Raw genomic sequence first — 57,671 nt, forward strand, 5'->3', positions numbered from 1 at the left:
TAAATAATTTTAACCCGATCACCATGCTGTCAGGTTTTTCTCCATTCTCTAACACCAACCCCCATGGAGTAAGAGACACCCCTTCAACGTAATTAAATGGCATACCATTTATCATTGCTTTATCGATTAGAAACTTATCATTCGTGTATATTCTGCCAGATAGGTCCATACTACGTTCTTTCTCACCGGTCACTTTAACACCAGGAGTCTTGGCGATAAACTCTTTTGAAAAATGAAAAGGAGTTAATGAACCTGTATCAATCATAAACTCGCCACTTACACCATTTATAGTTACGTTTGACATAGGGAGTAAGCTTTTATCAAATGTTAATGGAATTTCCATTGCTGAAGTGGCAGAAAATGGATTCAATAACATCAAAAAAAATATAAAATTATTCTTCATTATTCAAATATCTCTATTCCAACTATTGCATAGTCATAAGCTTAAAAAGCGGGTTAAGACTATCTCAATTCATTTTTCTTTGATAGCTGTTTAAGAGCATTATCCTTTAAAGTCAGTATATTTCCATAAAGTTAAGAATATATATTTTGCAGCTTATTCAAATATTGACATTGAATTTCTGTTTCAAAGTTATTTGATTACATGAACCAGATAAAATTTATAAAAGCTAAATAAAGAAGCCGAAGCCTCTTTATTTTTATCGCACTAAAAATCAGTCATCAATCATGGCGAACTCTTACTATAGATTTTAGATACAGGCTTATTCATTAAAATAATTAAAAGGTTGAATAAGCCTGTAGGATAATTTTATGCATCAAAGCCTAACTAATTTATAAAAACAATCGCTATGGATCCTTTTCAATATTAGTTCGCTGTGTTTGGTGCATCTTCTACACCACTGTTTATTGAATGTGAACAGACTAATTTTCCTTGATTACTAGCGACTCTCCATTCCGTATAAGGACCATCAATTTCAGCTTTGGTATGATTTTGTAAAGCTAAAACTGAATCACCAATTGCTAATAACTGCTTACGCATCAAACTAAAATCAATCGCATCTCGACCAAACGATGGTGCCCAAAGGGACCATGGACCAGAAATAGTCGCCATAGTTGGAATTAAGTTCTGATGTGATGCGTTTCCAATACCACCAAAATCACATTGTTTTGGGGAACGTTGAATATTTGGCATATCTTGCCCAGTCGAAATCAGTACCGCAGGTAGCTTATGTCTTTGAGCAGCTTCAATTGCGACTTTTTGCATCAAAAGATGATCTTCAGCTACAAACCAAGCCTGAGGCTCTGCTCTACCTGAAAACTCTAATGTTCTCCCCCAACCCAAATCTTTTCTTGGTTTTGCTACTATTTCACGTGTTCCCAAGTGCTCTACTGCAAAAACAAAACTCACTTTACCGTCTTTATATTCTTCATTGAGTTCTTCCATATATCTAAAAGTTCCTTCTTTAGACATATGCAAATGACCAGTATTAAATGCAAATTCATATGTTTTTTGTCGGCATTTTAACGGTAACTTTGCAAAATATTGGGCTAACGCAAGTAACCCACTCACACCATTTTCTTGTACCCACGTATTACCATCCGTGTTCGCGACAAATACAATTTTTTCATGACTTAACCCTGGTAATGTTGCAATCAAATTTCGAGTAGTTGTTGTGTCTCTTTCTGCCTGAACTACAATTTTTGCTTGTGAATTACTTGTCGCTAAAGCTTTTACCTCGGCAAATTCATCTGCACCTAAAAACACTGCAGGAAGTCGATAATGTAACCCATTATGCGGATCGAAATAATCTTTGATTTGATCTCTAGGAACATCAAAACCAAGAATCACACCCGCCGCACCCACCTTTCCAGCTGCGATTAAGTCCTTATTCATTAATTCGCCTGCTAAAAAAGGCTTATCGTATCTCTGTGTTTTAAGATCATTAAGAGATGGGCTTAGATATTTTGCAAACTGAAATAAAAATGCATAAGGGGGTGCAACCTGATTTACATACACAGGATCTTGCACAGTTGGAATTTCACGTACAATAATTTTACCTCGATGTTCTTCCGTGATGGCTTGATTACTTGCAAGAAAGACCAATTGTCCATTATTTCCAGTCAATGTTGTACCTAATGAATAAGGAACAGCACCAGCAATTGCTATATCTTTACCATTAACAGATAACTGACCTGAACGAGATAAACTACGTCCTTTGCCATTTTCAGCCACAATCATCGGTTGCCAACGCTGAATTTCATAACTATCCGATCGTACTTGCATATTTGGTATTTTTTTTGCTTCAAGTTCAATCCAGTCCACCAATTGCTTATGTGCAAGACTACCTGTTGAACGTAATTGAGCTAAATCAGGGCCAACTTGAACAAATTTTTCTAAAGTATCCACGTCAGCAAAGAGCTTCTCATCCATTATGGTTGGACATGAATCACCTATTTCCGGTAGATTGCTTGAAACAGTGTCCTTGTCATTTCCACAACCTGAGACTAAAAATCCAAGTAAAACTAGACCTATAGTCTGTTTATATATTTGCTTTACTTCCATATTGATTCCCTTCATTACTCAAATTAAGCATATTTTTACGATAAGAAATTAATTTTCGAACACTCTGTTTTTAAAATATCCTTATAAATCAAAAATATATTTTGCTTAATTTCATAGCTACACTAAAAATTAGAACAAAGTAAATTGCTCATTAAACCTTAAATAGAATTTCGATCATTCATATAAAGTTGATATAAATCTTATTATTAACTACTAAGTAAAAAATAACGCTTCTGGGTCATTTAACCTCTAATATAGGACATAAGATTAAAAATTCCCCTCAATTTCTTATTAATCTTCGATAGCCTTTCTTTTCAAACTCTTACGATATTGATTCGGAGTCAAATTTGTTTGTAATTTAAACCAAGAAATAAAGGAATGACTTGTATAAAAACCTAAAGATTTTGAAATAAATAAAATTGAATGCTGATAGTTTTCTAAAAAATTTTCAGCTAATTCAATTCGAACTTCATCAAGTAACTTGCTGTAAGAGCTCTCTTCAAGCTGAAGCTTCCGACTCAATGTTCTGACATTTATGCCTAACAGCTCTGCAACATTTTCACGAGACAAACGATCATAGTGAAGCAATAAATAGATTTTTGCTTTAGTCTGTTGAATAAAGGTTTGCTCGCCCCGTTGTTGTTCTAATAATTTTGAAGCGAATAATCGCACGCTATCATATAATCCCGCATTTTCAGTCTTCAATGCCATATTTAAAGATTTTGGTGACAATACCAAAGCAGTTTCTTTTTGATTGAAATAGACTGGGCACCCAAAAAACTCATCATAATAATTCTGTAATTCAGGTTTCGCCAAACTATGTGCGAAATGTACTGCTTTAAGAATGCAGTATTCTTCATTTCGAACTAAACGAATTAGACTCAACCACCATGACAAATTATATTCATTAGCACATCTACTAAATACTGGATCAGTTGATCTACATTTCCATTTCCAGTAGATAGCTTCTGACTCAATTTGGAGAGAAATATCTCCAATACATCCGATTAATGGTTGAAACTCTTTTAATGTCTCAATCGCTTTATACAAACTAGAAGATAAAGGGACTAGATGTCCTAAAACTCCATAAGCTGTAGAATCCATCTTTTTAAAAAAACTTAAAGCAATCGTTGGGTCATTACAAATACTATATGTATAAGCAATAATCCTCTCAAAGTAGTAAAGTGGAATACATTGATTTGAATCACTTAGTTGCTCTTCTGTGAGAGTACTCTGTAATAATAGCTCTCGGCGCTCGATTCCAAAAAAATTTGCATGATCTAAAAAATGGTTGACTAAACCAACAAGCACTTTTACTTCACAAGTTCCTTCAAGTTTTTTATGTAATGCAATGGTCATCCTTGCCATCCAAGAGAACTCCTACCTGAGTGCTAAAAAGTTTAAATCAACTTAATAATATAATTCAAATGAATGAGGTTTTAAGTTTGTGTTTTTATTCAATACTGATGTGCCTCTTATTACAATGTTCAATTTAGCTTTTCATTGGTCCTTCATTTCGATGCTTCACCACTCTTTTCAATAGTTCAACTTTGTTAGCCTGTACTCGATAGTTGTGCAATAGCCTATTTACCCCACTCTTTGGTGAAACCTGCTTTAGAAGAGAAAAAGTTAGTAAGTTTATTGGAACAACATGCTGTTACCTTGCCTCCTTTTTATTTGTTTTATACCAGCCGTAGATTGATGTCACCTGCTTTTAGAATTGTTAAAGATACCTTGAGTGAAATATGAAAAAGTCCTCATTAGAGGACTTTGATTTATAAATTATCGATTTTTTAGACGGGAAAATTAATTAACGAACATAGAGTGGATCTTCTTCAACAAAAAACACTTCACCCGATGAAGGTAGAATCCATTGATAGGTTCCGTCTATTTTCTTCATTTTTTCTTTAAAAATATTATATACAGCTACAAGATCATGTTTTTCATCATATTCCCCTACATAGCCAAGCGCCTTTTCATCATGAAACTCTCTAAACATTTTATGCATTTTGACGGCTCTAAGTTCCATATCTTTTCTCCTTTTTATTATCACTACAATAATTATGATCTCTTTTTATTTTCAATACTAAAAAAAATGTACCAAAATATATCTTATAAAATATCAATCAAATATTTATTGGATTTTAATATTTATCAAACCTAAACTTTTCCATATCGTATGGTATGTCTAACTTCACACTCCATTGGCTTAATTCTTCACTAATTATAACGGCATCAACTTCAAAAGCATCTCGCTCACTAAAACCTTTTATTTTTAAAAAATTAACAAAACTAGAGGAGTTTATTTTATTAAGATATCCGACCCTTAAAGTATCTATATATACTGCGATTTTATTTGTTTCTTTTTCTAGGCATATTACAGCATTTTTAAAGACCTTCACGCTGCCACCATTTTGGTTACCGACTAAAGTTATCAATTCTTCTTGGTATAAAATTACAATTATTTCATGTTCAAAAAAGTTTTTGTTCTCTGTAAATATTTTTCCAGCTATTTTTAGGGTGCTTTCGGGGAGTTCTAGATTAACTGTAGAAAAAACCTTAAATAAAATATAAGCAAAAATAAATAAGATAAAAAGTATTATTATAAAATACATATTAAAATATTCCTCTTAATTTTATAAATTGGCAAAAAGAATAGTTATTCTTTCTACCAACCAATATTTTAAGAAAAAATATAAATTTCTATATTATGATTTTTTCTCATTTTTATCATTTTGATTGACTTTTTCTGCGTCATTTTGATCAGGAGTTTTAGGTTCAAACTCTTTACCATCTTGTTGTTGCTGTTGTTGCTCTTTTGATTTGTCTTGATCGCTTTTAACTTGGTCCTGAGACATTAGAGTCTCTCCTATTTAATGGTGTGCAGATGATTATCTAGCACTTAGTTAACATAGTCCCTTTACCTTTATATAGATACAACGCAAGTGTATCTGAATGTGATACTGTTGTTTATTGTCAAAATATATATTTTAATCACCACACAGAATAAACACTTTAAACTCCTATATTTTTTATGATTTTAAGCCTTATTAACTTTACGCTCACACCCCAAGTAAAAATTTAACCCACAAAAACAATATCATAAAGTTTTTATATTTTTAGATACAGATGCGAATATTATATTTTTACAGACTATATAAATAAAATAGATTTTAAATATCGATTAATTCACATCCTTAATTTAAATTTTATTATTTAAATCAATATATAAGATATTTTTTAAAAAATTATATCGATATTAAAGTATATAAAGGAACATATCTCTACATACCACTCCCATAACTACCGTAATGTAACTCAATGAAAGGTATACTATCAAACTTCACTACTCTTATTAAGAAGCTTAAAATGTCTGATTTTAAAGACTTTTCAAAAAAAGCAACTCAGAATCAAAATGACTCCGATCCAAAACCAAATGAGGATAAAGTTGAAAAACCAGCCCAGCCATCTGAATCAGAAGATTCTTCACCAATTAAAAATAATGAAGAAAAAAATAAATAAAAAGATAAAATTTTAATTAATATCAAAGAAGTCCATTTTTGGACTTCTTTGATATTAATTTTTTTATAAACAAATCTTTCAACCAGATCCCTTAAAAACTCAACACCTAATTAATTTTTAAATTTACTTAAATCTTTTGAATTAAAATCTGGATCGACATGTGTTTGTATTAATAAAATAAGTTCTTCATTTACTTGTCGAATTAGCTGTGCTTGTAATCGGTTATCTTCAAGCTCATCAATTAACCGAATAATGATATTCCTCAACCATTCACACTCTATTTCTTTCTCTGCATTTTTTTGGGCAAGATAATTTAAAAGTTTATCTTTTTCAATCAATTTATCTCCCATATAGACACCTACAATCCAAACTAAATTATTTTCTTTAGATTACAGGATAAAAGAATAGATTCATGAATAATTATGTATTTATAAATTTCAAAAATTAAATCTATAAAATATTTAAATTTTATTTTAATGAAGAGGATAGCTTCAAAAATCCACCCTCTTTTATAATAAATTATTTATTTTAATTTAGGTAACTAAAAGTTTCGTATTCAGGATTAATTCAACTCTTTTTTGTGCTTCATAGAAGTCAAGTTCTTCACTTATCCAAAATGAATGAAGTTGCCCATCTAAATGAAAATACTCTTTATTATATTGAGAACCATAATCAGAATAATGGTTGTCTACTTTGAAATGAGTCTGATCATTCTTTCTTTTTTGACCATCAAGTATGCCGCCAATACAGATATCCATTTTAATGCCAATTATTAATCGAAATTGACTATAACACACATAGATCGGTTGCTCTAAAAAGAGTTGTTACCCGCAATTTTTCTACCATTTATCAATGCATTATGGTTTTAGTGTATCTACTTAAATTTACAGGTAATAAAAAATAATTTGTATGTCTAGGATATTTAAATACGCAATATTAGTATTTAATTTTCCAAATTTCATATTAGTGAAAATAACCCTTCTTTGATTAGATAAATCTCTATATGCTGCAATGAATCACTTATAGAAAATTATTCGAATGGCCGAACAGACCCTGCTACAAGAGCTTAACTCGCGAATCGAATATTATTCTTCAAGAACGGACTATCCCCTACGCAGAATTTTAATAGGCTACCGCGCATACGCAAAATTAATGTTATGCGCCTCTTTCTCAGATGAGGTCATAAATTCTGCAATTGATCCAAACAAACGCAAATATAAAAAGTTAAAAATTAAAATTACTAAAGACGATAATCAACTTGATCTTGAATAAATTAATTCACTCATTAGTTTTTATAGATAACTGATTTAATTATATAAAAATTAAAATCCTTTTTAAAACATAACCGTTTTCAACTCTCAAAATGATTAAAAAATAACAAATGGGTATTTTATTTTGCTCATTTACAACTTCAATGACCGCAAGATGATAATGATCAATACTGGCAATATTGTCGTAAACATCCAGATAGTGATGCCCTGCTGCTACCGATTTGAACCAAGAAAATAATTTGCTCTTAAACTTATTTTTTCACAGGCAGTAGTAAAACAGGGTCTTCAATGTCATAACCAGTTTCTTCTGGAACCCCCAAATATCTAACTACAACCAACCTATTATTGTGTTTAGGCACGCTATAATTTTGGGAAATTTTTATTGCTTTGGTGTAATGAACCGCAACATGGGGCTTACTTTGTAAAGACGGTGATTTTACAACATATTCGGTTTTATATTGTGTGATCTTTTCTGAAGGATCAAACCAAGCTGATATTTGATTCTGATGAGTTTTTAATGTCTGAATTTTTACAGTCTTACTATTACTTACGATCAAAGGAGTTAAATTCCTTTTAATTTTTTTAAGCGCTTTATCAAATGCTGTACTATCTTGATCATAATCAATCTTATGTGTTTTTGGATTGATATAGAGAGATTTAACTTCAATAAGTTTGTCAGGCGATTTACTATTTAATAGATAATAATATAGTTGTGGTAAACGTCCTCGACCATCTTCGTAGTGTCTTAATACATAAAGTTTCTTCTCTTTTTGCTGATAGCCCAATACTTCAATTTTTTGTCCACCACCCACTGTCGCATAACTATGTGCGGATAAGGTTAGAATCGTGCTAAAAGTTAAAAATTTTAGAAATTTCATCAGTTCATATCCTTGTGATCTGGTAACTATATTGTATAAATATCAATCAGATTAAAATGATACTTAAGTAAGTGTTACTTGCTGTTTCTATATTCTTTTGTACAGAAGCAGCTTTTTTAAGGAGGGAGTTCTCTAATTATTATTTCTCCCCCTTCACACGACTCATCTAGCTTTTAGACCTAAGTCATCATAAATGAATGGACTTTGCAGTATTACGTTTATAGGAGAAATAAGAACATCCTGCACACGATGCCATAATAATTGCTATACCAAAGATCTGAAAATGATTTAATCGTTCATCTAAAATCAGCCATCCAGCTAAAGCACTCACCGCTGGTGATGCGCTCACTAATATTCCAAAAACTCGAGGATGCAGTTTTTTCATCGCAACCATATCTAATATAAATGGAATAGCACTTGCTAGCATCGCCATGAGTAAACATGTCAAAAGAATCTTATAACTATCAAAAATATGGATAATGTGAAAAGCCCCTAAAGGTGTTGCAAACAAAGCTGCTAGGAACATTCCAGTCGCAACAGAGCTTCCACCCCCTTGCGCAACTTTAGAGCCATAAATAATATACAGTCCCCAACCCACGGCAGCCACAAGCGCATACGTCATACCAATAAAACTAAAATTATTGTTTGAATTGCCCATAGGTAAAAAAAGCAAACCAATAAGAGATAATGCTCCCCAAAAATAATCTAATTTATTCTTGGACATTAAAATAGCAACCGTAAGTGGTCCCAACACTTCGATGGAAATAGCGATCCCCACAGACATATAAGAAAATGCTTTATAAATTAAAGTATTCATTAAAGTGAGGATGGCCCCATAAATAATGAGATTTTTCCAATTGGTCTGTCTATTCCAGTCTCTCCAAGGTTTATAAACAATCCATAAGAAACATGCTGCTAAAGCAAGTCGAGTTAAGGTCACTCCTTCTGCACTCAGAATTGGAAAAAGGGCTTTTCCTATTGATGCTCCTATTTGCACAGAAACTAAAGATAGAAATGCGGCTGCAAATGCCATGCCTTGCTTGGAGTTTGTCTCAATCATCACATTTACCACTCTGGGAATGATTGAAATTTTAATTCTATATAATCAATATATTTCTTCTATTTCTCTCAATAAAACGATTAAATAACTCTATATTTAAAGCTTAATGAGAGATTTACTCATGTCAGATATTTCTTTAGATAATTTTGATTATGCAATCTTAAGAATACTTCAAAAAGACAATAAAACTTCGCATCGAGAAATTTCTGAAAAAATTGGCCTATCCTCCGCTTCAGTTCAAAGACGTATATCTCGTATGGAAGAAAAGGAAATCATTTTAAAGAATTGCGCTATTTTAAATCCGCTTAAATTTGGAGAAAAAATTACTTCTATTATTGAAGTCCGACTTAGCGAAGACCGCTCCGTAGTTATGGACAGAGCGAAGCTATACTTTGCTTCTGTTGAAGAAATTCAACAGTGCTACTTTGTGAATGGAGGAGTCTCTTTTATCATTATTATGCTGAGCAATAACTTATCTCATTTTGAAAGTTTAGTTAGAAAACATTTTGCTGATAATGAAGATGTAAAAACATATCGAACCTTAATTGTTTTAGATCGTGTAAAAGTAAACTTTGAGTTAAATATTTAAACTCGTCTACTTTTTGGCTTCTTCCCCCAAACACGAGCTGAAACTTCTAAAGAAAGACATTAGAAATCATATTCCAGTACCCTTCTCTGTCGTCCGCCTGATCTGAACTTAAAAGCTGAATAATTGCGCCTTCAATCATATATAAAAATAGTTTGGCATCCTGAAAAGTTGCATCGTTTTTTAGTTTTATAAGCTGGCTATAGATTTCATTCATTAGCCAAGTTCTATATTTAATTGCGACTTGATAGGCTTTGGGATAGGTCAGTTTTATCTCAAAAATGGCTTTAAACAATAGGTAGTACAGCCCCTCTAAATCGGTATGTAAAAGATAAAGCGCCTTGAGTTTATCCTTAGCGTTTGTGTGGCTGGTGTATTCAGCAATTGAAACCACTTTTTCTTTTAAACGTTCTTTTTGCACGATCAAACAGATTTCAATAAATCGCTCTTTAGAGTGAAAGTAGTTATAAAAAGTCCCTTTTGGAATTCCGCACTCTTTCAGAATTTTATCGACCCCAACGGTATGAAACCCGTAATGGTGAAATAGATTAATCGACGTATTTATGACTTGTATGGCACGTGTTGGGAGAACTAACTTTGGCATGGTTTTACCGTTATAAAAATTCTTGTTGTTTCTAAATGAGATACTTTTTTGGGAGAAAAAAGGCACAGCAAAGCCTATAAAGACTGTGCTTGGCACATCTCAAGTTTTGTTGTTCAAATAAGTTTTTTGAGCCGTAATGACTTAAAGCCTGAAAACCTTAGGGCATTCAAGCTGCTTTAAATTTTAAGCTGTGTTGTTATAGCTTTTGGCATTGAGAGCCAAGAAATAATGGATGTGCAAAGCCAACTCCTTTTTATTGGGAGTTCTGCCAGACATTAAAATTATGGTGGCAGAACGAAGGGGGTTCGCGGACTGGCCTTAAGACTCCAGCACACCCAAAGGTGTCCCCCTCCGTTCCACCATAGAGGGGGCACGAGGGTGTACACACTAAAAGTATAAAACCTTTAATGCTCCTAAGGGACGGTCCGCGACGACCGACTGGCAATGTGGCCAGCAGGCAAAGGATAGTGCTCTGTCCTATTGCAGTCAAGCACGCAAAATGCCATTTGTTTTAAATTAAATCATTAAAAAAGTAAGGCTAAATAATGAAGGGGTTATTGTTAAGTGGGGGTTTATAGGATGGATTCTCTTGGCTTATGCGGTGCTAATTTTTCAATCAATATAAGTAGAAAATTAGAAGTCCGTTAACAATTTATTCGTTTTAAATTTTGATTCTTCTCTATTCTTTTTTCAATAATACGAATTTATTATTAATAAAGCCTATCAAAAAAACTATAACCATATACTTATAATAAATCATTATAGGTATATGGTTATATCAGCAGCTATATTTTATTTCGTATACCAATCTTCTGGAATTAAAGCATTTCCGCCTCTAAACGGATCCAACAAATGAATATTATTTAATCCATTAAACATAATAGATGGGACATGTTCAAACATTAAAATTTGAAATTCATGTTTATAATTAATATTCACAGTATCAATAAAGTTATTTAACAGTTGAAAAGCGATTTTTATTTTCTCTTGATCACTATACTTTACATCTTTTGATGCACCATCATCACCCCAATAAGGTCTACTTGGTTGATCTATTATTAAAAAAGAAGGTACAAATTTGGACCCTTTATTAATTGCTACTTCCTGCAAAGATAAAAAATGAATTAAATGTAAAAACATATGATTTGAACTACTACCAATATTTTCAATTAGGGTAGACTTCGGCTTTCTTAGTTGAATCTTCTTATCTTTATAATTAAAGCTTGCATACCAATTTGCATAATTATCTAATGCACCATTTACCTGTTGCATTAATTCAGTGGCAACCTCATCAATCAAACCAATGGTAGCTACTCTTTCATCTTCAACATTTTTAACATTAATTGAATTATAATCATTTTCAATATCATTAATTTCAGGCAAATTATTAGACAACTTATTACCTTCTAGCTGCGTATAAATACTAAGTTTGCCTTTTGCTTCACCAATAAATTCCCATTTACTTTGCAACTCCAAAAATGATTGAGGAGCCTCAGGTAGTACTTGGAGCTCATACATTAACTTTTCTTTCTCAGCTTTAAGTCGAATTATCTCAGAATTTATCTGACTTTCTACCGGCTGTTTAGCTTGAATTTCTTTTTTAATACTAGAAAGGTCTAATTTCAAGGCACTAATTAATTCATCAAAAACTTCAGATTTAACAACTTCATTTGATCTTTTTACTAAAGCTTCAATCGGCTTTAAACTATCTCTAGAGTTTTTTAAAATTTTCTTATAATTTGAATAATCCTCATTAAATTGAGAACATTCTTTTAACTGCTTATTGATAATAAACAATCTTGAATTAATTTCTTCACGTCTTTTTGTTGAAAAGTCATAATCAGGAATGGTATTAGTATTCTCTAATAAACTATATAAATCGATCGGCAATATATTAGTATCAACTTGGGGAATCAAACCATAAGAAACAGCTTTAGATGCTATATTTCTAATTTCAAAATCGAAAGAATTTTTACCCTCATTTAAAAGTTTTTCTCTTTTCTCCCATTTAAGAATATCTTTAAGTAAAGAGTCTTTTTTCTCTTGGGCCAAAATATTATTTAAATCATCAATACCTAAAGCCAAATCAAAAACTCTTGGTAATGCTTCACGGTATCTTGGGATTTCTTGTTTATCAAAAAAATTTTTACTATTTATAATAATATCATCTGAAATCATATTAAAAAGAAAAAAATATCTAAAAGACACTTTAGTACCAGCTCTTAAAGAACTTCCTCCAAAAGGTAATTTCACCCTCTCATCTAATCCGAACTCAGAAGAAATAATTCCTTTTAATACGTCTTCTTTTATATTTGTTTTGATAATTTCTGGAATAACACCTATAGATGAAAAATAATATTCATCTGAAACACCTCTTTCAGAGGGACTTTTGCGAGCCAAGAAATAATTTTTGTTATTAATATAAAACTTAATACCATACCAACTCACGTTATCATTAATAATATCATGAGGAATATTATGTTCACTAGCTAAAAAGCAATAATCAAAAATCTTTAATAAAGTTGATTTTCCAGTTTGGCTACCCCCAGTTATCACATTAATTTTATTTCTCTTAAAATCTAATTTTCGAAGTTCATTTTTTCTTGACCATAGAACAATCGCATCTAATCCAAAATTCATAATTTCACTCTAAAGTTTAAATAAAGTTCTTCTTCAGATTCTTGCAGCAGTTCTGAAATTCTGTTAGCTGCTTTTGAAATCTTAATTGCCCTCTCACCGAATTCTTTATCGATGTCTAGAATTTTCTTTAACTCAATATTTTCATTAAATTCCAAATAATTTAAATTTATTAAAATTTGAATTGAGTTCAACGTAAGTGGTAGGGTGCTAAAATAACGTCTATTAAAATTTGTTAATAATCGTGGATAACTTGAAACAAAGGAAGCTGATCCTTTAAAGGTTGTTCGTTTATGAGATAGTAATTGCAATGTCGGTTGATGTATCACTAATGGTAAAATTAATAATGACTTGGAAATAGGCAAACTTTTTACTTCATTCATAACCGTAGCTAAAGCTACCGCACCTATACCAATATTATTATACCCGTCCCAAAAAATTCGATAATTATTACCTTCAGATGTTTTCACTATTTGTTCCAATCTCTATGCCAACCTATTAAGTTTTCATTAGATAAATGATAAAGCTCACCGTTACTTAGCTCTGTATTAAGCTTATTGCTTGCTATCGTAAATTCTATAATACGAAGGTTTCGTAATAATTCTCTTGAATTTTTTACAATATCTATGTCATGACAACTTTCACACCAATGTTCAAACTCATTTTCCCATTTATTTGTCACATCACTATGAAAATCATTAATTTCATCATAAATTATTTCTCCATTTTGCAACCATTCCTCTAAAAACCTGATTATTTTTAATCTTTGACTAGTATATTTTATAGCTTTTTCCATGTCATTTACTTTCATAGCTTCTATATTTATTAATTGCTTAATAAAGTTCTGTGAAAAAAGATCATCAGGTAACACTGGTTGAAAAGACTTACTTAACTGTAAAGGTGTTCGAGCTGTGCTAAAAATATTTCTATAACGTTTATAAAAATCATCAAAATTAATTTCTATTTTCCCCCCATTTTTAATATTTATAAAATTATCAAATCTTATATTTGAGTCTAATCGCTCATAGACTTCCTGAATCCGACTTTCATCAATCATCTTATCTCTTATTGATTCTTTTATTAATATATCTAAATCATCTTGATCAAGCTCTAAATAAATTTTTTCCAAAAAATTAGCTTGTACTTCTTCATCTAATTCAAGTAAAAAATTTATATACTTTTTAATGTTATCATTATCTGTTTTTTCATATAAAACAACAGTATGAGTTCTGAGCTCATGAAAGGTACTTTCTTTCTTCTTATATTTTTCTATAATTTCCAAAAAATAATTTTTTTTACTTTCAGTTTTATTAGTTACTAAATGAAATTCAGTTCTAGATATAAAATCTATCTGTTGACTTTTTTCTGCTCGACCAGCTGCCTTATCTACAATTATATTTGCCCAATTATATAAAGTCTTCCATAAATCAACATCCAATTCCGCTAAGGCAACAGCGTTATCAGAAGCATTTTTTCTGACTGTATGTTTAAGTTGAATAAGTATTTGTTGATTATTTTTAAGTGTTGTATGAACATCATCCCTGACTTCAAGGCCCACAGATTGTCCTTTCTTCAGATTAAGTAACTTATATAAAAAATAGTAATACTGATACTGAAAGCCGATCTCTTTATTATCAGCATTTGTTTTATCAGTAAAAGTTTTTATATCATTCTTCATTTAGCAAACCCATTAATATGAATGGAAATTTTTCATAGAAAAAAACAGATAATGTCAGCCATTATCTGTATTTATACAATTTAAGCAACGTCTTTTTTAGATTTTATATCTTCTAATACATTTATCAATTTAGTTAAGTTCTGCTTTAGATATAACAACCTCATAACCGCCTATCACGGTGCAAGTCTGTAACACGTAGATGTAAATAAAGCGACTCTATTATTCAAACCGTCTGTTATCAACACTTCATAATGCGCGAATTTTTTACTACTTCCGACCTTGGTTGCCGTTGCAAATAACACCTTATCTTTCGCACCACTCATATAACGAATATCAGCCTGTAACCCTGTATATGGCGCATCCCCTGCATTACAAGCCATCGCAAAAGCAATATCAGCTAAAGAAAATATCACGCCTCCATGCACGCCGCCCAAGGCATTCATGTGTTCATCTTTCACATTAAGCTGACACCGCGCTTCATCAAAACTGCGATGCAGCACTTGAACACCCAATAGCTCTGCGAATTGATCAACCGCAGTCGTTTCCATTTTTTGCACAAACGTCTCCCTACTCGTGCGAGTATTCCTTAAGTTTTATGAACTCATGTGTATTGAAATCGACTTATGAATAGCCGTTAAACACTATCTTGTTTAATCTGATAGTTTGAAGAACTAAAGTCCTTATAGGTCAGGCGGTCATCTGACTCTGAGCTTAATGGCTGAACTTCTTGCATTGAATTTAAGCAGCGCTGTGCAAGCTCAATGTATTCTTGCGTGCCTCTAGTTTTCCACTTTTTTTCTTGTTCTGATAAATCACGTGCAACCTTGGCAGGACTGCCCATTGCCAGTACATTTGCCGGAATAATATCTTTGGTTTTGACCAGACTATTTGCGCCAATAATAGTGTTTTCACCAATTTCTGCGTAGTCCAAAATTACGCTGTTCATGCCGACCAAAACATTTTTTCCAATGCAGCAACCATGTAAAGTTGTACCATGCCCAATGTGGCCCATTTCCTCAACTAAAGTCACGCTTTGTGGAAAGCCATGTACGGTGCAGCTATCTTGTATGTTGGCATTTTGCTTAATATGGATACGACCAAAATCGGCACGCAATGAAGCAAATGGCCCCACATATACGCCCGCTTCAATAATCACATCACCAATTAAAACAGCGGTTGGGTGTACAAAAGCGTCTGGGCTGACGACTGGAATAACACCGTCAATACTATAACAAGGCATGATTTAACCTCTCATTTGTTGCCACTAAACCTCCGAAACGGCGCCAATAATGTGCTGTGGCATTTGGCATTGGGCCTTCTGCTGTTGCGGCAACAGACAAGAAGTATTCATCGGCAGGTTCAAATACTTTTTTATAAATATTCATTGATAAAGTTCGTGCACTAATCGCAGGCCAGTCAGTTGGCAACAATTCAAGCGGTAATGCAGGGTCTTTCAATAAAATCCGTCGATAATAATGAATCAGCAAAGTTCGAATTTGAAAGGCCTGAACCGGTTCGAGTTGTTCGTTTTCCTGCATGAGTAGCACGCCAATTTCTCTAAAAATATCGAGAAACTGTAGATATCTTTGACGTAATTCATCGATTGGCCAGTTGGTTCTGAGCATACGACCAATGGTATCAACCGAGTTATTAAAGAGCTGCAATGTTTCGGCTTTAAACACCACCACTTGCTCACTCATATTTAAGTCAACCAACAACCGTTGCAGTTCAATACGGTTACAACCCGGATAAGCCATTAAGTTTGTCGAAATATTGGCAAATCCTAACCATTCAAGTTCTTTCTTTAACAATGCTTTATTTTCAGTGTCGAGGCTAGACATCAGAATAAGATCCCAATAATGGTCCCACTCTTTCATCTGGTCGTTATAAATGCGTTGCTCGGCTTGCAAATAAGTTGAACGGCTTGAATCGGTAATTCGATAAAAACTGGTTCTGCCGATTTTGTCTGAACATAACCAATCATTTTTAACTAAACGAAAAACAGAGGTTCTTACAGCACGATCATTAAAACCAAATAGCTCTAATAACTGAATCAGGCTTGCAAGACTAATGTTTCCACCCCGATGAAGTACTGAATCTCCAAAAATTGTCGAAATAAGCGAAGTTCCACTTAAGGTTTCATTCTTTACAACAGAATCAATTATTTGCTGTATTTTTGCACTCATACTCATGTCTTGGCGTTTAGTTTCAGGGTATAGATTCTATACCCTGAATGATCTTGATGTTAAGCAATCTGACGCATATCGATTACCCGCTTTGCCTTACCTTCCGAACGAGGTAAGGTCGCTTCTGTAACAACTTCTACAGTAACGCTAATCCCAATCATGGTTTTAATACGTTTCATCAACTCCTGAGCAAGCTGATTGGCCTGTATAGTACAGTTATGACACATCTCTGTACGAATATGCAAAGTATCCATGTGTCCTTTTTTAGTCACCAAAATTTCATAATTTGGAACTAAATTCGGAACTTGCAAAATTTGCTCTTCAATTTGGGTTGGGAAAACGTTCACGCCGCGAATAATCAGCATGTCGTCACTACGGCCCACAATTTTATCCATTTTACGCATTGCCAAATTTTCACCCGCCAGTAAACGGGTCAAATCACGGGTACGGTAACGAATAATCGGTAAGCCTTCTTTGGTAATGGTCGTAAAGACTAACTCGCCAAGTTCGCCATCTTTACAGACTTCACCCGTTTCAGGGTTAATAATTTCTGGGTAGAAATGATCTTCCCAAATGGTTAATCCCTCGCCCTCACCTAGACATTGCATGGCAACACCCGGCCCCATCACCTCAGACAAACCATAAATATCGAGTGCTTTAATATTGAGGCGTTCTTCAATTTCACGGCGAAGTTCATTGGTCCACGGCTCGGCACCAAAAATACCGACTTTTAAAGAAGTATTACGTGCAGTACCAAATTGTTGTTCCAGCTTTTCAATAATACTTACGCAATACGATGGCGTAACCATAATTGCGGTAGGTTTAAAGTCTTGAATAAGCTGAACTTGCTTTTCAGTTTGTCCACCAGACATTGGAATCACGGTTGCACCTAAACGCTCAGCGCCATAATGTGCACCTAAACCACCTGTAAAGAGTCCATAACCATAAGCAACTTGAATCATATCTTTGGCGCTTAAACCTGCCATGCGTAAGCAACGCGCAACAATGTCCGACCACGTATTAATATCTTTTTGGGTATAACCCACCACGGTTGGTTTACCTGTTGTGCCTGATGATGCATGTAAACGCACAATTTGCTCTTGCGGTACGGCAAACATTCCAAACGGATAGTTGTCTCTTAAATCCTGTTTGGTGGTAAATGGGAATTTTGCCAGATCGTCTAAAGTTACGAAGTCATCAGGGTGTACGCCTGCGTCATCGAACTTTTTCTTATACACCGGACTATTTTCATATACAAAAGTCAGGGTTTGTTTTAACCGTTTAGTTTGCAGCTCTCTAAGCTCTGCAAGTGTTAATTGCTCAACATTATCCGTTGTAAGGCTGTCCATCGCCTCTCTCCTCATTATGTAATTTTTAAAACCATCTGAATTAATTTAAATTTTCCAAAATCAGTGCGACGCCTTGTCCAACACCCACACACATCGTGCAAAGTGCATAGCGTCCACCTCGTTTTTTTAGCTCACGTGTTGCAGTAATGACTAAACGTGTACCACTCATACCTAACGGATGTCCTAACGCGATCGCACCACCGTTTGGATTAACGCGTTCATCGTTATCTTTTAGACCAAGTTCACGCATACAAGCCAAAGATTGGACTGCGAATGCTTCATTCAGCTCAATCACATCCATCTGATCTAGCGTCAAACCAGTTTGCTTTAAAAGTTTCTGCACAGCCGGAACAGGACCTATACCCATATATTTGGGTTCAACCCCTGCACTTGCAAGGCCAATCACTCGTGCTAAAGGTTTTAAACCATGTGTATCTGCAAATGTACGGTTGGTAATTAACACACACGCGGCGCCATCATTTACACCAGAGGCATTTCCGGCAGTCACCGAGCCACCTTCTTTTTTAAACGGGGCTTTTAGCTTAGCAAGTGCTTCAAGGGTCGTTTCACGCGGATGTTCATCACGGCTAACAACGGTCACGTTTTTCTTACGATCTACAATCTCGACAGGCAAGATCTCATCGTTAAAGAAACCGTTTTGTTGTGCCGCAGCCGTTTTTTGTTGGCTACGCAATGCAAACGCATCTTGGTCTTCACGACTAATCTGATATTTTCCAGCTACATTTTCGGCAGTTTCCGGCATGCTGTCGGTACCGTATTGTGCTTTGAATTGCTTATTTACAAAGCGCCAGCCAATAGTCGTGTCGTAAATTTCAGGTGTACGGCTAAACGCTTCTGTTGGTTTAGCTTGTACAAATGGCGCACGGCTCATTGACTCTACACCACCTGCCAACACGAACTGTGCTTCACCTGCTTTAATTGAACGTGCCGCAAGTCCTACCGCATCTAAGCCCGATGCACACAAACGGTTGACCGTCATAGCCGGTACTGTATCTGGTAAGCCAGCCAAGAGTGTTGCCATACGTGCAACATTACGGTTGTCTTCACCTGCTTGGTTAGCACATCCTAAAAACACTTCGTCTACAGTATTCCACGGCAGGTTCGGGTGTTTATCTTTTAAATATTTGATGGGCAATGCAGCTAAATCATCTGCACGTACAGCACTTAGGGCACCTGCATATCGTCCAATTGGGGTACGAATAAAATCGCAAATTAAAACGTCTTCCATGTTGACTCCTGATTATGCAAATTCGGTCATATCACGTGAATATTGAGTAGCAATGTTTTGAGTTTTTGCTACATATTGCTTGAGGTAGATACTCGCGCGATATTTTTCCTCTCCATACAGTGCATATAAGTTATTTAAGGTTTGGAGCACATAAGCACCGCCCATTTGTGTCAACCACTGGTAAGGACCCTTAGGATAATTCACTCCATATTTCATGGCATTATCAATATCTTCCAGACTCGCAACACCATGTAAACTTGCTTCGCAGGCTTCATTAATGAGTAAAGCGATGGTGCGTAAGGTTAACAGTGCCGGATGGTCTTTAATCCACATCACGCTCATGCCAAATTGCGCAAAATAAGCTTCAACTTTAGCCAGATCACTTGCTTCACAGAGCTCGTTATGACTGAGTACTACAGCCTGTGCCTGCTCAAAATCATGGTGCCAATCCATCAAAACCACTTTACGGCTCAGGTAATGAATATTGGCTGACTCACCTTGGCTTAAACGTAAGTCGATATCATCAATTTGAAGGATGTTGTCGTCGCTCCTAGATCCGCTTTTTAAACCTAAACGCGTTAGAAAAGCAGGTAGCTGAGACCAAGCACCTTTTAACTGAATATGAGCATCAACTGGCTTGGTAGCCACAGCTTTAGGCTGAAATGTCTCGTACTGATTTTTTTCGTTATAGCGATAAAAGCCCTGTTTTGACTTACGGCCCCAAGCTCCTGCATCGACCAATTCTTTTTGAATTAGGCTTGGACGGTAGCGTGGCTCGTAAAAAAATTCTTGATAAACGCTTTGGGTCACAGAAAAGTTAACATCTTGACCAATGAGGTCTGTAAGTTCACACGGCCCCATCGCAAAACCGCCACACTGCTTTAACGCATAGTCTAGCTGGTCGTAGCTGGTGACTTGTTCTTGCAATGCTCTAAAGCCTTCTGCATAAAACGGACGAGCAATTCGGTTAACAATAAAACCGGGAGTCGACTTGGTTAATACTGGAATTTTTTTCCAGCCAAGCATCAAGTTTTTCAAAGCCAAACATAAGCTGTTTGGGTTTTTTAAGCCTTGTACAATTTCGACCAGTTTCATGACTGGTGCAGGATTAAAAAAGTGTAATCCCACCACGCGCTCAGGGTGAGCAATGCCCGCCGAAATTGCAGTCACTGAAATTGAAGATGTGTTACTTGCAAAAATGGTTTGCGCACTACAAATTTCAGCAAGTTGCTTAAATAAAGACTGTTTAACTTCTTTTTTCTCAACGACCGCTTCAATAACCAAGTCAGCATCACACAGCGCTTCAACTTGATTCACCACAGTTAAACGCGCCAAGGCTTCACCAGCTTGCTGTTGTGTAAGCTTGCTCTTTTCAACCAGCTTTTTAAACGTCTGCCCCAAGCCCTCAACGGCTTGTTGCGCTTTTTGAGCGTCCAAATCATATAAAATGGTCGAGTGCCCATTGACGATGGCTAACTGGGCAATGCCGATGCCCATGGTGCCAGAACCAATGACGGCAATTCGGGCGCGAGATAAGTCTAAATCTGTCATGCTTAGCGCCCTTTAAAATTTGGTTCACGTTTATTCATAAAGGCTTGTACACCTTCACGATAATCTTCGGAACGGCCAGCAATACGTTGTAAATCACGCTCTAACAGCACTTGCTCATCAAAGGTGTTGTTGCTTGATTGATGAATGGCTTTTTTAATAAGAGATAGACCAAAAGTAGGCTGTTTCGCTAAACGTTCCGCGAGTTCAGTCACCTTTGCTTTAAGCTCGGCATCTTCAACCACATCCCAAATCATGCCCCATTCTTTTGCGGTTTCTGCTGGGAGCTTGTCACCTAACAACGTCAAACCCATCGCACGCGCATGGCCTACGGCACGTGGTAAAAACCATGTACCCGCAGAGTCAGGAACTAAACCTAAGCGACAAAATGCTTGTACAAAGTTTGCCGATTTAGCTGCAATCACCAAATCACACGCCAACGCAATATTTGCCCCTGCGCCTGCTGCCACACCATTTACGGCGCAAATGACAGGCTTTGGCATGTTTACAATCGTTTTAATGAGCGGGTTATAGTAAGTTTCAATGGAATATCCTAAATCTGGAGCTTCAGCGTTTGGGTCTACTACACGATCACCTAAATCTTGCCCTGCACAAAAGCCACGGCCTTCGCCGCTAATCACCACACAGCGAACATCCGGATTTTTAGTCCACTGGTTTAAAACCTCGGCCACTTCACGGTGCATATCAACGTTAAAGCTATTCAGTGCTTTTGGGCGGTTAAATGTCAGGTAGCCAACACCATTTTTTTCTTCAGCAATAATATTTTGATAGTCCATCACTCACCTCTAAACACTGGCTTTCTTTTCTCAAAGAAAGCATTAATCCCTTCGTTTCGATCTTTTGTAGCTGCCAGCCAGACAAAGTTTTGACGTTCAAACTTGAGTCCCTGACTTAAAGTCGTTTCATGAATATTTTTAATTGATTGTTTAATCACGCGAATCGCTAAAGGCGCTTGCTTCGCAATTTTGGCTGCAAGTTGAATAGCATATTCAACGGTTAATTCAGTCGGTACAACCTGACTGCAAATACCATGTTGCTCTGCCTGTTTTGCCGAAATCATCTCACCTGTCATGGCCCAGCGCATTGTGAGTTGTTGCCCAACCAAGCGCGCTAAACGCTGTGTTCCACCTGCACCCGGCAACATACCAAGGCCAATTTCAGGTAAAGCAAAACGGGCATTTTCACCGCAAATCACCATATCCGAATGCAAAACCAACTCAAACCCAGCGCCTAAGGCATAGCCATTCACTGCACTAATGAGCGGCTTACTAAAAGCATCAATTTTTTGCCAAAGCTTCGGACGAATATCGAGTTGCAAAGACACAGCGTCCATAGCAGCCAACTCGCTAAGATCTGCCCCAGCCGCAAAACATTGAGCGTTACCCGTTAAAACCACAGCTTTAACTTGAGCGTTATGTTCAGCTTCTTCGAGTAATTCGCATAAACACTGCAATGTTGCATTGTTTAAAGCATTTCTTTTTTCTGGACGGTTTAGGGCTAATAACAAAACACCGTCAGTTGCTGTGCTGGCTTTGATCAACTCTTGCATGAAAGGCCTCTATTCATCAAAACTCAAGCGAACATTTGGACCTTTTGGTAAGGTCTGGCAGCTGAGCACATAGCCCCTTTCGACTTCATCTTTTTCAAGACTATAGTTAAGGAACATATCCACTTCACCTGAAACAACCTTACAACGACATGTTGCACATACCCCGCCTTTACAGGCATACGGTAAGTCAGCTCCTGCACGTAAAGCCGCATCAAGAATACTTTCATCGTCTTGAGCCACAGAAACGATCAGCTCACGACCATCTAAAATGATGTTTACTTTTTCTTCTTTACGATTTGCATCCGCTTCAGCGCTACGTTTACGCGCTTGTCCTGTGTGGAAACGTTCAGTGTGGATTTTTTCTTTTGCAATACCATAGTTTGGCAAAGTGCTTTCTACAGCATTCATCATTTCATCTGGACCACAGGCAAAAACATGGTCAAAACTTGTTTCAAGTACATCAAAATCAAAAAGCCGTTTAAGCTTTTCTTCATCAATACGACCATTCATTAGTTCACTATCGTTGAACTCACGAGAAAAAATATTGATGAGCTGAAAACGTTCTTTAAATTGGTCTTTCAAATCCATAATTTGCTCGGCAAACATGGTTTGTTTCCACGAACGATTGCCATAGAGCAACGTAAATTTAGCTTCAGGTTGTTCAAATAAAACTTGTTTCACAATCGATAAAATTGGGGTAATACCACTGCCCGCAGCAACACCTAAATAGTTTTGTCCGCCGATCTTGGCTGCTTTTTGAAAAAACACGCCTTGTGGTGGCATCACTTCAAGCACATCACCTACTTTTAAATGGTCATTTGCCCAGTTTGAAAATTGACCCTGATCAATTTTTTTAACCGCAATACTGATGTCTTCTTTGCCCGCATAGCTACAAATTGAATAACAACGGCGGATTTCACCAGCTTCAGTTAAATGGCGAATGGTTAAGTGTTGCCCCGGTTGAAATTGAAATTGTTCTTGTTGTTCAGGTACAACGTCAAATGCAATACAAATTGCCTGATCGGTTTGAGGCGTAATACTTTTTACTTTTAATGGTACAAATTGGCTCATGGCTGATTTCCTTATCTAAAGACTTAAATACATTTGAAGTAATCAAAAGGCTCAAGACAGTCCTGACATTTATAAAGTGCTTTACAGGCGGTAGAACTAAACTCTGTTAACAGTCGGGTATGTCTGCTTTTACAACGTGGGCACTCTATGCCATCAATCAAATGAACATGCGTACCGCACTGATGTGCCAACCCTTCAGGTGGCGCAATGCCATAAACTTGCAATTTCTTTTTACCCGCCTCAGACATCCAGTCCGTGGTCCATGCTTCTGATAAATCGACCATCACTTTGACTGGGGTCAACGCTTCTGCGGTAAATGCCTCAACAATTTGTACTTTCAACATATCTGTTGCTGGGCAACCGCTATATGTTGGCGTTAGACGAACTACAATTTCTTGTTGATCGTTAATGTCTACACCGCGAATCATGCCTAAATCCACAACTGATAAAACCGGAATTTCAGGGTCACTTACCGTTTGTAGAACATCCCAACATTGGTCGATGCAATGACGAATCATGTGCATGGCTCACCTCCTTGTCTTACCAGGTCATTCCTGGATAAGTTCTTTGAATACTTTGCATTTCAGCCAACAAATAACCTAAATGCTCGGTATGCAATCCTTGTTTCGCACCACGGCGATAAGCACCGTTAACAGCAACTGTTAATTCAAAGCGCTTAAGCTCATCTGCAATGGTTTGGTTCCATTGTTCTTTTTCATTTGAAAAATCTGGAATCACGCCTTGTGCCACTAATGCTTGTTCGTCTGCATTAAGTTCAAATAACTCAGCGGTAAAACGCCATAAATTATTTAATCCGTCTTGTACGCGTTGATGCGCTTCATCTGTGCTTAAACTTAAACGTTCCATCCAGCTTGTTGAAAAACGGATGTGATACTTCACTTCTTTTAAAGATTTGACAGCAAGCGCACTTAATTCAGGAAGTGAACTCTGCGTTAAAGCAGTAAATAAATGAAGATGGTAATGATCCATCAACCATTGGCGTACAATCGTTTGTGCAAAATCACCATTCGGTTGTTCGCACAACAATAGGTTTAAAAACTCACGCTCAGTACGGAAATAAGCGAGCTGATCTTCATCACGCTTAGCCTCATCATACTGCCCAGCTAAAGTCAGAAAGTTTCTTGCCTGACCTAACAAGTCCAAACCGATATTTGCTAAAGCAATATCAATTTCAAGCTCAGGCGCATGCCCGCACCATTCAGCCAAACGCTGCGATAAAACCAGTTGACTGTCGCCAATATGTAATAAGAATTTAGATAAAACTGTATTATTCATTTCCATTCTTCCTTACATATGCTCAATGCCATCTGGGATATGGTAGAAAGTTGGGTGGCGGTAGACCTTATCTAATGACGGATCGAAAAATTCTGATTTTTCATCAGGTTGTGAAGATCTAATCATTTCCGAACGAATGACCCAAATGCTAATTCCTTCATTACGGCGTGTATAAACATCACGAGCATGTTGCAGTGCAATTTCATCATCCGGTGCTCTTAAGCTGCCTACATGACGGTGGCTTAAACCTTGTTTACTACGTACAAATACTTCGTAGAGCGACCAGTTGTTTTTATCTTCCATTTTGATTTCCTCAAATTTTTCCATAAATCTTGTTAAGCCACTTTGTTCGCTTCAAGCTGCTGTTTTTTCGCATAGACCACTGCTGCATCACGAACCCATTTGCCGTTTTCCCAAGCTTTACGGCGCGCTTCGATACGCTCGTGATTACATGGTCCACGTCCGGCAATTACTTCATTAAATTCGTGCCAGTCGATCTCGCCAAACTCGTAGTGACCTGTTTCTTCATTCAGTTTTAAATCTGGGTCTGGTACTTCTAAACCAAGCTGTAAAATTTGCGGCACCGTGTTATCAACGAACTTTTGACGTAATTCATCGTTACCGAAGCGTTTGATTTTCCATGCCATGCTTTGCGCGCTGTTTGGAGAATGCTCATCACTTGGACCAAACATCATGAGTGCTGGCCACCAATAGCGATTTACTGCATCTTGTGCCATCTGTTTTTGTTCTGGTGTACCGCCTGCCAAAGCCATCATGGCTTCAAAACCTTGGCGTTGGTGGAAACTTTCTTCTTTACAAATACGTACCATTGCACGTGCATACGGTCCGTAAGACGTACGGCAAAGCGCAACTTGGTTCACAATGGCTGCCCCATCGACAAGCCAACCAATTGCAGCAACATCTGCCCAAGTCAAAGTTGGATAGTTAAAAATTGATGAGTATTTCATTTTCCCATCAATCAATTTTTCCATCATGTCATCACGGTCAGCACCTAAGGTTTCTGCGGCGCTATACAGATATAAGCCATGACCTGCTTCATCTTGTACTTTCGCGAGCAAAACCGCTTTACGTTTTAAAGTCGGCGCACGAGTAATCCAGTTTCCTTCAGGCAACATACCTACAATTTCAGAATGGCCATGTTGCCCAATTTGACGAATCAATGTTTTGCGGTAGGCATCGGGCATTTGATCCTTAGCCTCGATCGTAATTTCATTGGCAATATTTTGTTCAAATTTCTGGTAGTTGTTTTCCATTCTTTCATTCCCTGTAGGTATCACCCTTGAATCTATTTTTCGATACACTAAAAACAAAGTCAATCACTTTTTTAGTATCAAATTAAATTACCAGCAGCAAAGCACATCAAATTATTGAAATTATTAAACTTAAACCAATTGTAAAAAACCTTTTTACTTTTACAAATCAAAATAAAGTTGACTTTTAGACAAATTAATCTGAAATTATGAATCATATTTTCACAATTTTTATAATTGATGTATCACATAAAAAAGGAGTTTGGTCATGCTTGAACAAGCACACCTAGAAGGAACCTCAACTGACACAGATTTTCAGCAGTCTGAGCATCAACTGTCTCATCTTGCTTCTTATGTCTATGGAACATGGCATTCGACGAGTGAAGAACTACGTCCTGTTTATCACGCCATTACAGGTGAATCGATTTATGCCGTAAGCAGTCATGGCATTGATATGAAACGTGTTGTTCAATATGCCAAACAAAATGGTTCAGAACTGGCTAACTGGACGTTTCACCAACGTGCAAATGCATTAAAACAAATTGCCCAATATTTACTTGAGCGTAAAGAAGAGTTCTACAAACTTGCTTATGCGACAGGTGCAACTCGTAAAGATGCATGGATTGATATTGAAGGTGGCATCCAGACATTATTTGCTTATTCAAGTTTGGTTCGTCGTGAACTCAATGATGAAAAAATTATTACTGAAGACAGCTGGATTCAACTCTCTAAAAATGGAACTTTTGGTGCTAAACACATTTTAAGTCCTAAAGCGGGTGTTGCCGTTCACATCAACGCATTTAACTTCCCAATTTGGGGAATGCTTGAAAAGATTGCACCGACGCTACTCGCAGGTGTGCCATGTATTGTTAAACCTGCAACCGATGGTGCCCAATTAACTCAAGCTGTTGTAAAAGCGATTGAAGAAGCACATGTATTACCAAAAGGCTCGCTACAACTCATTTGTGGTCAAACGTATGATTTGTTCGATCACTTAGGCCCACAAGACTGCGTTACGTTTACGGGTTCTGCATACACAGGCCAAAAACTACGTAACCACCCTCACCTCAATAAATATTCGATTCCATTTAGCATGGAAGCCGACTCGGTAAACAGTGCAATTTTAAGCCCTGAGGCAAATGAAGAAACTGTCGATTTATTTGTGCGTGAAGTCTTCCGTGAGATGACTACAAAAGCAGGTCAAAAATGTACTGCAATTCGTCGTGCTTTCGTTCCAGAAGATTTGTTAGCGACAGTGCAAGAAAAGCTAACTGCTAAACTTGCTAAAGTTGTGGTGGGTGATCCTCAAAAAGAAGAAACCACCATGGGTGCTTTGGCGAGTATTAAACAAAAGCATGATGTTGCAGAAAAAGTTGCCGAGCTCAGCAAAGATGCAAAAATTGTTTTTGGTGGCAATGATAGCTTTACATTTAATGCAGATCATCCTGAAAAAGGCGCTTTTTTCGCTCCAACTTTATTGCTCTGTGAGCAACCTTTACAAGCGACACATGTTCATACCACAGAAGCTTTCGGTCCTGTATGTACCCTCATGCCATATAACAACATTGAAGAGCTTACTGACCTCGTGTCACGTGGTGAAGGTAGCTTAGTGGCTTCCGTTGTTAAAAATGACGATGAGAATATCGAACAGATTATTCAAAAAATTGCACCTTGGCATGGACGTGTGCATGTACTCGATGCAGAGTCAGCAAAAGAAAGTACAGGACATGGTTCTCCACTTCCGCATTTAGTACATGGTGGTCCTGGTCGTGCAGGTGGCGGTGAAGAGTTAGGTGGTATTCGCGCCGTTAAACACTACATGCAGCGTACTGCAATTCAAGGTTCTCCAAACAGCCTGACACAAATTACCCACTCGTGGACTGCTGGCTCAAAAGTTAATGAAGACCGCGTACATCCATTTAAAAAGTCGTTTGATGAGTTAGTGATTGGTGAACGTTTATTAACGGCGCGTCGCACGGTGAGCGAAGCAGATATTGTCAACTTTGCTGGTTTAAGTGGTGACTACTTCTACGCGCATACCGACAAAATTGCAGCTGCCGAGTCTTTCTTTGGTGAGCGCGTTGCACATGGCTATTTCATTGTGTCTGCCGCAGCAGGTCTATTTGTAGATGCAGCACAAGGCCCTGTGATTGCCAATTACGGTATGGACAACTTACGCTTTGTTGAACCAGTTAAAATTGGTGATTCGATTCAGGTTGAATTGACCTGCAAACAAAAAACGCCTAAACCACAAAAAGATCCGTCTCAGCCTGCGCATGGCGTTGTGGTGTGGGATATTAAAGTCAAAAACCAACGTGGTGAACTTGTCGCAACTTACGACATTTTGACTTTAGTTGCTCGTGATTTATAAATAGAACTCAAACTGATGGATATTCAATTTATCCATCAGTTTTTTATCTTAAATAGGCCTTAAATTACCCCACAAGAAATAATGTATTTTTCAAGCTAGTGAGGAGCCAAAGGCCGAAATCTTTTTATTCGTCACCCTTTTAATGTGCCAAAGATAGCGGCTTTAGAATTATGTTAGATGCAAACGTTTAGCCAGTTTCCTTTGCAGAATAATAACAAGAATTGGGAATCCTGCTGCTGAAATTGCACATAACATCAGTAACTTGTTTAGATTTTGTGGTGTCATGCCATGATCAGGTAATAAAAAAGCAGACAAGAAAAATGCGATGGTTGTAACCAGATACATGATTGAGGTCTGTAATGAAGAAAATCCAGCTCTTTGCCTATCATCAGGAAACTGAATCGAAACCACCGAAGATGACACCAAACGACTGTAAGATGCACAGAGAAATAAAGTAATAAATAACGTTGCATGCTGATAGCCTAAAATTGGTATCAGCAAACTCAGTATAAAAACGACGGTTGAACCTGTCGCCAGCATCAAAGCAGAAAAATGGGAAGTTAACGCCCCTGTAATTTTTGTAGACAGATAACCTATCACGCCCCCGCTGAAGAAAAGCCAAGGCAATAGGTCTTGTGAAGCACCCAACTGCTGTATCATTAATGGTGCCAAAATAGGAATGACCAGCATAGGACTAAACTGTACAAGTGCATTACTGGAAGCAAACAGTAAAGTTTCCATATCGAGAGGCTGCTTAGGGAGCGTATTTAAAGAAACTGGGTCTTGGGGTATGAGGGATACAATCACTGGCAGTGCCAATACACACAAGGCACTTATGAGCCACAAAGCCACATGCCAACCATAATGTGTGCACAGAAATAATATCGTGGGCATTCCTACAATGCTTACTATCGAAAATGACGCAATCACCGTCGCTAAGATTTTTCCGCGCAAGTTAGGCGGTGCGTTGTTTATCAATATACTTATACCTACACCCATGGTCGTACCGCCAACTAATCCTGCGCAGAATCGTAGTGCGAGCAGAAGACTAAAACTGGATGTGCATGTAGTCAAAAGTGTCAGTAAAGCTAAGAGTGCCATATTGGAGATTAAAAAATTTTTCTTATTGAAATGACCAATCCAGTAAAAGGCAATGACTCCAGAAATGACAGCACCAAGTGTGTACATGCCTGACACATAGCCTGAGAATGATACAGGCACTGCGAAATCTGTTGCCATAAAAACAAAAACAGGGTTGAACACCATATATTCCAGTGCATTGGTGAACTGGACGAAAGCAATTACAATGGCTATCCGCATGAGAGCTTTATGATTAAATGTCTGCATGACTGGGGGCATAGCAAGCAACCTATGGATGAAAGATATCCGAGTTTAACTGCTATCAATGGTGTTTATTATATGGTAGAAATGGCACTTATTATTATCAAATATGGGATAATTGATGCGTCCGACTCTGGATTTTAATGCCCTGAAAGTGTTCATTACGGTGGTTGAAAGAGAAAGTTTTGTTGGGGCATCGAAAATCCTTGAAATGCCGACATCAAACGTGAGTCGCTGTATTTCTCAGTTAGAAGAAAAACTGGATCTTCAACTCATTGAGCGTAGCACCCGACATATGAAACTCACTCAGGCGGGACAGCTACTCTACACTCGAGCAAAGCCGTTACTGGAAGCGCTTGAGCAAACTGAGACAGAATTAACGTTGCGGCAAATACAACTCAAAGGCCCATTACGAATCTGTATTCCCAATGAAATAGGCCCTGCATTGCTGGGTTCTATTATTGCCGATTTTGCCTGTCAGTACCCAGACCTAGAGATCAGCTGTATTACCAATTTGTCAGGTTTAGAATCTCTGCGAGATGATCTGGATTTAGCTATCATAATTACCCGTGGTCAGATGGATAACAGTGACTACATCGCACGTCATCTGGTAACTATCCCTTGCACCATTGTTGCAGCCCCATCCCTCATTCAGCGTTACGGCACCCCGACTCATATCCAGCAATTTGAAGAATTACCCTGTATTACAACAGTAAGTGCACTCAAAGGTGCTCCTTGGCAATTTGTCAATAAAAAGGGAGAATTCGAGACCATCAAGGTTAAAGGGCATTATCGGGTAAACAGTGGAGAAATGGCCGGACAAGCTGCTGTAGCAGGTGTCGGTTTCGCAATTCTATCTAAACAAGCCTGCCATCCATACATTAGCGATGGACGTTTAATCGAGATTGAATTTGAACAATCGGCAGCCCCATTGCAATTGTTCGCACTTTATTCAAACCGTCGTTACTTACCCGCTAAAACAAGAGCGATTATTGATTTTATGCAGCAGAAATTGAGTGATAGTCCGAGCTGATAGGGTCACTTTCTTTTTGCTGTTTATTTCTTCGCTCATTTGAGGAATCCTTTTTGTCAATTAGCCTCAATTTGTTAAGATAATAGCCGTGAAAAATTAAGTTAAGTTCTCACACACTGTTAACTCAATATTGACACTAAAAAAGGTACACTAAAAGGTATACTGTTTTATTAGACTAAGTCAGATTTACACAGAAGTTGTTAGAATTGGTTGGACAACCAAACTTTCAAAGTTAACTTATTTATTATTGATTTTTTAAGGGTTTAATACGCATGAATAGCGCTGAAATCATGGCTGACTTATCTTCTCATACACCTATGATGCAGCAATATCTCAAAGTCAAAACTGACTATCAACATGCGTTGCTGTTTTACCGTATGGGTGACTTTTATGAACTCTTCTTTGAAGATGCTCATTTAGCAGCCAAACTTTTAGGTATCACCTTAACCCATCGTGGCAAAGCCAGTGGGCGACCTATTCCAATGGCGGGTGTTCCCTATCATGCGGCAGAAGGTTATCTTGCACGTTTGGTCAAAGCTGGACGCACTGTAGCCATTTGCGAACAAGTTGGAGAAGTAACAGGTAAAGGTCCGGTTGATCGTAAAGTTGTTCGTATTCTGACCCCGGGTACTTTAACTGATGATGCATTACTCAGCAGCTATCAATCATCTAATCTCGTTTCATTATGCATTCATCAAAATCAGATTGGTTTTGCGTTACTCGACTTAAGTGCAGGTATTTTTAAAGTACAACAACAAGATTACAAGCCTGAACAATTGCCTATTGAACTTGCGCGTTTAATGCCAAGTGAAATCCTGATTGATGAAGACTTGGTCGACACAAATATTATTGAGCAAATTAAAAAACACTTAGAATGCCCTGTTACCAAACGTCCAAATGTAGACTTTAATCTAAATAATGCACAGAAAACTTTATGTGACCAGTTTACGGTATCAACGCTTTCAGGTTTTGGTTTAGACACATTACCTTTAGCTAAAGCTGCTGCCGCTGCGCTCATTCACTATGCAAAAGAAACACAAAAAACTGCATTACCGCATATCCGTTCAATTCAACTTGAACAAAGCACAGACTTTATTGCGCTTGACCCAATCACGCGTCGTAACCTAGAAATTATCGAGCCGTTATTTGAACATGGCACGTCATTATTCCAACTGGTAAATGATTGCCAAACTGCAATGGGTGGCCGTTTATTAAGCCGTACACTCATGCAACCAGTTCGTGATACAGCTTTGCTCGATGCTCGTTTAGATGCGATTGAACAACTCATTCAGGGCTATCATGAAAGTCCAGTTCGTTTAGTGCTTAAAGAAATTGGTGATATTGAACGTGTGCTTAGCCGCGTTGCACTAGGCAGTGCGCGACCACGTGATTTAGTACAGCTTCGTCACGCATGTGCACAAATTCCAGCTTTAAGAACGGCGTTAACTTCAGTCATTCAAGCGAAAAAATCCAAGTTATTAGTTCAACTTGATCAAGAACTTGGAGATTTTAAAGCGCTTCATCAGCATTTAATGGCAGCTATTGTTGAAAATCCGCCTGTATTACTTCGTGATGGCAATGTAATTGCAGAAGGATATGATGCCGATCTCGATGAATTACGCCAAATTCGCGATCATGCAGGTCAGTTCCTGATTGATTTAGAAATCAAAGAGCGCGAGCGCACAGGTATTAACACCCTTAAAATCGGCTATAACCGTGTAAGTGGTTACTACATTGAACTGACTCGTGCTCAAGCAGAACAAGCTCCAGCTGACTATATCCGTCGCCAGACTTTAAAAAATGCTGAGCGCTACATTACGCCAGAGCTAAAAAGTTTTGAAGATAAAGTACTGTCGAGTGAGTCGCGTGCATTAGCACGTGAAAAAGCATTATTCGAGGCTTTGCTTGAAAATCTTCGTGAAAATATTGCTCACCTACAAATGATGAGTTCGGCAATTGCTCAAATTGATGTGGTGGCAAACTTTGCTCATCAAGCACGTTTAAACAATTGGGCGCGTCCTGAATTTACACCAGAAACGGGCATTAAAATTCAGGCAGGTCGACATCCTGTGGTTGAAGCATTAAATAAAGCACCATTTACCCCAAATGATACTTTCCTTGATGCTCAGCACCGTATGGCAATTATTACCGGTCCAAACATGGGCGGTAAATCAACCTTCATGCGTCAAACAGCATTAATTAGTTTGCTTGCTTATTGCGGTAGCTACGTTCCAGCTAAAGCAGCCAAGCTTGGTCCAATTGACCGAATTTTCACTCGTATTGGTTCAGCCGATGACTTATCTACAGGTAAATCAACCTTTATGGTTGAGATGACAGAAACTTCACAGATTCTGCACCATGCCACCAATCAATCGCTTGTTTTAATGGATGAGGTTGGCCGTGGAACCAGCACCTATGACGGTTTATCTTTAGCATGGGCATGCGTGGTTGATTTAACGAAACGCGTAAAATGTTTATGTCTATTTGCCACACATTATTTCGAGTTGACTGAACTTGGTAGTGAAGCAGGAATTGATAACTATCATGTTACCGCTCAAGAACTGAATGGCAATCTGATTTTATTGCATAAAGTTCAGCAAGGCCCTGCAAGTCAAAGTCATGGTTTACAGGTTGCGAAGTTAGCGGGCATTCCTGCCAATGTTATTAAAGAAGCACAGAAGCGTTTACGCATTTTGGAAAAACAGCAGCAACAACATCTACAAACCAGCTTTCAAAACGATTTATTTGCTCCACCAGATGCAAACTCTGGTTCACAAATCATAGAGAAAGTGGTCGAGATAGAAGTTTCATCCCCTGCTCTAGATTTACTTAAGCAAATTGAAGTCGATAACTTATCGCCTCGTCAGGCACTTGAACAACTCTATGAGCTGAAAGCGGCACTGAAATCTTAATAAATCACGTCTGAATAAGCAGGCTTAGGTCTGCTTATTCATCTCGGAGAATAATATTTATATGATCTTAAGATCTTTGCAATGTTCAGAAATCGATCTTATTGGCAGCAGATTGGCCACCGTGAATTAATTACTCAAAACTACATACAAAAACAGCAACAGCTAGAATTGGTTGATTGTTTTTTGATGTACAACATTGGGACTCATACCATCTAGAAAATGACCCGCCTAAACTAAAACAACTCTATGAAAAAGGCTCAATATTTATCGGTGCATTTAACGCTTCTGAAAAACTGGTTGGTGTAAGTGTAGTCTCAAATCAACTTATAGCGGATTACCCTCAGGCTAAATTGCTACACTATTTCTATGTCGATGCAGACCAGCAAGGTCAAGGCATTGGTGCTCAGCTTATGCAAGCTGCAAAAGAGTCCGCCAAGCAACTCAGTGCAAAGCAATTGTATATTTCAGCAACTCCAAGTCGGCGAACTGTAGACTTCTATATGAAGCATGGTGCAGAACCTCTAAGTGCTCCAGATCAACAACTTTGGCAGCTCGAACCTGAAGATATCCATTTGTTATGCACCTTGTAATCCTACAGATTTAAGGTCATCTCAACAAAAAACGCAGAAAATCAGAATTTGTAAAAGAAAAAATGAGAAATTAAGATATTTATGAAAATAGATGCCTTGACTTAAATGACATCTAAACATTTAAACAAAATATTTTTTAAGTTATTGTTTTATAAAATATATTATTATTTTAATTTTATAGACTAGCAGCTCACAAGGTTGAAAGATCTGTTTGATTATCAACGTATTAACTTATCTTCATATGCATGAATAAAGAATATCAATAAAAGCAATTGTTTGTTTACCCCTTTTTTGCCTAAAATAAGCTATTCGAAATGAAACCATATTTTTTAGGTAGCTGTCGCCATGACCTTTGTTGTCACTGAAAATTGTATTAAATGTAAATACCAAGATTGCGTAGAAGTTTGTCCTGTCGACTGTTTTTACGAAGGTCCGAATTTCCTAGTGATTAATCCGGATGAATGTATTGACTGTGCATTATGTGAACCAGAGTGCCCAGCAAATGCAATTTTCTCTGAAGATGAGTTACCAGAAGGTCAGGAAAAGTTTATTGAATTAAATACTGAACTTTCTTTAAAATGGCCTAACATTACTCAAATTGGTGATCAACCAGCTGACCGTGAAGAATGGAACGGCAAACCTGATAAATTACAATATCTTGAAAAGTAATTTCAAAAAAGATCAGCAACCGCTGATCTTTTTTATACCCTATTCAAACATTTCATTGCAAATTCCTCGTAATTTGTGCACTGTTTTGCATTAAAATAGCCGCAATATTTATAAGTGCTTAATTTTTCTTATGCGGAAGTTTTTGCAGAGTCTGATGCCCTTATGCATAATCCCAGCGGTTATGGTAGGTTGTGTCAGCTCTCCCCAACACACAACAACAGGCAAAACCTCTCCAAGTGGTAAACGAATCTTTATTCCACAAGAGCGCGTTATTATCGAGCGCCCGATTCGCCCTAAAATTGAGCCTGCTTCCTATCGTGCTTGGTTAAATACAGGCGATCACTATGAACGAGTACGTGAATATGAAAAATTCCTAGCACGTAATGATGTGATAGGAATCGTACCAAGTTTTGAATTATTAAGATCAGCTCGTGATTGGCAAAAATGTGGCAGTTCAGAATATGCGGTACCAAACCGTGAGCTATGGAATAACTCTTTATCAACCCTACGCGTATTTAAATACCTAGTTGCAGCAAAAGTTCTAACCGACTTTGAAGTAACCTCGGTTTACCGAGATTTACCTTTAAACCAGTGTGCTGGCGGGGCAAGCTCTTCTAAACATTTATTTAACTCTGCAATTGATTTCCGTATTGGACCAGAAGTTCCACAGCCAGAAGACTATGCTTTTATTGAAAATACAAAGTTTAAACTCTGTCAATTCTGGGCTCAGCATGGTCAAAGCTTAAATTTAGGTGTTGGCTTATATAGCTCTGGACAAATTCACATCGATACTCAAGGCTATCGTACTTGGGGGCCTGATTTAACTCGAGGCAGTTCGATGTGTAATTTCTAATTAAAAAAACTCCTTTCAACTGAAAGGAGTTTTTATTTAAGCCCATTACAAACGTTTCGCTAAAGAGATAAGTTTTGAACGGGTTTTAAAGCCATGCTTTTTATAAAAATCTTCTGAAATAGATTCTCTCAAGGTGTGCAAAACAATGGTTTCTATATTATTTTCTCTACATTTTCCTTCTATATAATTTAAAAGCTTAGAACCAACTCCTTTTCCCTGAAATTGGGGATGAATAAAAAAATCATCTAGATAATAACGAACACCTTGTATAGTTGGATGAATATGTCCCATTCCAACACCAATTAATTGGTTTTCCCATTTTGCGCAAAAGCCAAAAGAACATGAATATTGAAAATAACTCTCAAAATATTTTCTAATTGGTTCTAAATCATCAAACTGCTCATTCCATGGCTCATTACTAAAAGCTGAACAATAAACCTCCATACCCTCTTCAAAATCTACACTTGTGAAAGCACCAAACCTCATATCCATCTCATTTATACATTTCTAACTAAACAGTGATAAAAAATAAGCAAGAAATGAGCCTTTTCATATTTATTTTTTAATTTGGATTAGTGGCTTATAAATAGTAATTTGCTCATTTCCCAATCAACCAACATTTCTTCAATCGAAGATTTTTGCACTCTAGGCATAAATGTTTAAAATACTCCCTAACAACATATAGGTAAATTTGATTATGCAGCAGATGTGGACAGACATTGACGAATATATCGATTCACATTTAATTCCCGAAGACCCGCGACTCGAATATGCATTAAAAAATACCGACGAACATGGCTTTTCGAATCATCTTGCAGTGGCTCCTAACCAAGGTATGTTCTTGCAGATGCTTATTCAAATGAATAAATGCAAACGAGTTTTAGAAATCGGAACCTTTGCTGCATACAGTACCATCTGGTTAGGCCGTGCGTTACCTGAAGATGGTTATTTACTCACAATTGAAGGCCGTGATACTCATGCAGAAATGGCACAAAAAAATATCGACCATGCTAACCTTCCTGTAAAAGTTGAGCTTAAAGCTGGCCGTGCCGCAGATATCCTTTCCGCGATTGATCCTCAATCTATGGAGCCTTTTGATTTTATTTTCATCGATGCAGATAAACAGGGTTATCCAGAATATTTAGAATTGAGCCTCAAATTCTCGAGATCGGGTACGATTATTGTGCTTGATAATGTAATTCGCGCAGGTGATATTTTAAACCCAGATAATAAAAAACCAAGTATTGAAGGCATTCGTGAAATGTTTAAAGCCCTCGAAAATCACCCACAAATATTGTCTTGTACAGCATTACAAACTGTTGGTTCAAAAGGTCATGATGGCTTCGCAATTGCAATTGTGAAATAACGGTTAAAAAATCGTCTTTTTTATTTTTTTATTTATAATCAATAAATTACTTTTATTACTGTTGCTTTTCCATATAGTTATCCACAAGTTTTGCGGATAACTATATGGAAATCTTATTATTTAGCCACAAGCAATGGCACAGTCGCGTTTCGGAATATGGTTGTTGCAATACTTCCCAAGAAGAATTGATGGATCTTGCTATGACTAAATGCCCCTAGCACAATAATTTGAATACCATGTTCTTGTTGGTACTCTAAAATATTTTGTGCAACATCACCATAGCGATATACGGTCACAACATCAATGCCCGCTTGTTTAAGATAATGCTCAGGTTCATTTAAAATTTCTGGATGATCCCCTACATAGACCAAATGACATTGCAGTGTTCGCAATAAATCACTTTGCGCAATACGGCGCATCATTTTTTGGCAAGTTGGTGAATATTCATAGGCGAAGATAAAACGGGTTGGTATTTTAAAATTTTCACCAATGGTCAGAATAGTACAGTTGGCTCCACGAATAAAGTTTTCAACATTACTACCAATTGGTTTATGTTTTTCGGCAGCTCTTTCACCGACTCGACCTAAAATTACAATGTCATTTTCATGCAAGAGATTAAAACTTTGCTCTAAAAAATCACCTTTTTCTTGAATTTTTGAACACGTAATATCGTGTTTTTCTTTAATAAGATCAGAAATATGACGGAGTAAATTATTGCTATAGTCTAAAGCGAGTTCACTTTGCTTTTGTTCCAACTCAGCTAACTCTTTTAGCAGCATTGCATTGCTTTCAAAGCCGATTACTCCACTAATTTCACCTAAATGATAACTTGCAGGGTAATAGTCTAGAATTTGTAATAATACAAGTTCTCGTCCGGTTGCTTTAGCAACCCATGCTGCTGCATCGGCAATAGCATTAATACACGGTGATGAGTCAATACACGCAATAACACGGTTCATGTTAGCCTCTCTTCTTCAGGTCTATTGCCTTGGAGATTATTCTTAAAACTTAGCTTTAACTTAACATAGATAAAAATTGGTATGTTAAGGTTTATGTATAAAAATCAACTTTTTTGTTTAAAGATCAAACATTTTATTACATTCTTGAGACTGCATTATTCTCTTAAGCGAATAAATTTTGCAGGGTTACCACCGACAATATGGTACGGTTCCACATCTTTAGTCACCATACTATTCATGCCAACCACAGCATGTTTTCCTATTTTAATACCATCTTTAATACCCACATGAGCACCTAACCAAACGTCCTGTTCAATTTCAATTCCTTTGGACGTGACAGGTTGCTGGTAAAGTGGACGGTCTAATTGCATACCATGATCAAATGCATATAAATGGCAATACGCAGCAATACGGACTTGGTCATGCAACTTTATGCCAGTTCGCCCCCCATCTAAAATACAATGATGATTTATCGCGACTTCATTACCAATTTCAAGGGGTCCATGCAAACTGCAATCTGCGGCAACAAAACAATTATCACCAATAATAATTTTGCGTCCCGGCTCAGCAAAAATATGAGCTAGCGGTGAAATAAAACAGTTTTCACCAATCTCAACGGTTTCCATGTCCATCAAATAAGCTTGATATTCTTTTTGCCATTCTTCAGCCCAAGCACGATGTTTAGGTTTTAAAGTCCAATATAACCATGGCATGTAGTTTAAGCGGTGCTTATGTTGCTCACGATATTTCAGTAAGGAATCAGTCATCCGTTAATTCCTCTTCAATTTTTAACTCTTCACGACCACGCGTTACGTCTCTGAGTTTCAAGGCAAGTGGTTCAATTTGATGTATTTGTAGTCTTGCTTCGATATCTACACCTGTTGCAGTGTAGGTTTCCTGATATTCAATTTGTTGCTGAGTCAGCTCATATTGAAATATGGCCCACTCATTAAAATGGCAGGAAAAATGAATCGTCTTCTTTGCAATGAGTTCAATACGCTCAGCCAATAGTAAACATTGCCCAGCGCAGCCGCCATAAGCTCGTACAAGGCCGCCTGTTCCAAGTTTTATTCCACCATACCAGCGGTTAATCATCACAATAATATTCGTCAGGTCATTCCCTTCAATGGTTGCCAAGATTGGACGTCCTGCTGTTCCTGACGGCTCACCATCATCGTTAAAGCGAACGTTATGGCCAATTTTCCACGCCCAGCATTGGTGAGTTGTAGAGATATCTTTGTTTTGTTCTAAAAATTCTTTAACTTGCTGCTCATTTTCTACGGGTACAGCAATGGCCTGAAATCTACTTTTTTTAATTTCTTCTTCAAATGTAATGGGTGATGCAATCGTAAAAGCCATGAATTAAATAAAGCATAATAAAAATCAAATTATAACGTGAATTTAATAGAATCAAACCCATAAAAAAGCCCCGAATCTCGGGGCTTTTTTTATTATCTTTCTCGTAACGCTTCTTTGGCTTTATTAAATGGTTTAAGTAAATAATCGAGTACAGTTTTTTGACCAGTACGAATATCTACAGTTGCCACCATACCCGGTGTAATTCCGAATGCTTTACCATCTTTATTATAAAGTTTATCGGAATCAGTGCGGATATAAACACGGTAATAGAATTGGTCTTGTTTAACTTCATCACGAATCGTGTCTGGTGAAATAACCGTAACCTTACCTTTTAAACCACCATAAATTGAGTAGTCGTAGGCGGTAATCTTAACCAGTGCTTCTTGTCCTGGACGAATAAAGGCAATGTCACGCGGCAAAATACGCGCTTCAATGAGCAACTGTTCATCAATCGGAACAATGGTCATCAATTTACCATTTTGTGGAATAACACCACCATGGGTAGTAACCGCAATTTCTTTTACAACACCACGTACCGGTGCTTTAAACACTGCACGATCTAAGCTATCACTACGACCTAGTACAATTTGTTGTTGCGTTTCGCTATCCGTATTGGCTTTCGACAACTCTTCACGAGCCTTAACATAATACTGGTTTTGCGCATCATTCATTTTGTTTCTAAGGTCGTTTGCTTCACGACGTAAACGTAAAACTTCAACCTCACTTGCCGCACCTTTAGCAACCAACGGCTCTGTCATTGCAAGCTCTTGTTGTACCAGTTGCAAAGCCTGTTTTAAACCCGAAAGTGTTTGCTCAAGATCAGCCCGACGTGAGCGATATAGTGCTGTTTCTTCTTGTACAAGTTTTGGTTGTTTCATCACAAATTCTGGAAAAACCAATGGTGTACCATTTACTTCCGCACGCAAACGCGCGGCTGTTGCCTGAGCAGAAGTAAGTAAAGATCGTGATTCACCGACATTCGATGCAAAACGGGTTGGATCTAATTGCGCAAGAATTTCGCCCTTTTGAACAATGTCACCTTCTTGTACATTTAGCTTGGTTAAAATACCACCTTCCAAAGACTGGATGACCTGTTCTTTAGACGATGGAATCACTTTACCCGTACCGGTCGAAACTTCTTCAAGTTTAAATACCCATGCCCAGATAAAGAAAATAACTAAACCAATCCCCACAATCCAGATCACTAAGCTGGCACGTGGTAATGGTGGTTCGGTATAAGAGACATTCATTGAACGGGTGAGTTCTTGTTCTTGTTGTGGTTCGCTCATGAATTACCCCCTTGCACTTGTTTTTGTTGGGCTGTTGATTGATTAAGGACCTGATCTCTTGGACCATCCATCACGATTTTGCCATCGTTAACGACAATAATACGATCCACTAGCTCTAAAACAGCTCGGCGGTGAGTCGCAACGACTAAGGTCCGATGTGCCAACCATCCTTTTAAATGATCAATCAGTTGTTTCTCTGCCACATCATCAATGGATGCTGTTGGTTCATCGAGCAATAAAATATTAGGTTGACGAATCAATAAACGAGCCAATAACAATGCTTGTTTCTGTCCACCAGAGAAACCAACACCACCTTCTAAAATCAGGTGATCTAGTCCTTCTTTTTTCTCTTGAACAAAAGGTAATGCACCTGTCACCACTAAAGCCCGAAGAATATCTTCATCCGTTGCAAGCGGCGCACCTAAGGTAAGGTTTTCACGAATCGTACCGTAGAAAATATGCGCATTCTGGTTGAGTAAACCCATATCACGACGTACATCAGATGGGTCAATTAAAGATAGATCCAGACCATCTAAATGCACAGCACCTTGAGTTGGAACTTGCATGCCTGATAGAAGCTGAAGCAGTGTTGACTTACCTGCACCATTACGCCCCAAAATTGCAATTTTTTCACCAGCACGAATTTTTAAATGACGGATTGCCAAACTTGGTTTCGGGTCTTCTTCGCCATATTGGAACAAGACATTTTTTAATTCGTAATCGCCATTTAAAGCAGCTTTATGTACCAGATGCGAACGGTCAGCCTGATCGATCGGACGTTGCATGAGTTCATCTAGGCTTTGTTTTGCAACTTTTGCTTGCTGTAAACGTCCTAGAACACCTGTAATTTGTGCAATTGGCCCTAACATTCGTGAAGATAAAATTGAACAGGCCACTAACGCACCTGTCGTCATTTCACCATCCATTACGGCAAAACATCCCACCAAAACTACAATCGCATAGGTCAAACCTTGAAGCATTTGAGTCCATGCCATTAAGGTACCAACGATTTTACGCTGTCTCATCGCGATATCAGCTGAAACCTCATTCATGTGATTCCACTGGTTTTGGAAACGTGATTCAGCACGTAATAGCTTGATGTCTTCAATGCCCTGCACTGCTTCCACAAGAATTGCATTACGGATTGAAGACTCTCTCATACCCTCTTGTGCGAGTTGCGCTAGCTTCTTCTGCACCAGAACACCCGGCAAAATCATCAGTGGTACAACCAGCAACATCACCCAGAATAACTTCCCGCCAATAATCGCAAAGATGGTCAGGAACAAGAAAAAGAATGGAAAATCAGCAATTGCACTAATGGTGGTTGAAGTCACTAATTCACGAACACCTTCGAGCTCACGAATCTGGGAAATAAAACTACCTGTAGACTTTGAACGGTCTTTATTTTTGATTCTTAATGCATGACCAAATACACGGTCAGAAACACGTAAGTCCGCACGTTTACCAATAATATCGGATAAATATACCCGTGATATGCGTAAGGTAAATTCGAAAAGCGCTGCAATGAGTACACCGCCTGCCAATACCCATAAGGTTGGAACAGACTGTGATGGAACAACGCGGTCATAGACTTGCATTGAGAAAATAATAGTCGCCAATGCCAAAATATTGGCAATGAGTGAGGCAAACATAATATCAACGTAGCGCTTCCAGTCTCTTAGAACAATTGACCAGAACCAACTTGCTTCATACGGTTTGATATATTCGTCAATACGTGCATCGGGAATAGAACTTTCAGGACGCAGGATATAGACATTCTTAATCGTATTTTTTAAGACATCTAAGCTTAAATTCTGAGAAAGGCCGTGATCTCCACTCAACTGAATACTGACATTCCCTTGTGTATCTGCTTTATCAATAACACCGACCTGTCCGTCGTTAAACTCGACCATAACAGGTAGGCGCCACGGGTTCAGCACATCTAAGGAAAACGGTACTTTACGTAAATTCAGTCCAACCTGACGTGTAATGAGCTGTAAAACATCATCAAGGTTTTGATTCTGGTTCCAGTCAAGTTGTAAACGGATTCTTTCTTCTGAAGGCTCAATTCGGTAATGTTTAGCAATCGTTAAGACCGACTGCAACCAGGGCTGGTAGTTTATTTTTGTCATCATGGTTGTACTTCGAACCCCTGAATTGAAATATTATTTAAGTCATAAGCTTGGCGGGAACGTCCTGTTGCCGAAATGTACTGAACAATACTGTTGTAGATATCATAACGTGCCGACTCAAGTTCTGAATTAGCACTATGAATGGCCTGTTCTGCATTCAATAAATCAACCAATGAACGTGTACCGAGTTTGTACTGCTCTTGGTAAAGTTCACGTGTACGAACTGTAGTGGCTTGGCGATTTGCTAAAACCAACATTTGACGTTGTTTATTTTCAATTTGCTCACGGCTCGTTCTTATCTGGTCGAGAACATCCATATAAACTGAATTGACTTTAGACTTTGCAGCTTCCTCTGCATAGCTTGCCATTTTTACCTGAGAAGAAACTGCTCCACCTTGATAAAACTGACTGCTTGCTTCAAGCATGACTGAACTATATAGACCATCATCTTTATCATTGTTTGGGTTTCTGCCATTAATGGCCTGACTTAAGGAACCTTTAACCGACAAGGTTGGATAACGTGTTAAACGAGTCTGTTCCTTTTGTGCTTTAGCCACTTCAACACTGGCTTGAGCTGCAATCATTTTTGGAATGGTATTGAATTCAGGTTCGCCATATAAATCAGACTGTTTCACTAAATCATCTGAAATAATCCAACCTGTTCGCGAAACATCTGCACCCAGTAATGTTCTTAAATGTTGTTGGTACTGACGTAATAATGATTGCTGTGCAATCAAACCAGACTGGGCAGCTTGTAAATAAGACTGAGCTTGAATCGGGTCAGCCTGACTGCTAATACCAGCATTTGCACGTAAATTGGCAATTTCCTGAATTCGCTGAATACCCGCAATTTGCTGTTCGGCAATTTTATTTAATTGAAGATAGCGCTGAATGTTGACAATCGACTGCGCAACATCAAGTGCAATATCATCAATGCTGACAAGCACATTGGCCTGTTCAACTTGAACCTTAGCTTGCTCAACATCTACACCTGATTTAACTTTACCAAAATCATAGAGCATCTGAGTCGCATTTAAGGTCAATAACTGCCTACCACGCTCACCACTACTCAAGTCACCTGTAGTAATACCGCCTGAAAGCTGTGGATAATAACCAGCTTTGGCATAATCAATACCTGCGTTTTGGCCAGCTAAAGTAGAAATGGCTTGAGAAATATCAGGGTTGCGCTGGATTGCGATTTTCACCGCTTCCTGTAAAGTCATTTGCCTTGATGGCAAATTTGAATAAGATCCAGCCGATCTATCATTGAGTTGAACAGTCGGAAACTCCTGAACCCTAGAACGATCTAACTTAAAATTACTCAGCTCTTGCATCTTGGCAACTTTAAATTCATCACTACTTTTTGGGGCAAAAAGTTGTGATAAGTTGTCTTTTAAGGTGTGATATTGCTCACTTGGTTTAGCAGCATATATCACCATAGGTACATGCAATGAAGTTAAAAGCATCAACCCTTTCAGGAAAGCCGGCTTTTTACATGTCCTTGTTACTCTTCTCTGGTTATATCCAATCATGCTTGTCTTGTTGATCTTGTTTGTTATCGTTTAAAAGCTTTTACATTCTACATATTTTTTTGCATAAAGAAGCATAATTGCAGGAATAATTCACACATTATAGTTCTATTAATTGAACAATCTAAATCATTGTTTTTAAAAACTAAATATAAAAAAACTAAAAAGAGGCATTGACCTCTTTTTAGACAAATAGATTAACTTTGTTATTTAAACTGTAAAATCGTCACCTAAGTAGACTTTACGAACTTGCTCGTTATCCAGAATTTCTTGTGGTGTGCCTTCTGCAATTACGGCTCCTTCACTCACAATATATGCACGTTCACAGATTGCGAGAGTTTCACGTACGTTATGGTCAGTAATGAGTACACCGATACCACGATCTTTCAAAGTCTGGATAATATCTTTAATATCTCCAACCGAGATTGGGTCAACGCCGGCAAATGGTTCATCCAGTAACATAAATTTAGGGTCAGCAGCCAATGCACGTGCAATTTCAGCACGGCGGCGTTCACCACCAGACACGCTCATTCCTAGCGAATCTTTAATATGACTAATTTTAAAGTCATTTAATAATTCAGTCAGACGTTGCTGGCGTTGTTGCTTATTCAAGTCTTTGCGTGTTTCTAAAATGGACATAATATTTTCAGCAATAGTCAGCTTTCTAAAAATAGAAGCCTCTTGCGGAAGATATCCAATACCCTTACGTGCCCGTTCATGCATTGCCAAATCGGACATATCAAGATCATCAAGGTGAATTTCACCTTTGTCCATACGCACTAGCCCTACAACCATATAGAAGCTTGTTGTTTTTCCTGCACCGTTAGGGCCAAGCAAACCAACAATCTGTCCACTTTGCATACTAAAAGATACGTCTTTGACGACCCAACGCTTACTATAGTTTTTTCCTAAGTGCTTAATACACAAAGTTTGGGGTTGTTGAAGAGCTTGTTGCATTAGTCACGCGCTCCTGGAAAGGTTTTTGAACTTGATGGTGGAATAATAATTTGCACACGATTTGACGATGAACCTTGAGCTTCAACATCGCCTTTGTTCATACTATATTTCAATGAGTTACCACGAATACTAGAACCATCTTGATATAAATATGCACCACCATTCAATGTAATAATGCCTGAATCTGCATTATAAACAATGGTTTGTCCTTCACCACGTGCCACGCCTTTATCAGAACTTATTTGTTGCTGAAACTTAGCCGGTCTACCCTTAGCCGTAATGGTTTGGATTTCACGCTTAGAGTTTAGCGTAGCAACAATTGAATCGGCTTGAAGCTTCATCGTGCCTTGCTCAATCACGACATTGCCGGTGTATGTCGTCAAACCAGTTTTTTCGTTATAAGTTGCACGGTCTGCCACGAGTGAAATTTGTTGACTACGGTCAGACGGCAACGCAAAAGTCGAAGCTGATGATAAAGCAACGAATGTAATGATCGCAGCTTGTTTTAGGAAAGCTGAAGAACGTTTTAAATTAAGACTTTGGTGCATACTTTCCTCGAATATTAAAAAATTCGTACTGACCGTTATTCAAATTGGCTTTTAATCCTTTGCTGACAAAGTCGGCTTGTGGAGACTGTACAATCACTTGATGATCCGTTTCAATCTCTCTGGTCTTTGGATAACCAGTTAACTCATCGGTTTTGAATTCAATTTTGCCTTGTGGAGCAAGTTTAGTTGCGACCACATCACCCGATAATATAACTTTACGATTATCATCATAGCCATTTGCCTGTTTCGCAAAGAACGTCGCATCAACTTTGCCATCTTTATACATAGAGGCATTAAGTTGATCCAACTTTGATGTTTTTTGTTGCATATCCTGTTCAAGCTGACGAACTTCAGCACGAATATACAAATTGCCTTGATCATCAGTTTGAGTCAAATGGACGCCCTGCGCCGAATATGTCATATTCTTCGCAGAACCAATGTCTAGTTTTTTTGCTTTGCCACTATAGTAGTAATAACCACCACTTATAGCAGCAATAACTACAGCAACAATAGATAAAACTCTGGTATCCATGAGCAGGAATAGCCTACCTTTTTAAGTAATCTTATTATTAATGCGGTACTGCAAGATATTTTTCAAGAAGTTCTTGGTAAATGCCTTTTGCGATCAGCAACATATCACAGACTTCACGTACAGCACCACGTCCGCCCATTGACTGGGTAACCAAATGCGCACGACGACGCACTTCTTCATGACCATTTGGCACAGTGACACTCATTCCTGCGATTGCAAAAGCAGATAAATCAGGCCAGTCATCGCCCATATACAAGCAATCGGAAGGCAAAATATTAAACTGTGCACATGCTTCACGTAGCGCAGAACCTTTGTCTTCACGACCTTGAAAAACGAGGTCTACGCCTAAATCAGACATACGCTTTTCAACAATATTACTTTTTCGACCTGTAATAATGATGACTTTCATTCCAGCTTGCTGCACAAGTTTCATGCCTAAACCATCACGAATATCGAATGATTTAATCTCATCGCCACTATTGGTTAAAGTTACAAAGCCATCACTTAAAATACCATCGACATCCAGAACCAATGCCTGTAAGTGACGTGCTTGTTCTAACAATGCATAAGATGCCATTGATTAATTTACCCCTGCGTGAATAAGGTCATGCATACTAATTACACCAATCACTTTATTTTGGTCATCCACCACAACAAATTGACTAATTTTTTTCAGGTTAAGCTGTTGTAGAGCTTCTACCGCACGTGCTTCTTGAGAAATAGTTGACGGTTTTTTTGTCATTACTTCAGAAACAGGTAAATTCACATCGAAACCTTGCTGTTTATCAATTAAACGACGCAAGTCACCATCGGTGAAAATGCCAAGCAAATGTTCTTGTTCATCAACAATTGTCGTCAAGCCTAAACGTTTATTAGAAATTTCGTAAAGCACTTGATTCATTGGCGTATCTGGTGAAACTTTTGGCAATTCATCGCCTGTATGCATGAGGTGTTTTACATGTAAAAGTAAGCGCTTACCCAATGCTCCAGCAGGATGCGAACGAGCAAAATCATCTGCAGTAAAACCACGAGCTTCAAGTAAAGCAACAGCCAGCGCATCACCCAATACTAAGGTCGCTGTTGTGCTCGATGTCGGAGCCAAACCTAGTGGGCATGCTTCATCAGACTCACCTAACGTTAAAGCGATGTCGGCATTTTGAGGCATTGGGCCTTTATCAGTACGGCTAATGGTAATAAGAGGTACACCAAGATGTTTGATGAGTGGCATCAACATCATGATTTCATCACTTTTTCCAGAATTGGAAATCGCAATTAAAACGTCACCGCGAACCAGCATACCCAAATCGCCATGCCCAGCTTCACCCGGATGCATAAAGAAAGATGGTGTACCAGTTGAAGCAAAAGTCGCAGCCATTTTACGGCCAATATGCCCTGACTTCCCCATGCCAGTAATCACAACACGGCCTTTACACTGTAACAATATTTCACAAGCCTGATTAAAACTGTCATTAATTTGTGTTGCTAAGACGTCTATGGCTTGCTGCTCAATACGCAAGGTTGCTAATGCGCTGCTTTGAAAATCTGTAGGGTTGGGCATACGAGTTTGACTCAAAATAATTGATCTGATCTCTTGTGAAGATCGGTGATTTTAATCAAAAGATTTGGGGGCATTCTAACATAACTCAATCATCTACACGTTTTTAAATGTATAAGATTTCACAAGCTTATAAAATTCTTGCATAAAACTTTGTGAAAAATGATGCATCAGTTATGATGTAACACTGTTTTTGTTGAGTGTTTGAAAACCCTTATGCAACCGTTTGTTTTATATAACTCTGAGCAACGAAAAAAAGTTGAATTTGTACCTCGCAAAGAAGGTCACATCGATATGTACGTCTGCGGTATGACCGTTTACGATTACTGTCATATCGGGCATGCTCGAGTTATGGTTGCATTTGACTACATTATTCGTTTCTTGCGTAGTCAAGGCTGGAGCGTTCGCTATATTCGCAACATTACCGACATTGACGACAAAATTATTAAACGTGCGAATGAAAATGGCGAAACTATTCAGCAGCTCACCACTCGTTTCATTGATGCAATGAACGAAGATGCAGCTAACTTGGGCTGTGCTGCACCTGATGAAGCACCTAAAGCAACTGAATATATCGATCAGATGCAAAATATGATTGGTAATTTAGTCAATAAAGGCTCAGCTTACCCTTCTGCAAACGGTGATGTTTATTTTGAAGTTACCAAATTCGAAAAATATGGTCGCCTCTCTGGTCGTAAGCTTGATGATATGCAAGCTGGCGCGAGTGAGCGTGTTGATGTAGAAGTTGAAAAGAAACATCCATTTGACTTTGTACTTTGGAAACATGCCAAAGAAAATGAACCATCTTGGGCATCTCCTTGGGGTAATGGCCGTCCGGGTTGGCACATTGAATGTTCTGCAATGTCGACTTGCTGCTTAGGCAATCACTTTGACATTCATGGTGGTGGTTCAGATTTAATGTTCCCGCACCATGAAAATGAAATTGCGCAAAGTGAGGCTTCAACTGGCGAACAATATGTAAACTACTGGATGCATGTTGGCTTCATTAACGTTGACGGTGAAAAGATGTCTAAGTCTTTAGGCAACTTCTTTACTATTCGTGACGTGATGGAAAAATTCCACCCTGAAGTGATCCGCTACTTTATTGTGTCTTCGCACTATCGTAGTCCTGTGAACTTCTCTGATGTGGCACTTAAAGAAGCAAAAACTTCTTTAACTCGTTTCTATCACTCATTTAAAGCTTACCAACAAGTGTATGGTCAAACGACAACTGAAACGCTTGATCAAAGCTTTGTTGAACGCTTTAACAATGCAATGTGTGATGACTTCAACACTGCCGAAGCAATGGCGGTATTGTTTGAACTGAACAAAGAGTTAAACCGTGCTGTAAAAGAAGAGCAAGCTGACCAAGCGACTGTGCTTTATTCGACATTACGTCACCTCACCAACATTTTAGGTTTGGTACAACACAATGTAGATGATTTCTTAAAATCAGATATTGGACAAGAAGCACTTACTTTGTCTGATGCTGAAATTGAAGATTTCATTCAACAACGTGTTGATGCGAAAAAAGCAAAAGATTTTGCTAAAGCAGATGGTATTCGTCAGTCTTTGCTCGACCAAGGTGTTGTATTAGAAGACACTCGCCAAGGTACAGTTTGGCGTCGTGCTGATTAAATGTTCAATTAAATCACAAGAGTGTTGACACTTTAGTGAAACACTCTATAATGTGCTCACATTGCGGGAATAGCTCAGTTGGTAGAGCATAACCTTGCCAAGGTTGGGGTCGCGAGTTCGAGTCTCGTTTCCCGCTCCAAAATTTAAAAACCACCTAATTCGAAAGAATTAGGTGGTTTTTTTATTGTCTAGTAGTTAGCTTTGACTAGTCGAAATCATATTAAAGAAAAGTTTTATATTACCGTTGCGGCACCCCCTAAAGTGGATATCATTTAGACACTTGCGATGTGCCTCTAACTGCCAGAGCAAAAAAATTACTTTCTTAGTTACCCGACGATAACTGCATAGTTCCCCTTAACTCCAATATCTTTCGATTAATATGGCAACTTAACTTATGCGGAGGATGGTGTTATTACTTTCCCTAATGCACATCATAAAGCTATTATCCGTTTTGTTCATGACTAACGTTTGTCAGTTGACAATTTTAGCAAAGATGGCAGGCTACAAAACAATTAGTATTTTGGTGAATACTTAATAATCCTACGACTTCGGAAATTGCCAAAATGCTGATGATTAAGTAATTCACCTTAATACCAAGGGGTATGAATGCCCTTTTTTAGTATGGAAATTAAAAGAAAAATTACTCCTTCAAAAAATATGTATTTTCTGATTAGCTATTAAATTTAATATACATTTTTTTTCTTGCTCCCAGTCGTGTCCTGACCATCCTTGGAAAGTAAAACCGTGTAAATATATATCATAATTTGTGTATTCTTCATTATGTAAGAAATAGTACATTGCTATAAATCCAGTAGTTAATATTGAAGAACTTTCTTTATTCATGAGATTTTTAGCAGCCCAGTAATAAGATTGATCTATCACATTTACTTTTATATTTTTTTTAAAAAAGTAACTTATATATTTATTATTATTTGAATTCTTAACATCTTTTTTAAATTTTATAAAAAATCTCCTATAGACAAGCTTATAAACTGGATTTATTTTATTGATTAAATCATCTTCATATGGAAAAAAAATATTAGTATTTTTTAGCGCATCTACAAAATTATTAAATTTTTTATTTCTCAATCTTTTTTCCATTAAATCAACCGTATTTGCCAGAAAAAGAAAGTCCGTCCTACGCCCTGTAATCTCAATTTTTTGTTTATTTGGAATATTAAATCTAACTATTACATCCTGATCATTAATAATACTATTAATATCAAAAACACTATCAGAATTAGCAACCAATATAATTTTTTTAGACTGAATACTCATAATACAAATTAAAATAATATTTTAAAATATAATACAATAACTAGATTGTATTGAGTATATCAATTATCACAACAGAGTAGTTATTAAACAATTTATTTATTTTAATAGCGAAATTCAAAATCCCAATCTGAAATTAATTTAAAGTTATTCTTAAAAATAAAACCACATAGAACAATATTACATACATTTCATCAAATGGCTTATGGTACTTGTACATTTAAATTCATACACAAATTAAAAAACCAATCCTTGTAACTATTGATAGTATAAGATTTAAATTTTAAAAATATCAATTTGAAAAAAATGAAATAGACTTAATATATTTAACAGAATTCCAATGTTAAGTTGCTTTAAAACTAATAGCTAAATTTCTAGCTCTTAATTTCACCTCATCTTTTTTAGGCAATAGAAAAGGGCTGACCTTCTTAATAGCCCTTTCTATACTTAACTTAAAATTTTCATTAACCTCATTGAAATAGATTATCTTTATTGGCTCACCATTCTCGTTTAGTAGAACTCTCACTTTCACAGACATACCTGAGGAACCTTTTGGTACATCCCAAGCCTTGTAAATCATTTGTTGATATAGTTTTTTATACTTCTCAGCTTCTAAAGAAGCTTCACTTTGATTTTCATTAGGTAAAGAACTATGATAATTGACACACCCAGTTACCCCAATAGCTAATAAAAATATAATTAGTATTCTTTTCATTAAATTATCCGCTTAAATATATAGTTAAAAATTTAACAGTTCGTAAAGTGAAAAACCACCCATGGGTGAATTAAACATAGAAATAGAATTTCTACACCTATTCAATAATATTTAATAACTTAGAAAATGTATATTATGATATTTCGCGTATGGAATATGAAATATCATTGACCATTACAGGACAAAATTTGGCTTGTTTACGAAATTCATCTAGTTTTTATAAACCACTACTTCTTTGTATCTTTGCAATAATTATTTTTAATTATCATCAGCTTCTGAGTAAATACTAATATATCTAGTCTTTCCTTTAATGTCTTTTTGATTAACAATTATCTTTGAAAACACTTTAAATGTAGGCTGTCTAGAAACACTTAAATTCAAAGGCTGTTCGCCACTAATAGGATAATAAACACCATTTTCTCAATAAGAATAAAAACTAGCATTTTCATTGCTTTTAAGCATTTGTTATCTAAATATTTAAGACCACTACTTTTAATGATTTTTGTAGTTGTTATTTTACCCTCTTAGCTACTTCAAAAGCTATTACAAATTCCCTGCCATATCCTTGAAGCTTCTCATCACTAATATGAACTTTTGGAAATTGCTTCTAGTATAAATTTCGAGGCACCAATTTTATGAAATCATCAGACTCAGTTGCATAGACATCAAGCGCAAAACAGAACAAGAAACTTAATAAAATTTTTCCTGCCTTCTAGTTAACCTTTTCTCACTAACCTTCTCAAATATTTTTAGCCAATTCTTTTGCCAAACATTGTTCATGCCAAGTGGTTTGAAAATTTTCGACAGCTTTTGACTTAATGAGAGGGTCTTCAAATAATTTTGAAGAATATGCGGATTTGATAAGCTCTTGATAAAGTTGTTTGGCTTGTTGCTCTTCAAGATGATTGGCGATGTCGTGTAACTCTTTAGCTGGCACTTCATGTTGTCTTGCATCCATCACCCCACTCGCTGCTTTCTTCACAGTTTCACAGTAATGAAGTTCCATGGCTTCTGATGCTGCATAACATTGAATTGAAATTGCGCTTATAAAGAGGAATATAAATCTCATAATCTCACCTTAATTTGACGCGCAAGGGTACCAACTAATCTGCCCAAATTTAAGTTAAAAAAGGTTATTTTTGTTTTGTGTTATTTTATTTCACCTTTTGCACTTGGGTATTAGAAGCTTTCAGCACTGTTCCATCTGCCGCGACTGGCGTCATAAATGGAATTTGTTGTCCTGTCGTTTTATCAATTAACAGAGAATGACGCTCACCACTTTCAAATAGGTTCTGTTCTCCCCATTGTCGTAAAGCTACAACGACTGGGAATAAACTCTCCCCTTTAGCAGTCAATACATATTCCTGATAAGCCGTGCCATCGGAAGCATCTTGCATTTCAAGAACACCAGCATCCACTAATTTTTTTAGTCGGTCAGAAAGAATATTTCGCGCAACACCTAAGCTCCGCTGGAAATCTCCAAAACGGCGCATTCCATCAAAAGCATCACGCACAATAAGCAGTGACCAGCGGTCTCCTATCAGATTGACGCAGCGCGCAACAGGACAAGGTTCATCTTTTAACAATGTAGAGTTCGTCATCGAGTTTCCTTACCAATCATCAGTAACAAGTTATCTAGTTGCATTTTAAAACTAGTAGACTTAATATTCAACTAGTTGCATTTTAAAACCAGATTGGGTGAGTTTAGAGCCATGAAAGCTTCTCTTGCATCTTCAACTTCACACGCCGAAAGCGATAAACGACTTTCAAGCATGCCTCGTGGCATAATTTTGCTGTTTGCTATAGCAAGTGGTGCAAGCGTAGCAAATGTCTATTATGCGCAGCCTTTGCTCGACATCTTAGCTAAGGACTTTAACGTTAGTCATGCTGCCATTGGCGGTGTAGTTACAGCCACTCAAATAGGTTGCGCCCTTGCACTCGTGTTCTTAGTACCGTTAGGTGACCTTGTAAATCGGCGTCGATTAATGGCTATGCAATTACTGGCTTTGATCTCAGCATTACTCGTGGTTGCCTTTGCTCACTCTACAATTGTTCTTTTGGCAGGAATGCTTGCCGTAGGTTTACTCGGCACAGCCATGACTCAAGGGCTTATCGCTTATGCTGTGAGTGCTGCTCTCCCACATGAGCAAGGACATGTGGTTGGCACTGCACAAAGTGGTGTGTTCATTGGTTTACTGCTTGCCCGAGTATTTTCAGGAGGAATTAGCGATTTAGCGGGATGGCGTGGCGTGTACTTCTGTGCAGCCATCATCATGCTCATGATTGCGTTACCTCTTTGGAAACGTCTGCCTCATTTAGAGGTTCAGCGCGTTACCATGCGCTACCCGCAACTTTTAGCATCCATGTTAAAACTGCTTCGCCAAGAAAAAGTGCTACAAGTGCGCGGTGTGTTAGCTTTACTCATGTTCGCTGCATTCAATATTTTTTGGAGTGCATTGGTACTACCGTTAAGTGAGCCGCCTTACAGTTTTTCGCATACTATTATTGGGTCTTTTGGACTTGTTGGAGTTGTTGGTGCTCTGGCTGCTGCACGTGCGGGTTATTGGGCCGACCGCGGATATGCTCAGCGCACAAGCTTAGCAGCACTTGTAATATTACTGCTTGCTTGGGGTCCACTCTCACTCATGGCTTACTCACTGTGGGCACTCGTGATTGGTATCGTATTGCTAGACTTGGGTGGACAAGCCTTACATGTGACCAACCAGAGTATGATTTTTCGCACTCGTCCAGAAGCGCATAGTCGGCTTGTTGGTCTATACATGCTCTTTTATGCAATCGGTAGTGGGCTAGGTGCAATTAGTACAACAGCAACTTACGCCTATGCTGGATGGTTTGGCGTGTGTGCACTCGGTGCAGGTGTTAGCCTTCTGGCATTATTATTTTGGTGGATAACCCGTAAAGTCTCTTAAAAACGCCTACTCTCAAATAAAAAAACCACATCACTCAAGAGAATCATGTGGTTTTTAATGAGCAGCTAATCTAATGAGATGACTGAGCTGCTTTAGGTTTAAAGACTACTAAACAGACAACAATGAAAGCTAATAAAACAAAAGACGCGCTAAATCTACTTAACTCTAATCCACCATGTGCGATAGGTTTATCAAGGAAATCTCCCAATACTGCACCTAGAGGTCTGGTAAGAACAAAGGCCAACCAAAATAATAAGGTTCTTGAAATTTTGGTATAAAAATAGCAGATTGCTAACACCAATAATAACGTACCAAAAATCAAAGCAGCGCTGGTATATCCTAAGCCTTGAGTATCAGCAGTCCAGTCTCCTAAAGCTGTCCCTAATGTTTGAGAAAACATGATGGTTAACCAATAGAAAGCTTCACTTTTTGCAGATTGAACACTTTTTACTGAAATTGTGCCGCAACTTAAATACCAAACAAACAGAGATATGCCTAATAAAATAAGTAATATTAAACTTCCTCCGGCATAGCCCACACCTAAGGTTCGATCAACAAAATCGGCAATTGTCGTACCTAACGTGGTAGTGGCGATGATTGTCGCCCAGTAGAAAAATGAATTATAGTTTTTAGCTTTAATTTGTAGTCCGACAAATACTGCAAAGATCACAGCAAAAATTGCAGTGCTGATTACATACCCCAAATTTAGGGACATAGACAGCGCATCTCCAGCAGTTTCACCTAGCGTTGTAGCTGCAATTTTAATAATCCAGAATAATAAGGTGACTTCTGGAACCTTACTCAAGGTTTTAGATAAATTCTCATGACTCATCATTGTATGTTCTCCCAACATACATATTCATTAGCTCCTATCTAAATATTTATGCCTTAAGATAAAATTAAGGTTAAAAATAAATTACAAATACTTTTTTTCAAAGAAAATTACACGACTTATGTTGGCCCAAAATTCAGATGAAAAAGCCAACAATATACAAATAAATAAAATATAATAATTTAAGAACTATTCATGTAAATGAATAAGTTTTTTATTTTTAAATAATTAACTTCAAAACGTAATGAGATGAAATCTTCTCTAACAATCTAAAGATTGATATGCAACATTAGTCCATTACTATCAAAATTATATGGAAATCCCTATAGGAACAAAATTGGGTATTAATAATAAATTAATTTGCGCAGTTGTATTGGTACTCCTTACAGGATGTGGGCAGCAAGAAGCGAACGAAAATACTAGTGCGGTGAAACTCCCTGTTTATCAATCTAATGGTGTTTCTGCTTCAGCGCGCTTAAAAGGAATTTTGCAGCTAAAACAAGAATGCCTTTATGTAAACGATATTCTGATTATCTTTCCCGAGCACTCGGCTCAGTGGGATTCTGAAAAAGAAGCTTTAAGCTATAAAGGTAGGCATATCGCCATAGGCAACGAATTAGATATTGCTGGTGGAAGTGGCGATTTTGAGCGAGACAATCTACGTATTAAACATTTGAGTCCAATGTGTGATCATCAGAATATTTGGTTTGCTGGATAATCTACAGAGAATGGTTCGAATTCAATTTTCGCTCCTCTTAACTTCTAGTTCTCAACCGGAATGAGTCAATTCACTATCAGATTTATATATTTTTCTCACAGGTCACTAGAGATGAAACATCAAAAAAGCCCCCATTTGGGAGCTTTTTAAAAATAGTTGAGGACCTGCTATTAACAGCTTAAAACTTAACTTGGATTAATCTCTGCGGTTAATCTTTGCAAATCATGACCCGAAGGTGCTTGGTACACACGTAAACCAAATTCAGGAAGAATCGCAATTAAGTGGTCAAAAATATCTGACTGAATTGCTTCATAAGAAACCCATGCAATCGTATTGGTAAATGCATAAATTTCTAAAGGCAAACCTTGGCTAGTCGGCTGTAATTGACGAACCATAATGGTTTGATTTTGAGCAATGCCCTTGTGCTGGCGCAAATAAAATTCAACATAGGCTCTAAACGTCCCAATATTGGTTAAACGGCGCTTGTTATAACGAGATTGGTTGCTTAACTGTTTATTAAAATCTTCAATTTCAGAATTCTTTGCATCAAGATATTGATCTAATAATAGAAATTCTTTGAGCTTCTGTTGCTCTTCATCACTCATGAAATGAACACTACTTTGATCGATAAAGAGTGAACGCTTCATTCGACGGCAGCCCGAATTGCTCATGCCTCGCCAGTTTTTAAATGTATCGGTAACCAACTTATTGGTCGGAATAGTCGTGTAAGTTTTATCAAAATTTTGAACAGTGACTGTATGCAACGAAATATCAATCACATCACCATCTGCATTAAGCGACGGCATTTCAATCCAGTCTCCAATCCGCACCATGTCATAAGAGGCAATTTGTACACTCGCCACTAAAGACAAAATAGTGTTTTGGAAAACCAGCATTAATACCGCTGCCATTGCACCGAAACCTGCAAGCAAAGTGAACACATCCTTTTTAAGGAATGTTCCCAAAATCATCAGGCCACACACAACAAATAAAATTAATTTAACCAGTTGTAAGTAACCTTTAATCGGCTTATTTCTTGATTTCGGATTACGCTGATAAATAAGATTGAAGATATTTAAAAGCTCGCTGACCGTAAGCGCGAGTGTAAGAAAGATAAATGCTTGCGCACCCATTTCTACAAAAGAAATAAACTTTGGAGTTAGATGTGGAACAGTTGCAATACCGTTCATAATCACAATAGCAGGAACAATGTTAGCAAATTTCTTTATGATGCTATGCTGAGCAAAAATAGATTGATTGGGTGATTT

58 protein-coding genes, 1 tRNA gene and 3 pseudogenes (2 of these 62 cut by a window edge) are annotated in these 57,671 nt (G+C 37.5%); 15 read left to right on the plus strand and 47 right to left on the minus strand.

Features of this window, described 5'->3' with window-relative positions; translation table 11 throughout:
- The 3 genes from F935_RS09115 to F935_RS09125 all read right to left on the minus strand — a co-directional run.
- On the minus strand, positions 1-403 hold the start of the coding sequence (locus F935_RS09115) for a hypothetical protein (protein ID WP_016138662.1). The gene continues 449 nt to the left of window position 1, outside the view; the window shows 403 of its 852 coding nt (coding positions 1-403); the start codon lies at positions 401-403; its stop codon lies off the left edge, out of view.
- Positions 404-826: 423 nt separating this feature from the next.
- On the minus strand, positions 827-2,524 hold the full coding sequence (locus F935_RS09120; RefSeq protein ID WP_016138663.1) for a hypothetical protein: 1,698 nt from the start codon (positions 2,522-2,524) through the stop codon (positions 827-829).
- Positions 2,525-2,815: 291 nt separating this feature from the next.
- Positions 2,816-3,883, minus strand: coding sequence for an AraC family transcriptional regulator (locus F935_RS09125; protein ID WP_035366503.1), 1,068 nt, complete (start codon positions 3,881-3,883; stop codon positions 2,816-2,818).
- Positions 3,884-4,096: 213 nt separating this feature from the next.
- On the opposite strand from F935_RS09125, the pseudogene F935_RS18385 reads away from it, so the two are divergent.
- Positions 4,097-4,273 (plus strand): annotated as a pseudogene (locus F935_RS18385) (LysR substrate-binding domain-containing protein); the annotation flags it as partial.
- A gap of 61 nt (positions 4,274-4,334) precedes the next feature.
- On the opposite strand, the gene F935_RS09130 reads toward F935_RS18385, so the two are convergent.
- The 3 genes from F935_RS09130 to F935_RS18390 all read right to left on the minus strand — a co-directional run bounded on the left by F935_RS09130 (position 4,335) and on the right by F935_RS18390 (position 5,382).
- Complete coding sequence (locus F935_RS09130; protein WP_080632167.1) at positions 4,335-4,523, minus strand: hypothetical protein; 189 nt, start codon at positions 4,521-4,523, stop codon at positions 4,335-4,337.
- Between the two features lie 145 nt (positions 4,524-4,668).
- Positions 4,669-5,139: a hypothetical protein gene (locus F935_RS09135; protein ID WP_016138665.1), complete on the minus strand. Its 471-nt coding sequence runs from the start codon at positions 5,137-5,139 to the stop codon at positions 4,669-4,671.
- Between the two features lie 93 nt (positions 5,140-5,232).
- Entirely contained in the window at positions 5,233-5,382 is a 150-nt protein-coding gene (locus tag F935_RS18390) for a hypothetical protein (protein ID WP_016138666.1), read from the minus strand.
- Positions 5,383-5,893: 511 nt separating this feature from the next.
- Between F935_RS18390 and F935_RS18845 the strand changes: the two genes are divergently transcribed.
- Positions 5,894-6,046 (plus strand): hypothetical protein, encoded by a 153-nt coding sequence (locus F935_RS18845; RefSeq protein ID WP_003650910.1) that lies wholly within the window; start codon positions 5,894-5,896, stop codon positions 6,044-6,046.
- Positions 6,047-6,156: 110 nt separating this feature from the next.
- Here F935_RS18845 and F935_RS09140 read toward each other — a convergent pair whose 3' ends face one another.
- A complete protein-coding gene (locus tag F935_RS09140; RefSeq protein WP_003650908.1) occupies positions 6,157-6,396 on the minus strand; it encodes a hypothetical protein in 240 nt (79 codons plus the stop codon).
- Positions 6,397-6,579: 183 nt separating this feature from the next.
- A complete protein-coding gene (locus F935_RS09145) occupies positions 6,580-6,804 on the minus strand; it encodes a hypothetical protein (RefSeq protein WP_016138667.1) in 225 nt (74 codons plus the stop codon).
- 280 nt (positions 6,805-7,084) lie between these two features.
- Between F935_RS09145 and F935_RS18905 the strand changes: the two genes are divergently transcribed.
- Entirely contained in the window at positions 7,085-7,318 is a 234-nt protein-coding gene (locus F935_RS18905; protein WP_003650898.1) for a hypothetical protein, read from the plus strand.
- Positions 7,319-7,432: 114 nt separating this feature from the next.
- Here the strand turns inward: F935_RS18905 and F935_RS18405 are convergent.
- The 3 genes and pseudogenes from F935_RS18405 to F935_RS09160 form a co-directional block, all read right to left on the minus strand.
- A pseudogene (locus tag F935_RS18405) lies at positions 7,433-7,531 on the minus strand (aminotransferase); the annotation flags it as partial.
- 37 nt (positions 7,532-7,568) lie between these two features.
- Positions 7,569-8,195 (minus strand): hypothetical protein, encoded by a 627-nt coding sequence (locus F935_RS09155; RefSeq protein ID WP_016138668.1) that lies wholly within the window; start codon positions 8,193-8,195, stop codon positions 7,569-7,571.
- Between the two features lie 187 nt (positions 8,196-8,382).
- The gene (locus tag F935_RS09160; protein WP_035366505.1) at positions 8,383-9,258 is read right to left on the minus strand and encodes an EamA family transporter; all 876 of its coding nucleotides are present in this window, start codon (positions 9,256-9,258) and stop codon (positions 8,383-8,385) included.
- Between the two features lie 118 nt (positions 9,259-9,376).
- On the opposite strand from F935_RS09160, the gene F935_RS09165 reads away from it, so the two are divergent.
- Positions 9,377-9,844, plus strand: a complete 468-nt coding sequence (locus F935_RS09165; protein ID WP_016138670.1) for an Lrp/AsnC family transcriptional regulator — start codon at positions 9,377-9,379, stop codon at positions 9,842-9,844.
- A gap of 46 nt (positions 9,845-9,890) precedes the next feature.
- On the opposite strand, the gene F935_RS09170 is transcribed toward F935_RS09165, so the two are convergent.
- From F935_RS09170 to paaA, 17 genes are all read right to left on the minus strand, one after another.
- Positions 9,891-10,445, minus strand: coding sequence for a TetR/AcrR family transcriptional regulator (locus F935_RS09170; protein WP_016138671.1), 555 nt, complete (start codon positions 10,443-10,445; stop codon positions 9,891-9,893).
- Between the two features lie 792 nt (positions 10,446-11,237).
- Positions 11,238-13,085 carry a DUF3732 domain-containing protein gene (locus F935_RS09175; protein ID WP_016138672.1) on the minus strand — a complete coding sequence of 616 codons (1,848 nt, stop codon included), beginning with the start codon at positions 13,083-13,085 and terminating at the stop codon, positions 11,238-11,240.
- Complete coding sequence (locus F935_RS09180) at positions 13,082-13,552, minus strand: three component ABC system middle component (RefSeq protein WP_016138673.1); 471 nt, start codon at positions 13,550-13,552, stop codon at positions 13,082-13,084. The genes F935_RS09175 and F935_RS09180 overlap by 4 nt, the downstream gene beginning before the upstream one ends.
- Positions 13,552-14,760 carry an ABC-three component system protein gene (locus F935_RS09185; protein ID WP_016138674.1) on the minus strand — a complete coding sequence of 403 codons (1,209 nt, stop codon included), beginning with the start codon at positions 14,758-14,760 and terminating at the stop codon, positions 13,552-13,554. The genes F935_RS09180 and F935_RS09185 overlap by 1 nt, the downstream gene beginning before the upstream one ends.
- A 173-nt stretch (positions 14,761-14,933) precedes the next feature.
- A complete protein-coding gene (locus F935_RS09190; protein WP_016138675.1) occupies positions 14,934-15,317 on the minus strand; it encodes a PaaI family thioesterase in 384 nt (127 codons plus the stop codon).
- 77 nt (positions 15,318-15,394) lie between these two features.
- Positions 15,395-16,000, minus strand: a complete 606-nt coding sequence (locus tag F935_RS09195; protein WP_016138676.1) for a hypothetical protein — start codon at positions 15,998-16,000, stop codon at positions 15,395-15,397.
- A complete protein-coding gene (gene paaX, locus F935_RS09200; protein WP_000062822.1) occupies positions 15,987-16,952 on the minus strand; it encodes a phenylacetic acid degradation operon negative regulatory protein PaaX in 966 nt (321 codons plus the stop codon). Before paaX ends, F935_RS09195 begins: the two co-directional genes overlap by 14 nt.
- 53 nt (positions 16,953-17,005) lie before the next feature.
- Entirely contained in the window at positions 17,006-18,295 is a 1,290-nt protein-coding gene (gene paaK / locus F935_RS09205; RefSeq protein ID WP_016138677.1) for a phenylacetate--CoA ligase PaaK, read from the minus strand.
- A gap of 40 nt (positions 18,296-18,335) precedes the next feature.
- Positions 18,336-19,544 carry a 3-oxoadipyl-CoA thiolase gene (gene pcaF / locus F935_RS09210; RefSeq protein ID WP_016138678.1) on the minus strand — a complete coding sequence of 403 codons (1,209 nt, stop codon included), beginning with the start codon at positions 19,542-19,544 and terminating at the stop codon, positions 18,336-18,338.
- A 12-nt stretch (positions 19,545-19,556) separates the two neighbouring features.
- On the minus strand, positions 19,557-21,095 hold the full coding sequence (locus F935_RS09215) for a 3-hydroxyacyl-CoA dehydrogenase (RefSeq protein WP_016138679.1): 1,539 nt from the start codon (positions 21,093-21,095) through the stop codon (positions 19,557-19,559).
- A gap of 2 nt (positions 21,096-21,097) precedes the next feature.
- Positions 21,098-21,889 carry a 2-(1,2-epoxy-1,2-dihydrophenyl)acetyl-CoA isomerase PaaG gene (gene paaG, locus F935_RS09220; protein ID WP_016138680.1) on the minus strand — a complete coding sequence of 264 codons (792 nt, stop codon included), beginning with the start codon at positions 21,887-21,889 and terminating at the stop codon, positions 21,098-21,100.
- Positions 21,889-22,662 (minus strand): enoyl-CoA hydratase-related protein, encoded by a 774-nt coding sequence (locus F935_RS09225; protein WP_016138681.1) that lies wholly within the window; start codon positions 22,660-22,662, stop codon positions 21,889-21,891. The genes paaG and F935_RS09225 overlap by 1 nt, the downstream gene beginning before the upstream one ends.
- A gap of 9 nt (positions 22,663-22,671) precedes the next feature.
- Entirely contained in the window at positions 22,672-23,733 is a 1,062-nt protein-coding gene (gene paaE, locus F935_RS09230; RefSeq protein ID WP_016138682.1) for a 1,2-phenylacetyl-CoA epoxidase subunit PaaE, read from the minus strand.
- A 23-nt stretch (positions 23,734-23,756) separates the two neighbouring features.
- Positions 23,757-24,257 carry a 1,2-phenylacetyl-CoA epoxidase subunit PaaD gene (gene paaD / locus F935_RS09235; RefSeq protein ID WP_016138683.1) on the minus strand — a complete coding sequence of 167 codons (501 nt, stop codon included), beginning with the start codon at positions 24,255-24,257 and terminating at the stop codon, positions 23,757-23,759.
- A 16-nt stretch (positions 24,258-24,273) separates the two neighbouring features.
- Positions 24,274-25,029 (minus strand): 1,2-phenylacetyl-CoA epoxidase subunit PaaC, encoded by a 756-nt coding sequence (paaC, locus tag F935_RS09240; protein WP_016138684.1) that lies wholly within the window; start codon positions 25,027-25,029, stop codon positions 24,274-24,276.
- A gap of 12 nt (positions 25,030-25,041) precedes the next feature.
- Positions 25,042-25,332, minus strand: coding sequence for a 1,2-phenylacetyl-CoA epoxidase subunit PaaB (gene paaB, locus F935_RS09245; protein ID WP_016138685.1), 291 nt, complete (start codon positions 25,330-25,332; stop codon positions 25,042-25,044).
- A gap of 32 nt (positions 25,333-25,364) precedes the next feature.
- Positions 25,365-26,303, minus strand: coding sequence for a 1,2-phenylacetyl-CoA epoxidase subunit PaaA (gene paaA / locus F935_RS09250; RefSeq protein WP_016138686.1), 939 nt, complete (start codon positions 26,301-26,303; stop codon positions 25,365-25,367).
- 265 nt (positions 26,304-26,568) lie between these two features.
- Here paaA and paaZ point away from each other — a divergent pair, with 265 nt between their 5' ends.
- The gene (gene paaZ, locus F935_RS09255) at positions 26,569-28,671 is read left to right on the plus strand and encodes a phenylacetic acid degradation bifunctional protein PaaZ (RefSeq protein WP_016138687.1); all 2,103 of its coding nucleotides are present in this window, start codon (positions 26,569-26,571) and stop codon (positions 28,669-28,671) included.
- Between the two features lie 168 nt (positions 28,672-28,839).
- Here paaZ and F935_RS09260 read toward each other — a convergent pair whose 3' ends face one another.
- A complete protein-coding gene (locus F935_RS09260) occupies positions 28,840-30,030 on the minus strand; it encodes an MFS transporter (RefSeq protein WP_016138688.1) in 1,191 nt (396 codons plus the stop codon).
- Between the two features lie 103 nt (positions 30,031-30,133).
- Here F935_RS09260 and F935_RS09265 point away from each other — a divergent pair, with 103 nt between their 5' ends.
- From F935_RS09265 to F935_RS09285, 5 genes and pseudogenes are all read left to right on the plus strand, one after another.
- Positions 30,134-31,045 (plus strand): LysR family transcriptional regulator, encoded by a 912-nt coding sequence (locus F935_RS09265; RefSeq protein ID WP_016138689.1) that lies wholly within the window; start codon positions 30,134-30,136, stop codon positions 31,043-31,045.
- Between the two features lie 272 nt (positions 31,046-31,317).
- Positions 31,318-33,957, plus strand: coding sequence for a DNA mismatch repair protein MutS (mutS, locus tag F935_RS09270; protein WP_016138690.1), 2,640 nt, complete (start codon positions 31,318-31,320; stop codon positions 33,955-33,957).
- Positions 33,958-34,018: 61 nt separating this feature from the next.
- Positions 34,019-34,547: pseudogene (locus F935_RS09275) on the plus strand (GNAT family N-acetyltransferase).
- 345 nt (positions 34,548-34,892) lie between these two features.
- Complete coding sequence (gene fdxA, locus F935_RS09280) at positions 34,893-35,216, plus strand: ferredoxin FdxA (protein ID WP_016138692.1); 324 nt, start codon at positions 34,893-34,895, stop codon at positions 35,214-35,216.
- A gap of 130 nt (positions 35,217-35,346) precedes the next feature.
- Entirely contained in the window at positions 35,347-36,069 is a 723-nt protein-coding gene (locus F935_RS09285) for a D-Ala-D-Ala carboxypeptidase family metallohydrolase (RefSeq protein ID WP_212749580.1), read from the plus strand.
- A gap of 45 nt (positions 36,070-36,114) precedes the next feature.
- Here the strand turns inward: F935_RS09285 and F935_RS09290 are convergent, their stop codons facing one another.
- Complete coding sequence (locus tag F935_RS09290; RefSeq protein WP_016138694.1) at positions 36,115-36,555, minus strand: GNAT family N-acetyltransferase; 441 nt, start codon at positions 36,553-36,555, stop codon at positions 36,115-36,117.
- 211 nt (positions 36,556-36,766) lie between these two features.
- On the opposite strand from F935_RS09290, the gene F935_RS09295 reads away from it, so the two are divergent.
- A complete protein-coding gene (locus F935_RS09295) occupies positions 36,767-37,435 on the plus strand; it encodes an O-methyltransferase (RefSeq protein WP_016138695.1) in 669 nt (222 codons plus the stop codon).
- 116 nt (positions 37,436-37,551) lie between these two features.
- Here F935_RS09295 and F935_RS09300 read toward each other — a convergent pair whose 3' ends face one another.
- The 11 genes from F935_RS09300 to F935_RS09350 form a co-directional block, all read right to left on the minus strand.
- On the minus strand, positions 37,552-38,394 hold the full coding sequence (locus tag F935_RS09300) for a universal stress protein (RefSeq protein ID WP_016138696.1): 843 nt from the start codon (positions 38,392-38,394) through the stop codon (positions 37,552-37,554).
- Positions 38,395-38,549: 155 nt separating this feature from the next.
- Positions 38,550-39,161 (minus strand): chloramphenicol acetyltransferase CAT, encoded by a 612-nt coding sequence (locus tag F935_RS09305; RefSeq protein ID WP_016138697.1) that lies wholly within the window; start codon positions 39,159-39,161, stop codon positions 38,550-38,552.
- Positions 39,154-39,753, minus strand: a complete 600-nt coding sequence (locus tag F935_RS09310) for an IMPACT family protein (protein WP_016138698.1) — start codon at positions 39,751-39,753, stop codon at positions 39,154-39,156. Before F935_RS09310 ends, F935_RS09305 begins: the two co-directional genes overlap by 8 nt.
- 92 nt (positions 39,754-39,845) lie before the next feature.
- Positions 39,846-41,042 (minus strand): beta-barrel domain-containing protein, encoded by a 1,197-nt coding sequence (locus tag F935_RS09315; RefSeq protein ID WP_016138699.1) that lies wholly within the window; start codon positions 41,040-41,042, stop codon positions 39,846-39,848.
- Positions 41,039-43,177: a type I secretion system permease/ATPase gene (locus tag F935_RS09320; protein WP_016138700.1), complete on the minus strand. Its 2,139-nt coding sequence runs from the start codon at positions 43,175-43,177 to the stop codon at positions 41,039-41,041. Before F935_RS09320 ends, F935_RS09315 begins: the two co-directional genes overlap by 4 nt.
- The gene (locus F935_RS09325) at positions 43,174-44,640 is read right to left on the minus strand and encodes a TolC family outer membrane protein (protein WP_016138701.1); all 1,467 of its coding nucleotides are present in this window, start codon (positions 44,638-44,640) and stop codon (positions 43,174-43,176) included. The genes F935_RS09320 and F935_RS09325 overlap by 4 nt, the downstream gene beginning before the upstream one ends.
- A gap of 273 nt (positions 44,641-44,913) precedes the next feature.
- Complete coding sequence (gene lptB, locus F935_RS09330) at positions 44,914-45,660, minus strand: LPS export ABC transporter ATP-binding protein (protein ID WP_003650837.1); 747 nt, start codon at positions 45,658-45,660, stop codon at positions 44,914-44,916.
- Positions 45,660-46,208 carry a lipopolysaccharide transport periplasmic protein LptA gene (gene lptA / locus F935_RS09335; protein WP_016138702.1) on the minus strand — a complete coding sequence of 183 codons (549 nt, stop codon included), beginning with the start codon at positions 46,206-46,208 and terminating at the stop codon, positions 45,660-45,662. Before lptA ends, lptB begins: the two co-directional genes overlap by 1 nt.
- The gene (lptC, locus tag F935_RS09340) at positions 46,192-46,740 is read right to left on the minus strand and encodes an LPS export ABC transporter periplasmic protein LptC (RefSeq protein ID WP_013198419.1); all 549 of its coding nucleotides are present in this window, start codon (positions 46,738-46,740) and stop codon (positions 46,192-46,194) included. The genes lptA and lptC overlap by 17 nt, the downstream gene beginning before the upstream one ends.
- Positions 46,741-46,777: 37 nt before the next feature.
- Entirely contained in the window at positions 46,778-47,317 is a 540-nt protein-coding gene (locus tag F935_RS09345) for a KdsC family phosphatase (protein WP_004793423.1), read from the minus strand.
- A 3-nt stretch (positions 47,318-47,320) separates the two neighbouring features.
- Entirely contained in the window at positions 47,321-48,298 is a 978-nt protein-coding gene (locus F935_RS09350; protein WP_016138703.1) for a KpsF/GutQ family sugar-phosphate isomerase, read from the minus strand.
- A 213-nt stretch (positions 48,299-48,511) separates the two neighbouring features.
- Between F935_RS09350 and cysS the strand changes: the two genes are divergently transcribed.
- Together cysS and F935_RS09360 are read left to right on the plus strand one after the other, a co-directional pair.
- Positions 48,512-49,933: a cysteine--tRNA ligase gene (cysS, locus tag F935_RS09355; RefSeq protein ID WP_016138704.1), complete on the plus strand. Its 1,422-nt coding sequence runs from the start codon at positions 48,512-48,514 to the stop codon at positions 49,931-49,933.
- A 63-nt stretch (positions 49,934-49,996) separates the two neighbouring features.
- Positions 49,997-50,072: transfer RNA gene (locus F935_RS09360), tRNA-Gly, on the plus strand.
- 509 nt (positions 50,073-50,581) lie between these two features.
- Here F935_RS09360 and F935_RS09365 read toward each other — a convergent pair.
- The 4 genes from F935_RS09365 to F935_RS09380 all read right to left on the minus strand — a co-directional run bounded on the left by F935_RS09365 (position 50,582) and on the right by F935_RS09380 (position 53,524).
- Positions 50,582-51,211 carry a hypothetical protein gene (locus F935_RS09365; RefSeq protein ID WP_016138705.1) on the minus strand — a complete coding sequence of 210 codons (630 nt, stop codon included), beginning with the start codon at positions 51,209-51,211 and terminating at the stop codon, positions 50,582-50,584.
- Between the two features lie 340 nt (positions 51,212-51,551).
- A complete protein-coding gene (locus tag F935_RS09370) occupies positions 51,552-51,923 on the minus strand; it encodes a cell envelope integrity TolA family protein (RefSeq protein WP_016138706.1) in 372 nt (123 codons plus the stop codon).
- 739 nt (positions 51,924-52,662) lie between these two features.
- The gene (locus tag F935_RS09375; protein ID WP_016138707.1) at positions 52,663-52,992 is read right to left on the minus strand and encodes a hypothetical protein; all 330 of its coding nucleotides are present in this window, start codon (positions 52,990-52,992) and stop codon (positions 52,663-52,665) included.
- 85 nt (positions 52,993-53,077) lie between these two features.
- Positions 53,078-53,524 (minus strand): winged helix-turn-helix transcriptional regulator, encoded by a 447-nt coding sequence (locus F935_RS09380; protein WP_016138708.1) that lies wholly within the window; start codon positions 53,522-53,524, stop codon positions 53,078-53,080.
- Between the two features lie 111 nt (positions 53,525-53,635).
- Between F935_RS09380 and F935_RS09385 the strand changes: the two genes are divergently transcribed.
- Complete coding sequence (locus tag F935_RS09385; RefSeq protein ID WP_016138709.1) at positions 53,636-54,853, plus strand: MFS transporter; 1,218 nt, start codon at positions 53,636-53,638, stop codon at positions 54,851-54,853.
- Positions 54,854-54,923: 70 nt separating this feature from the next.
- Here the strand turns inward: F935_RS09385 and F935_RS09390 are convergent, their stop codons facing one another.
- Positions 54,924-55,688 (minus strand): COG4705 family protein, encoded by a 765-nt coding sequence (locus F935_RS09390; RefSeq protein ID WP_016138710.1) that lies wholly within the window; start codon positions 55,686-55,688, stop codon positions 54,924-54,926.
- A gap of 310 nt (positions 55,689-55,998) precedes the next feature.
- On the opposite strand from F935_RS09390, the gene F935_RS09395 reads away from it, so the two are divergent.
- Positions 55,999-56,403, plus strand: a complete 405-nt coding sequence (locus F935_RS09395) for a hypothetical protein (RefSeq protein ID WP_016138711.1) — start codon at positions 55,999-56,001, stop codon at positions 56,401-56,403.
- Positions 56,404-56,588: 185 nt separating this feature from the next.
- Here the strand turns inward: F935_RS09395 and F935_RS09400 are convergent, their stop codons facing one another.
- Positions 56,589-57,671, minus strand: the 3' portion of a protein-coding gene (locus F935_RS09400; RefSeq protein WP_016138712.1) for a mechanosensitive ion channel family protein. The gene runs 165 nt beyond the window's last position; the window shows 1,083 of its 1,248 coding nt (coding positions 166-1,248); the start codon falls outside the window, past its right edge; its stop codon occupies positions 56,589-56,591.

It is taken from the genome of Acinetobacter calcoaceticus ANC 3811, assembly GCF_000399665.1.
GTDB lineage: Bacteria > Pseudomonadota > Gammaproteobacteria > Pseudomonadales > Moraxellaceae > Acinetobacter > Acinetobacter calcoaceticus_B.

Bases quoted from the DNA above. Each gene is read 5' to 3' on its own strand.
- F935_RS09315 (WP_016138699.1), bottom strand. From the start codon at position 41,042: ATGAGCGAACCACAACAAGAACAAGAACTCACCCGTTCAATGAATGTC.
- paaC (WP_016138684.1), bottom strand. From the start codon at position 25,029: ATGAATAATACAGTTTTATCTAAATTCTTATTACATATTGGCGACAGT.
- F935_RS09195 (WP_016138676.1), bottom strand. From the start codon at position 16,000: ATGCCTTGTTATAGTATTGACGGTGTTATTCCAGTCGTCAGCCCAGAC.
- paaB (WP_016138685.1), bottom strand. From the start codon at position 25,332: ATGGAAGATAAAAACAACTGGTCGCTCTACGAAGTATTTGTACGTAGT.
- lptC (WP_013198419.1), bottom strand. From the start codon at position 46,740: ATGGATACCAGAGTTTTATCTATTGTTGCTGTAGTTATTGCTGCTATA.
- F935_RS09260 (WP_016138688.1), bottom strand. From the start codon at position 30,030: ATGCCCCCAGTCATGCAGACATTTAATCATAAAGCTCTCATGCGGATA.
- F935_RS09140 (WP_003650908.1), bottom strand. From the start codon at position 6,396: ATGGGAGATAAATTGATTGAAAAAGATAAACTTTTAAATTATCTTGCC.
- F935_RS09215 (WP_016138679.1), bottom strand. From the start codon at position 21,095: ATGACAGATTTAGACTTATCTCGCGCCCGAATTGCCGTCATTGGTTCT.
- paaA (WP_016138686.1), bottom strand. From the start codon at position 26,303: ATGGAAAACAACTACCAGAAATTTGAACAAAATATTGCCAATGAAATT.
- F935_RS09125 (WP_035366503.1), bottom strand. From the start codon at position 3,883: ATGACCATTGCATTACATAAAAAACTTGAAGGAACTTGTGAAGTAAAA.
- F935_RS09285 (WP_212749580.1), top strand. From the start codon at position 35,347: ATGCGGAAGTTTTTGCAGAGTCTGATGCCCTTATGCATAATCCCAGCG.
- F935_RS09295 (WP_016138695.1), top strand. From the start codon at position 36,767: ATGCAGCAGATGTGGACAGACATTGACGAATATATCGATTCACATTTA.
- paaG (WP_016138680.1), bottom strand. From the start codon at position 21,889: ATGGACTATCAAAATATTATTGCTGAAGAAAAAAATGGTGTTGGCTAC.
- F935_RS09380 (WP_016138708.1), bottom strand. From the start codon at position 53,524: ATGACGAACTCTACATTGTTAAAAGATGAACCTTGTCCTGTTGCGCGC.
- lptA (WP_016138702.1), bottom strand. From the start codon at position 46,208: ATGCACCAAAGTCTTAATTTAAAACGTTCTTCAGCTTTCCTAAAACAA.
- F935_RS18390 (WP_016138666.1), bottom strand. From the start codon at position 5,382: ATGTCTCAGGACCAAGTTAAAAGCGATCAAGACAAATCAAAAGAGCAA.
- F935_RS09265 (WP_016138689.1), top strand. From the start codon at position 30,134: ATGCGTCCGACTCTGGATTTTAATGCCCTGAAAGTGTTCATTACGGTG.
- F935_RS09175 (WP_016138672.1), bottom strand. From the start codon at position 13,085: ATGAATTTTGGATTAGATGCGATTGTTCTATGGTCAAGAAAAAATGAA.
- F935_RS09135 (WP_016138665.1), bottom strand. From the start codon at position 5,139: ATGTATTTTATAATAATACTTTTTATCTTATTTATTTTTGCTTATATT.
- F935_RS18845 (WP_003650910.1), top strand. From the start codon at position 5,894: ATGTCTGATTTTAAAGACTTTTCAAAAAAAGCAACTCAGAATCAAAAT.
- F935_RS09365 (WP_016138705.1), bottom strand. From the start codon at position 51,211: ATGAGTATTCAGTCTAAAAAAATTATATTGGTTGCTAATTCTGATAGT.
- cysS (WP_016138704.1), top strand. From the start codon at position 48,512: ATGCAACCGTTTGTTTTATATAACTCTGAGCAACGAAAAAAAGTTGAA.
- F935_RS18905 (WP_003650898.1), top strand. From the start codon at position 7,085: ATGGCCGAACAGACCCTGCTACAAGAGCTTAACTCGCGAATCGAATAT.
- F935_RS09345 (WP_004793423.1), bottom strand. From the start codon at position 47,317: ATGGCATCTTATGCATTGTTAGAACAAGCACGTCACTTACAGGCATTG.
- F935_RS09320 (WP_016138700.1), bottom strand. From the start codon at position 43,177: ATGATGACAAAAATAAACTACCAGCCCTGGTTGCAGTCGGTCTTAACG.
- F935_RS09370 (WP_016138706.1), bottom strand. From the start codon at position 51,923: ATGAAAAGAATACTAATTATATTTTTATTAGCTATTGGGGTAACTGGG.
- F935_RS09350 (WP_016138703.1), bottom strand. From the start codon at position 48,298: ATGCCCAACCCTACAGATTTTCAAAGCAGCGCATTAGCAACCTTGCGT.
- F935_RS09185 (WP_016138674.1), bottom strand. From the start codon at position 14,760: ATGAAGAATGATATAAAAACTTTTACTGATAAAACAAATGCTGATAAT.
- pcaF (WP_016138678.1), bottom strand. From the start codon at position 19,544: ATGGAAGACGTTTTAATTTGCGATTTTATTCGTACCCCAATTGGACGA.
- fdxA (WP_016138692.1), top strand. From the start codon at position 34,893: ATGACCTTTGTTGTCACTGAAAATTGTATTAAATGTAAATACCAAGAT.
- F935_RS09130 (WP_080632167.1), bottom strand. From the start codon at position 4,523: ATGTTTAGAGAGTTTCATGATGAAAAGGCGCTTGGCTATGTAGGGGAA.
- F935_RS09120 (WP_016138663.1), bottom strand. From the start codon at position 2,524: ATGGAAGTAAAGCAAATATATAAACAGACTATAGGTCTAGTTTTACTT.
- paaX (WP_000062822.1), bottom strand. From the start codon at position 16,952: ATGAGTATGAGTGCAAAAATACAGCAAATAATTGATTCTGTTGTAAAG.
- F935_RS09225 (WP_016138681.1), bottom strand. From the start codon at position 22,662: ATGCAAGAGTTGATCAAAGCCAGCACAGCAACTGACGGTGTTTTGTTA.
- F935_RS09290 (WP_016138694.1), bottom strand. From the start codon at position 36,555: ATGAGGTTTGGTGCTTTCACAAGTGTAGATTTTGAAGAGGGTATGGAG.
- F935_RS09300 (WP_016138696.1), bottom strand. From the start codon at position 38,394: ATGAACCGTGTTATTGCGTGTATTGACTCATCACCGTGTATTAATGCT.
- lptB (WP_003650837.1), bottom strand. From the start codon at position 45,660: ATGCAACAAGCTCTTCAACAACCCCAAACTTTGTGTATTAAGCACTTA.
- paaK (WP_016138677.1), bottom strand. From the start codon at position 18,295: ATGGACAGCCTTACAACGGATAATGTTGAGCAATTAACACTTGCAGAG.
- paaE (WP_016138682.1), bottom strand. From the start codon at position 23,733: ATGAGCCAATTTGTACCATTAAAAGTAAAAAGTATTACGCCTCAAACC.
- F935_RS09145 (WP_016138667.1), bottom strand. From the start codon at position 6,804: ATGGATATCTGTATTGGCGGCATACTTGATGGTCAAAAAAGAAAGAAT.
- F935_RS09385 (WP_016138709.1), top strand. From the start codon at position 53,636: ATGAAAGCTTCTCTTGCATCTTCAACTTCACACGCCGAAAGCGATAAA.
- F935_RS09155 (WP_016138668.1), bottom strand. From the start codon at position 8,195: ATGAAATTTCTAAAATTTTTAACTTTTAGCACGATTCTAACCTTATCC.
- F935_RS09165 (WP_016138670.1), top strand. From the start codon at position 9,377: ATGTCAGATATTTCTTTAGATAATTTTGATTATGCAATCTTAAGAATA.
- F935_RS09390 (WP_016138710.1), bottom strand. From the start codon at position 55,688: ATGATGAGTCATGAGAATTTATCTAAAACCTTGAGTAAGGTTCCAGAA.
- paaD (WP_016138683.1), bottom strand. From the start codon at position 24,257: ATGCACATGATTCGTCATTGCATCGACCAATGTTGGGATGTTCTACAA.
- F935_RS09395 (WP_016138711.1), top strand. From the start codon at position 55,999: ATGGAAATCCCTATAGGAACAAAATTGGGTATTAATAATAAATTAATT.
- mutS (WP_016138690.1), top strand. From the start codon at position 31,318: ATGAATAGCGCTGAAATCATGGCTGACTTATCTTCTCATACACCTATG.
- F935_RS09305 (WP_016138697.1), bottom strand. From the start codon at position 39,161: ATGACTGATTCCTTACTGAAATATCGTGAGCAACATAAGCACCGCTTA.
- F935_RS09375 (WP_016138707.1), bottom strand. From the start codon at position 52,992: ATGAGATTTATATTCCTCTTTATAAGCGCAATTTCAATTCAATGTTAT.
- F935_RS09325 (WP_016138701.1), bottom strand. From the start codon at position 44,640: ATGCTTTTAACTTCATTGCATGTACCTATGGTGATATATGCTGCTAAA.
- F935_RS09170 (WP_016138671.1), bottom strand. From the start codon at position 10,445: ATGCCAAAGTTAGTTCTCCCAACACGTGCCATACAAGTCATAAATACG.
- F935_RS09310 (WP_016138698.1), bottom strand. From the start codon at position 39,753: ATGGCTTTTACGATTGCATCACCCATTACATTTGAAGAAGAAATTAAA.
- paaZ (WP_016138687.1), top strand. From the start codon at position 26,569: ATGCTTGAACAAGCACACCTAGAAGGAACCTCAACTGACACAGATTTT.